At 33.7% G+C, this 57,671-nt stretch carries 56 protein-coding genes, 1 tRNA gene and 2 pseudogenes (2 of these 59 running past the window's edge); 38 read left to right on the forward strand and 21 right to left on the reverse strand.

Going from position 1 to position 57,671, the window contains the following annotated elements:
- The 3 genes in view from IGB25_RS10285 to IGB25_RS10295 are tightly spaced (at most 6 nt apart) and all read left to right on the forward strand, a layout consistent with a single transcriptional unit that may run on beyond the window.
- On the forward strand, nucleotides 1-940 hold the 3' portion of the coding sequence (locus IGB25_RS10285) for an amidohydrolase family protein (RefSeq protein ID WP_211064928.1). Its footprint begins 368 nt before the window's first position; 940 of the gene's 1,308 nt are visible here — the last part of the coding sequence; the start codon falls outside the window, past its left edge; its stop codon occupies nucleotides 938-940.
- Nucleotides 941-946: 6 nt separating this feature from the next.
- Nucleotides 947-3,142, forward strand: coding sequence for a peptidase domain-containing ABC transporter (locus IGB25_RS10290; RefSeq protein ID WP_211064929.1), 2,196 nt, complete (start codon nucleotides 947-949; stop codon nucleotides 3,140-3,142).
- Nucleotides 3,142-4,461: an HlyD family secretion protein gene (locus IGB25_RS10295; RefSeq protein ID WP_211064930.1), complete on the forward strand. Its 1,320-nt coding sequence runs from the start codon at nucleotides 3,142-3,144 to the stop codon at nucleotides 4,459-4,461. Before IGB25_RS10290 ends, IGB25_RS10295 begins: the two co-directional genes overlap by 1 nt.
- Here the strand turns inward: IGB25_RS10295 and pgk are convergent, their stop codons facing one another.
- From pgk to IGB25_RS10330, 7 genes are all read right to left on the reverse strand, one after another.
- On the reverse strand, nucleotides 4,462-5,646 hold the full coding sequence (gene pgk, locus IGB25_RS10300) for a phosphoglycerate kinase (protein ID WP_211064931.1): 1,185 nt from the start codon (nucleotides 5,644-5,646) through the stop codon (nucleotides 4,462-4,464).
- Nucleotides 5,647-5,803: 157 nt separating this feature from the next.
- Nucleotides 5,804-6,505, reverse strand: coding sequence for a T9SS type A sorting domain-containing protein (locus tag IGB25_RS10305; protein ID WP_211064932.1), 702 nt, complete (start codon nucleotides 6,503-6,505; stop codon nucleotides 5,804-5,806).
- Between the two features lie 31 nt (nucleotides 6,506-6,536).
- Nucleotides 6,537-7,235: a T9SS type A sorting domain-containing protein gene (locus tag IGB25_RS10310; RefSeq protein WP_211064933.1), complete on the reverse strand. Its 699-nt coding sequence runs from the start codon at nucleotides 7,233-7,235 to the stop codon at nucleotides 6,537-6,539.
- A gap of 12 nt (nucleotides 7,236-7,247) precedes the next feature.
- A complete protein-coding gene (locus IGB25_RS10315; RefSeq protein ID WP_211064934.1) occupies nucleotides 7,248-7,595 on the reverse strand; it encodes a T9SS type A sorting domain-containing protein in 348 nt (115 codons plus the stop codon).
- A gap of 248 nt (nucleotides 7,596-7,843) precedes the next feature.
- Nucleotides 7,844-8,284 carry a hypothetical protein gene (locus IGB25_RS10320; RefSeq protein ID WP_211064935.1) on the reverse strand — a complete coding sequence of 147 codons (441 nt, stop codon included), beginning with the start codon at nucleotides 8,282-8,284 and terminating at the stop codon, nucleotides 7,844-7,846.
- Between the two features lie 76 nt (nucleotides 8,285-8,360).
- Nucleotides 8,361-9,566, reverse strand: coding sequence for a S8 family serine peptidase (locus IGB25_RS10325; protein ID WP_211064936.1), 1,206 nt, complete (start codon nucleotides 9,564-9,566; stop codon nucleotides 8,361-8,363).
- Nucleotides 9,506-10,240, reverse strand: a complete 735-nt coding sequence (locus IGB25_RS10330) for a hypothetical protein (protein WP_211064937.1) — start codon at nucleotides 10,238-10,240, stop codon at nucleotides 9,506-9,508. Before IGB25_RS10330 ends, IGB25_RS10325 begins: the two co-directional genes overlap by 61 nt.
- Before the next feature lie 155 nt (nucleotides 10,241-10,395).
- Here IGB25_RS10330 and surE point away from each other — a divergent pair, with 155 nt between their 5' ends.
- Genes surE through IGB25_RS10345 form a run of 3 tightly spaced genes read left to right on the forward strand, consistent with a single transcriptional unit; the run spans nucleotide 10,396 to nucleotide 11,933 of the window.
- Nucleotides 10,396-11,175, forward strand: a complete 780-nt coding sequence (gene surE, locus IGB25_RS10335; protein ID WP_211064938.1) for a 5'/3'-nucleotidase SurE — start codon at nucleotides 10,396-10,398, stop codon at nucleotides 11,173-11,175.
- Nucleotides 11,165-11,467, forward strand: coding sequence for a hypothetical protein (locus tag IGB25_RS10340; protein ID WP_211064939.1), 303 nt, complete (start codon nucleotides 11,165-11,167; stop codon nucleotides 11,465-11,467). Before surE ends, IGB25_RS10340 begins: the two co-directional genes overlap by 11 nt.
- Nucleotides 11,445-11,933: a thioesterase family protein gene (locus tag IGB25_RS10345; RefSeq protein ID WP_211064940.1), complete on the forward strand. Its 489-nt coding sequence runs from the start codon at nucleotides 11,445-11,447 to the stop codon at nucleotides 11,931-11,933. The genes IGB25_RS10340 and IGB25_RS10345 overlap by 23 nt, the downstream gene beginning before the upstream one ends.
- Nucleotides 11,934-11,973: 40 nt before the next feature.
- Here the strand turns inward: IGB25_RS10345 and IGB25_RS10350 are convergent, their stop codons facing one another.
- From IGB25_RS10350 to IGB25_RS10360, 3 genes are all read right to left on the reverse strand, one after another.
- A complete protein-coding gene (locus IGB25_RS10350) occupies nucleotides 11,974-14,442 on the reverse strand; it encodes a ribonucleoside-diphosphate reductase subunit alpha (RefSeq protein ID WP_211064941.1) in 2,469 nt (822 codons plus the stop codon).
- A 110-nt stretch (nucleotides 14,443-14,552) separates the two neighbouring features.
- Complete coding sequence (locus IGB25_RS10355) at nucleotides 14,553-14,924, reverse strand: four helix bundle protein (RefSeq protein WP_211064942.1); 372 nt, start codon at nucleotides 14,922-14,924, stop codon at nucleotides 14,553-14,555.
- 180 nt (nucleotides 14,925-15,104) lie between these two features.
- Entirely contained in the window at nucleotides 15,105-16,085 is a 981-nt protein-coding gene (locus IGB25_RS10360) for a ribonucleotide-diphosphate reductase subunit beta (RefSeq protein ID WP_211064943.1), read from the reverse strand.
- A 352-nt stretch (nucleotides 16,086-16,437) separates the two neighbouring features.
- Between IGB25_RS10360 and IGB25_RS10365 the strand changes: the two genes are divergently transcribed.
- The 14 genes from IGB25_RS10365 (at nucleotide 16,438) to IGB25_RS10425 (ending at nucleotide 30,712) form a co-directional block, all read left to right on the forward strand.
- Nucleotides 16,438-16,857, forward strand: a complete 420-nt coding sequence (locus IGB25_RS10365) for a nucleoside-diphosphate kinase (protein ID WP_211064944.1) — start codon at nucleotides 16,438-16,440, stop codon at nucleotides 16,855-16,857.
- Between the two features lie 148 nt (nucleotides 16,858-17,005).
- Nucleotides 17,006-17,761, forward strand: coding sequence for an enoyl-CoA hydratase/isomerase family protein (locus IGB25_RS10370; protein WP_211064945.1), 756 nt, complete (start codon nucleotides 17,006-17,008; stop codon nucleotides 17,759-17,761).
- Between the two features lie 53 nt (nucleotides 17,762-17,814).
- Nucleotides 17,815-18,123 carry a four helix bundle protein gene (locus IGB25_RS10375; RefSeq protein ID WP_371815899.1) on the forward strand — a complete coding sequence of 103 codons (309 nt, stop codon included), beginning with the start codon at nucleotides 17,815-17,817 and terminating at the stop codon, nucleotides 18,121-18,123.
- Nucleotides 18,124-18,215: 92 nt separating this feature from the next.
- Nucleotides 18,216-18,821 carry a transferase hexapeptide repeat family protein gene (locus IGB25_RS10380; RefSeq protein WP_211064946.1) on the forward strand — a complete coding sequence of 202 codons (606 nt, stop codon included), beginning with the start codon at nucleotides 18,216-18,218 and terminating at the stop codon, nucleotides 18,819-18,821.
- 199 nt (nucleotides 18,822-19,020) lie between these two features.
- Nucleotides 19,021-20,352, forward strand: coding sequence for a dihydrolipoamide acetyltransferase family protein (locus tag IGB25_RS10385; RefSeq protein ID WP_211064947.1), 1,332 nt, complete (start codon nucleotides 19,021-19,023; stop codon nucleotides 20,350-20,352).
- Nucleotides 20,353-20,395: 43 nt separating this feature from the next.
- Complete coding sequence (locus IGB25_RS10390) at nucleotides 20,396-20,773, forward strand: GxxExxY protein (RefSeq protein WP_211064948.1); 378 nt, start codon at nucleotides 20,396-20,398, stop codon at nucleotides 20,771-20,773.
- A gap of 48 nt (nucleotides 20,774-20,821) precedes the next feature.
- Entirely contained in the window at nucleotides 20,822-21,283 is a 462-nt protein-coding gene (locus IGB25_RS15185; RefSeq protein WP_256437212.1) for a thiamine pyrophosphate-dependent enzyme, read from the forward strand.
- A gap of 5 nt (nucleotides 21,284-21,288) precedes the next feature.
- Entirely contained in the window at nucleotides 21,289-22,908 is a 1,620-nt protein-coding gene (locus IGB25_RS15190) for a transketolase C-terminal domain-containing protein (RefSeq protein ID WP_371815900.1), read from the forward strand.
- Nucleotides 22,909-23,013: 105 nt separating this feature from the next.
- Nucleotides 23,014-25,206: a DEAD/DEAH box helicase family protein gene (locus IGB25_RS10400; protein WP_211064949.1), complete on the forward strand. Its 2,193-nt coding sequence runs from the start codon at nucleotides 23,014-23,016 to the stop codon at nucleotides 25,204-25,206.
- On the forward strand, nucleotides 25,203-25,418 hold the full coding sequence (locus tag IGB25_RS10405; RefSeq protein WP_211064950.1) for a hypothetical protein: 216 nt from the start codon (nucleotides 25,203-25,205) through the stop codon (nucleotides 25,416-25,418). Before IGB25_RS10400 ends, IGB25_RS10405 begins: the two co-directional genes overlap by 4 nt.
- Nucleotides 25,419-25,420: 2 nt before the next feature.
- The gene (locus tag IGB25_RS10410; protein ID WP_211064951.1) at nucleotides 25,421-27,616 is read left to right on the forward strand and encodes an AAA family ATPase; all 2,196 of its coding nucleotides are present in this window, start codon (nucleotides 25,421-25,423) and stop codon (nucleotides 27,614-27,616) included.
- A complete protein-coding gene (locus IGB25_RS10415) occupies nucleotides 27,613-28,092 on the forward strand; it encodes a hypothetical protein (protein WP_211064952.1) in 480 nt (159 codons plus the stop codon). Before IGB25_RS10410 ends, IGB25_RS10415 begins: the two co-directional genes overlap by 4 nt.
- Nucleotides 28,093-28,103: 11 nt before the next feature.
- A complete protein-coding gene (locus tag IGB25_RS10420; protein WP_211064953.1) occupies nucleotides 28,104-28,739 on the forward strand; it encodes a hypothetical protein in 636 nt (211 codons plus the stop codon).
- 14 nt (nucleotides 28,740-28,753) lie between these two features.
- A complete protein-coding gene (locus IGB25_RS10425; protein ID WP_211064954.1) occupies nucleotides 28,754-30,712 on the forward strand; it encodes a DNA sulfur modification protein DndB in 1,959 nt (652 codons plus the stop codon).
- A gap of 70 nt (nucleotides 30,713-30,782) precedes the next feature.
- Here IGB25_RS10425 and IGB25_RS10430 read toward each other — a convergent pair whose 3' ends face one another.
- Genes IGB25_RS10430 through IGB25_RS10445 form a run of 4 tightly spaced genes read right to left on the reverse strand, consistent with a single transcriptional unit; the run spans nucleotide 30,783 to nucleotide 34,890 of the window.
- Nucleotides 30,783-31,142 carry a DndE family protein gene (locus tag IGB25_RS10430; protein ID WP_211064955.1) on the reverse strand — a complete coding sequence of 120 codons (360 nt, stop codon included), beginning with the start codon at nucleotides 31,140-31,142 and terminating at the stop codon, nucleotides 30,783-30,785.
- On the reverse strand, nucleotides 31,126-33,216 hold the full coding sequence (dndD, locus tag IGB25_RS10435; RefSeq protein ID WP_211064956.1) for a DNA sulfur modification protein DndD: 2,091 nt from the start codon (nucleotides 33,214-33,216) through the stop codon (nucleotides 31,126-31,128). Before dndD ends, IGB25_RS10430 begins: the two co-directional genes overlap by 17 nt.
- Nucleotides 33,216-34,577 (reverse strand): DNA phosphorothioation system sulfurtransferase DndC, encoded by a 1,362-nt coding sequence (gene dndC, locus IGB25_RS10440; protein ID WP_211064957.1) that lies wholly within the window; start codon nucleotides 34,575-34,577, stop codon nucleotides 33,216-33,218. Before dndC ends, dndD begins: the two co-directional genes overlap by 1 nt.
- Nucleotides 34,578-34,596: 19 nt before the next feature.
- Nucleotides 34,597-34,890, reverse strand: a complete 294-nt coding sequence (locus IGB25_RS10445; protein WP_211064958.1) for a hypothetical protein — start codon at nucleotides 34,888-34,890, stop codon at nucleotides 34,597-34,599.
- Between the two features lie 174 nt (nucleotides 34,891-35,064).
- Here IGB25_RS10445 and IGB25_RS10450 point away from each other — a divergent pair, with 174 nt between their 5' ends.
- The 6 genes from IGB25_RS10450 (at nucleotide 35,065) to IGB25_RS10475 (ending at nucleotide 39,508) form a co-directional block, all read left to right on the forward strand.
- Nucleotides 35,065-35,394 carry a hypothetical protein gene (locus IGB25_RS10450; protein ID WP_211064959.1) on the forward strand — a complete coding sequence of 110 codons (330 nt, stop codon included), beginning with the start codon at nucleotides 35,065-35,067 and terminating at the stop codon, nucleotides 35,392-35,394.
- Between the two features lie 352 nt (nucleotides 35,395-35,746).
- Complete coding sequence (locus IGB25_RS10455) at nucleotides 35,747-36,097, forward strand: toxin-antitoxin system YwqK family antitoxin (protein WP_211064960.1); 351 nt, start codon at nucleotides 35,747-35,749, stop codon at nucleotides 36,095-36,097.
- Nucleotides 36,098-36,530: 433 nt separating this feature from the next.
- The gene (locus IGB25_RS10460) at nucleotides 36,531-37,103 is read left to right on the forward strand and encodes a thioredoxin family protein (RefSeq protein WP_211064961.1); all 573 of its coding nucleotides are present in this window, start codon (nucleotides 36,531-36,533) and stop codon (nucleotides 37,101-37,103) included.
- Between the two features lie 1,290 nt (nucleotides 37,104-38,393).
- Entirely contained in the window at nucleotides 38,394-38,690 is a 297-nt protein-coding gene (locus tag IGB25_RS10465; RefSeq protein ID WP_211064962.1) for a transposase, read from the forward strand.
- The gene (locus tag IGB25_RS10470; protein WP_211064963.1) at nucleotides 38,642-38,896 is read left to right on the forward strand and encodes a hypothetical protein; all 255 of its coding nucleotides are present in this window, start codon (nucleotides 38,642-38,644) and stop codon (nucleotides 38,894-38,896) included. Before IGB25_RS10465 ends, IGB25_RS10470 begins: the two co-directional genes overlap by 49 nt.
- Nucleotides 38,897-38,902: 6 nt before the next feature.
- Nucleotides 38,903-39,508 carry an IS3 family transposase gene (locus IGB25_RS10475; protein WP_256437276.1) on the forward strand — a complete coding sequence of 202 codons (606 nt, stop codon included), beginning with the start codon at nucleotides 38,903-38,905 and terminating at the stop codon, nucleotides 39,506-39,508.
- Nucleotides 39,509-40,183: 675 nt separating this feature from the next.
- On the opposite strand, the gene truB is transcribed toward IGB25_RS10475, so the two are convergent.
- The 3 genes from truB to IGB25_RS10490 are packed head-to-tail and all read right to left on the reverse strand — an operon-like array spanning nucleotide 40,184 to nucleotide 42,056.
- The gene (gene truB, locus IGB25_RS10480) at nucleotides 40,184-40,885 is read right to left on the reverse strand and encodes a tRNA pseudouridine(55) synthase TruB (RefSeq protein WP_211064965.1); all 702 of its coding nucleotides are present in this window, start codon (nucleotides 40,883-40,885) and stop codon (nucleotides 40,184-40,186) included.
- A gap of 9 nt (nucleotides 40,886-40,894) precedes the next feature.
- The gene (locus IGB25_RS10485) at nucleotides 40,895-41,170 is read right to left on the reverse strand and encodes a DUF3098 domain-containing protein (protein WP_211064966.1); all 276 of its coding nucleotides are present in this window, start codon (nucleotides 41,168-41,170) and stop codon (nucleotides 40,895-40,897) included.
- 4 nt (nucleotides 41,171-41,174) lie between these two features.
- Nucleotides 41,175-42,056 (reverse strand): ABC transporter permease, encoded by an 882-nt coding sequence (locus IGB25_RS10490; protein WP_211064967.1) that lies wholly within the window; start codon nucleotides 42,054-42,056, stop codon nucleotides 41,175-41,177.
- Between the two features lie 395 nt (nucleotides 42,057-42,451).
- Between IGB25_RS10490 and IGB25_RS10495 the strand changes: the two genes are divergently transcribed.
- Nucleotides 42,452-43,099: a 2OG-Fe(II) oxygenase gene (locus IGB25_RS10495; RefSeq protein ID WP_211064968.1), complete on the forward strand. Its 648-nt coding sequence runs from the start codon at nucleotides 42,452-42,454 to the stop codon at nucleotides 43,097-43,099.
- Nucleotides 43,100-43,444: 345 nt separating this feature from the next.
- Complete coding sequence (locus IGB25_RS10500) at nucleotides 43,445-45,613, forward strand: prolyl oligopeptidase family protein (protein ID WP_211064969.1); 2,169 nt, start codon at nucleotides 43,445-43,447, stop codon at nucleotides 45,611-45,613.
- Between the two features lie 65 nt (nucleotides 45,614-45,678).
- Here IGB25_RS10500 and IGB25_RS10505 read toward each other — a convergent pair.
- Nucleotides 45,679-45,752 (reverse strand) — tRNA-Phe (locus tag IGB25_RS10505).
- A gap of 172 nt (nucleotides 45,753-45,924) precedes the next feature.
- Here IGB25_RS10505 and IGB25_RS14975 point away from each other — a divergent pair.
- The 8 genes and pseudogenes from IGB25_RS14975 to IGB25_RS10545 all read left to right on the forward strand — a co-directional run bounded on the left by IGB25_RS14975 (nucleotide 45,925) and on the right by IGB25_RS10545 (nucleotide 53,571).
- A pseudogene (locus IGB25_RS14975) lies at nucleotides 45,925-46,659 on the forward strand (type III pantothenate kinase).
- Entirely contained in the window at nucleotides 46,652-46,780 is a 129-nt protein-coding gene (locus tag IGB25_RS15195; RefSeq protein WP_256437214.1) for a hypothetical protein, read from the forward strand. The pseudogene IGB25_RS14975 and the gene IGB25_RS15195 overlap by 8 nt, the downstream one beginning before the upstream one ends.
- Before the next feature lie 4 nt (nucleotides 46,781-46,784).
- The gene (locus IGB25_RS10520) at nucleotides 46,785-47,894 is read left to right on the forward strand and encodes a lipid outer membrane transport protein FadL-like protein (RefSeq protein WP_247653485.1); all 1,110 of its coding nucleotides are present in this window, start codon (nucleotides 46,785-46,787) and stop codon (nucleotides 47,892-47,894) included.
- A gap of 14 nt (nucleotides 47,895-47,908) precedes the next feature.
- On the forward strand, nucleotides 47,909-49,285 hold the full coding sequence (locus IGB25_RS10525) for a M48 family metallopeptidase (RefSeq protein WP_211064972.1): 1,377 nt from the start codon (nucleotides 47,909-47,911) through the stop codon (nucleotides 49,283-49,285).
- 54 nt (nucleotides 49,286-49,339) lie between these two features.
- Entirely contained in the window at nucleotides 49,340-49,849 is a 510-nt protein-coding gene (gene lptC, locus IGB25_RS10530) for an LPS export ABC transporter periplasmic protein LptC (RefSeq protein WP_211064973.1), read from the forward strand.
- Nucleotides 49,850-50,117: 268 nt separating this feature from the next.
- The gene (locus IGB25_RS10535; protein WP_211064974.1) at nucleotides 50,118-51,410 is read left to right on the forward strand and encodes a hemolysin family protein; all 1,293 of its coding nucleotides are present in this window, start codon (nucleotides 50,118-50,120) and stop codon (nucleotides 51,408-51,410) included.
- A gap of 98 nt (nucleotides 51,411-51,508) precedes the next feature.
- Nucleotides 51,509-53,404 (forward strand): peptidylprolyl isomerase, encoded by a 1,896-nt coding sequence (locus IGB25_RS10540; RefSeq protein WP_211064975.1) that lies wholly within the window; start codon nucleotides 51,509-51,511, stop codon nucleotides 53,402-53,404.
- A complete protein-coding gene (locus IGB25_RS10545) occupies nucleotides 53,401-53,571 on the forward strand; it encodes a hypothetical protein (RefSeq protein WP_211064976.1) in 171 nt (56 codons plus the stop codon). Before IGB25_RS10540 ends, IGB25_RS10545 begins: the two co-directional genes overlap by 4 nt.
- Nucleotides 53,572-53,668: 97 nt before the next feature.
- Here IGB25_RS10545 and IGB25_RS10550 read toward each other — a convergent pair whose 3' ends face one another.
- Both IGB25_RS10550 and hemC read right to left on the reverse strand, forming a co-directional pair.
- Nucleotides 53,669-54,310, reverse strand: a complete 642-nt coding sequence (locus IGB25_RS10550; protein ID WP_211064977.1) for a uroporphyrinogen-III synthase — start codon at nucleotides 54,308-54,310, stop codon at nucleotides 53,669-53,671.
- Nucleotides 54,311-54,315: 5 nt separating this feature from the next.
- Nucleotides 54,316-55,225 (reverse strand): annotated as a pseudogene (hemC, locus tag IGB25_RS10555) (hydroxymethylbilane synthase).
- A gap of 218 nt (nucleotides 55,226-55,443) precedes the next feature.
- Between hemC and IGB25_RS10560 the strand changes: the two are divergent.
- Both IGB25_RS10560 and IGB25_RS10565 read left to right on the forward strand, forming a co-directional pair.
- Nucleotides 55,444-56,595, forward strand: coding sequence for a DegT/DnrJ/EryC1/StrS aminotransferase family protein (locus IGB25_RS10560; RefSeq protein ID WP_211064978.1), 1,152 nt, complete (start codon nucleotides 55,444-55,446; stop codon nucleotides 56,593-56,595).
- Complete coding sequence (locus IGB25_RS10565) at nucleotides 56,582-57,142, forward strand: nitroreductase (protein WP_211064979.1); 561 nt, start codon at nucleotides 56,582-56,584, stop codon at nucleotides 57,140-57,142. Before IGB25_RS10560 ends, IGB25_RS10565 begins: the two co-directional genes overlap by 14 nt.
- A 183-nt stretch (nucleotides 57,143-57,325) precedes the next feature.
- Here the strand turns inward: IGB25_RS10565 and IGB25_RS10570 are convergent, their stop codons facing one another.
- A protein-coding gene (locus IGB25_RS10570) for an SDR family oxidoreductase (protein WP_211064980.1) crosses the window boundary here: on the reverse strand, nucleotides 57,326-57,671 show its 3' end. It continues 479 nt past the right edge of the window; 346 of the gene's 825 nt are visible here — the last part of the coding sequence; its start codon lies beyond the right edge, outside the window — the gene reads right to left on this strand; the stop codon is at nucleotides 57,326-57,328.

Raw genomic sequence — 57,671 nt, forward strand, 5'->3', positions numbered from 1 at the left:
TTCAATGCGTGGAACATGGAATCATTTAAAATGGAGAGATGAATTCAATGATGAAAATTCAATTTATCCCAAATTGTATTTATCGGCACCACCAATTTATAAGAACTATAGTTTTACAGAAGAAGAGCTTAAAAATTATGTAGATGGTGCTAAAAATTTTGATTTTATAAAAATATTGAGTATAAAAAATCAAGAGCTTTTTAAAAGACTAGATAGCTTATGCAGGCTTAACAACGTAGAAATTGGTGGTCACTTCCCAAACAACATTTCTGATAGCTTAATATTTAATTCTAACTATAGATCTTTTGAACATTTAGGAGGTATTTCAATGTTGACTGAGGTAACAGAAGAAAGAATTCAAGAAATTAAGAAAAAAAATATTTATGTATGCCCTACATTGAGTTGGTATAGTATTGGTTCAGGCAGGTATTCTTATGAAGAATTACGCCAACTACCAGGTATGGAGTATATCCAAAAAGAAACTATTGATAACTGGATAGAAAAAACCAAGCAATACCGCGAAAAGCTTGGTAAAGAGGCATATAAACAGGAAGTGGCTGACGAATTACAAAAACTTCAACAAAAATATCAAGTTATTAAAAGGTTAAGTGAGTTAGGCGTTAGAATGCTTTTAAGCCCGGACAGTTCTTCGAAATATATGGTTACTGGATTTGGCATGCTTGGTGAAATGAAATTATTAAAAAATGCTGAACTAAGCAATTTTGAAATTTTGAAAATGGCGACAGTAAATTATGCTGATTTTTTCAATGAAAATTTTGGTACTATAGAAGTTAATGCAGAAGCAGACTTCATATTATTAAACACCAATCCATTAGAAAGTATAGAAAGTTTAAAAAACATTGAAGCGATATATTTTAATAACAACTATTTAGATAATGGTGATATAAAAAAATTATCTGAGTCTATTTTGCCTAAATAAGCTTTAATGCTTAAGAAAAAATTTCCTTTTTATCGCCAACTCGATAACAAAGACTGTGGTCCAACTTGTTTGAGGATGATTGCCAAATACCATGGCAAAACCTTTTCTAGAGAATTTTTAAGAGATAAAGCAGGTATTACCAGAACAGGTGTAAACATGGGTGGTATTGCAGATCTTGCGGAAGCTATAGAATTACGCACCTTAGGTATGCGTATGTCTTTGGAATCTCTAGTAAAAGAAGCGCCTACACCATTCATTGTGCCATGGCGTCAAAAACATTTTGTGGTCGTTCATAAAACAACTCAGAATAAAATATATGTTGCAGATCCAGCAAATGGCTTTTTAACCTATAAGCATAATGAATTTTTAAACGCATGGACAAATACAACAGATAAAAATGGTTTTGTTTTATTGTTAGAACCTAATGCTAACTTCTACAAGCAAGAAGAACTTGATAAGACCAATAAAAAAGGCTTCTCTTTTCTTTTTCCTTATTTAAAACCCTACAAAAGAATTATCTATCAACTATTTTTAGGATTGTTAGTTGGTTTAGCGATACAATTTACTTTACCTTTTCTTACACAATCTGTTGTAGATGTAGGTGTTAATAATCAAGATATACCATTTATATATCTTATTTTAATAGCTCAACTTGTTTTATTTATTTCTCAAACGCTGGTCAATATTTTTAGGGATTGGATCATGCTCCATATTAATGGAAGATTTCATATCAAAATGGTTTCTGATTTTTTGTTTAAAATGCTCAAGTTACCCATCAACTTTTTTGACACGAGAAATACAGGTGAACACTTACAGCGCATAACAGACCATAGGAGGATTCAAAATTTTATCTCCTCACAAACAGTTACCACCTTATATTCAATATTACTGTTTCTTGTCTTTAGTGGTGTATTAGCATACTATGATTTGACCATTTTTGCGGTGTTTATTGTAAGTGCTTTATTTTACCTAGGCTGGATATTCTTTTTTTTAAAAAAGCGTGCAGAGTTAGACTTCAAAAGATTTGATGAAATGTCACAAAGTCAATCTTCTTTAGTTCAAATTATTAATGGTGTAAGAGAAGTAAAAGTTAATAACTCACAGCGGAAGAACAGATGGAAGTGGGAACAGGTTCAAATCAGCCTTTTTAAAACCTCGATGAGTAGTTTGAGGTTAGCCCATTCACAGACATTAGGATCTAATTTTATAAATGAACTCAAAAATATTATCATTACATTTTTGTCTGCAACTGCTGTGGTTAAAGGAGATATTACCCTTGGTATGATGTTATCTATACAATATATCGTTGGTCAACTTAATGGACCTTTAAGCAATTTTATTGGTTTTATACAATTATGGCAAGATGCAAAAATTAGTTTAGAACGTCTTAATCAAGTGCATTCACTAGAAGATGAAGATGAAAAAACTATTAAAAAAGTGTTTGAACTGCCTTCGGACAAGTCAATTTATATCAAAAACTTAAGCTTTCAATATGGTAGCAAATCTTCTCCAATGGTTTTAAAAAACCTATCGTTTACAATACCCGAAGGCAAAACCACAGCTATTGTGGGAGCAAGCGGTAGTGGTAAGACAACATTGATAAAACTACTATTAAAGTTTTATGACTTAACTACTGGAGTTATCCAAATTGGTAATATCAATTTATCAGACATTAATAATGATTCTTGGAGAAAAAGCTGTGGTGCTGTAATGCAGGAAACTTTCATTTTTAATGATACCATTGCTGGTAATATTTCAGAATCTGAACAAGGCGAAATAATTGATAACGATAAATTAAATAATGCGGTATATATATCTAATATAGAGGAGTTTATAAATAAGTCGCCAAATAAACTTAATACAGAACTAGGCACTTCTGGGATTAGATTAAGTGGTGGTCAAGGCCAAAGACTGATGATAGCACGAGCGGTTTATAAAAATCCTGAATACATATTTTTTGATGAGGCTACCAGCTCGTTAGATGCTAATAATGAAAAAATAATTATGGAGAAATTAAATGCGTTCTTAAAAGAGAAAACATCTGTAATTGTGGCACACAGGTTAAGTACTGTAAGAAATGCAGATAATATAATTGTTTTAGAAGATGGTAAAATTGTAGAACAAGGAAATCATTTAGAATTATCAGAAAAAAAGGGCAAGTATTATCAATTAGTAAAAAATCAATTGGAACTTGGTAAGTAATGGAAAATGAAGATAAAATACATGTCTACAGTGAAGAGGTTAGAGATATTCTTTCAGAACCACCTAAAACCATTATAAGTATTGGAAATACCATTGTTTTTGGTTTTATATTGGTTATTTTACTATTAGCTTATGTAATCAAATATCCAGATATTGTAACAGCAGAAGCTACGCTCACAAGCTATAATCCTCCAGATCGCGTTTATGCAAGAACATCAGGACGATTAGATAGTATTATAGTTAAAGATAATGCTATGGTAGAAAAAGGTGACCCATTGGCTATTATAGAAAACACTGCTCGATACTCAGATATCATATATTTAAAATCTATCACAGATACTTTGAACATTAAACAGTTCCAATTTGAATTTCCTTATGAAACTTGTAATAATTTAAAATTAGGAAGTATAGCTATTGACTATGCTAGCTTTGAAAACGATTTACGAAATTATCAGCAACTACTTACTCTAAAACCATATCTAGTAGAATCAGAATTCCAAGAAAGCGAACTTTTTCAGCAACAAAAAAGACTACGAAATTTGAAGGATCAATTGTCAATATCCATAAATGAATTAAAACTCGAAAAAGCTAAACTAGACCGAAATAATAAACTTTTTGAGAAAGGTGTAATTGCACAGCAAACTTTAGAAGAAGTTGAACTGATTTATCTTCAAAAACAAAAAAATCTTTCTACTATTAGAAATCAAATTTCACAAGTAGAAAGTGAAATAATAAATTTAACAACTAATCAAAAGAACACATCTATCAACCAAACTAAAGACGAGTTAAACTTGTATAGAGATTTATTAATTTCATTTAATCAATTAAAACGATCAATTAGAGATTGGGAACTTCAGTATGTCTTAGAAAGTGCTATAGAGGGTAGATTAAGTTATATTAATTACTGGCGTAGTAGACAATTTGTTAACCAAGGAGAACTAGTTTTCTCAGTAATTCCCAAGCATCATGGCAAGTATATCATTCGTGCAAGAACTATGGGGTTAAATACTGGAAAACTAAAAGTAGGTCAAAAAGCACTCATAAGATTATCCAATTATCCTGATCGGGAGTTTGGTGTCTTAGAAGGTGTATTAACAGATATTTCAAAAACTCCAGATACTGATGGGTTTCTTGTACTTGATATAAAATTACCAAACCAATTAGAAACTTCATTTGGCATTGAAATAGAATTTCAACAAGAAATGATAGGCACTGCTGAAATAATAACAGAAGACCTCAGGTTATTGGAACGTTTAATGTACCAGTTTAGAGATTTGTTTAGAAGGTCTGATAATCAATCTATAGACCAGAAAACCTAGCTAGTTTTCCAACGCCGCAACACCAGTGAGCGTTTTCCCTTCAAGCATTTCCAACATGGCACCGCCACCTGTAGAAACGTAGCTAACTTTATCTTCAAATCCATATTGCTTAACAGCTGAGACGCTATCGCCACCACCAACGAGTGAAAAAGCACCTTTTGCTGTAGCATCAGCAATGGCGTTTCCAGCGACTATTGTGCCTTCTGCAAAGTTTGGCATTTCAAAAACACCAAGAGGACCATTCCACAGAATAATTTTAGAAGCTTGAATCACCTCAGCAAAAGCCGCTTGAGATTTTGGTCCAGCGTCTAATCCCATCCAACCCTCTTCTATATTATCGATAGGCTGAATTTTGGTTTCGCTATCATTTTTGAACTCTTGAGTAACTTTTGAATCTATTGGCAAATGGACTTGAACATTTTTTTGTTCTGCGACCTTTAAAATTTGTAGTGCAACTTCTTGTTTATCTTCTTCTACTAATGATTCACCAATTTTACCACCTTTAGCTTTAATAAAAGTAAACGCCATGCCACCACCAATAATCAAGTGGTCTATTGCATCAAGAATGTTTTCTATCACAGTTATTTTACTGGAAACTTTTGCACCACCTATAATTGCAGTAACAGGTTTTTCCTTAGAATTTAGAACTTTATCTAAACTGTCAATTTCTTTTTTTAATAAGTAGCCCATCGCTTTTTCTTTAGCGAATTTTGCGGCAACAGTTGTAGAAGCGTGAGCACGGTGTGCAGTACCAAAAGCGTCGTTGATATAGACATCAGCCAAATCTGCAAGCTGTTTTGCAAAAGCTTCGTCTCCTGCTTTTTCTTCAGCGTGAAACCTTAAATTTTCAAGCAACAAAACTTCACCGTTTTGAAGATTTTGAGCGGCCTCTTGTACAGATTCACCCACGCAATCTTCAATAAATTTGACTTGCAAACCAATTTCTTCAGAAACAGCATTGACAATGTGTTTTAAAGAGAATTTCTCTTCTACGCCATTTGGTCGACCGAGGTGCGACATTAAAATGGCAGAACCCCCATCTTCAAGTACTTTTATGATGCTTGGTTTGGCGCCTTCAATCCGACTTTTGTCTGTGACTTCAAAATTTTCGTTTAACGGAACATTGAAATCGACTCTTATGATGGCTTTTTTGTCTTTAAAATTGATGTCGTCTATGCTTTTCATGTTTTGAATAGGTTTAAAAAGTGTGATTTTTTGTATTTAATTTAATCTTCAAAATTACAATTTTAAACCTAAAAAGATACCTTAAATTAAATATCTTTTATTCAATCTAAACAGTCTAATTACAATCAATTCTTAATATTGTATAATACAGAAAAAGTTATTTCTTCACTAGTTTCTTGACAGAAACACCTTGATTTGTTTTTATCTGTAAGACATAAATCCCCAGAGGTAGATTACTCAAATCTAACTGATTATTTTCTAAGATATTATCATTAACGAGTATTCTTCCTTGCAAATCAAATATTGAGATATGTTGTAAAATCATTTCAGAGCATCTGATATTGAGTATATCTTTAACAGGGTTAGGGTAAATGGAAATATTATCTTCCAAAAACTCCTCCCGGCTTAGAAAATTGTCATAAAACGTAGCTATACTGCCTTCGCTATTGGTGATATCGAGGTATATTTTATCTGGTGTTGTACTAAACGCATACGTAAATGGTTCATGCCAGCTAGCCATAAACACATCAAAGAAAAATTCATTTTGAAAAAAATCTTCTATATCCATAAGTTCCTGTTCATCAGGACATACCTGAAGAGGTATTGATGACTCCTGAATCAAAAAACTTTGATTTGTATCATCATAAGTCAAATTACCTCCAACAAATACACAATTACCAAACTGATAAAAATTCGAATTTTCTAAAATGCCATTAAATGTTATTTCGTTAGGAACCACCAAAGTGGAATCCGCCGTAACAATTTTTTCAAGCTTCCAAGTGTGGTTTTCAAGAGGTGGAACTTGGGCATAACAAAAACCGATTAGGCTAAGAAATAAAGAGATAAAAAAAGTTTTCATGGCTTTAGTTTTTCAATAAGGATATTTTACGTTATCGTTTTATCAATTTCCTTTTTAATATGCCATGAGAAGTATCCAGTTGAATGATATAAACACCAGCATTTAATTGACCTAAGTATATTTGATTTAAAAAGTCCTTATTTTGATACACTATTTTACCATTTATATCAAAAACAAGCACCTTTTCTACTTCAAGACCATGATAATCTATATTTAGAACATCTGATACAGGATTTGGATAAATGGAGATATTATCCTCCAAAAACTGCTCACTGCTTAAAAAGTCATCATAAAACGTCGCTACACTGCCTTCGTTATTAGTGATATCTAAGTAAATTTTATTTGTGGTTGTTGTAAAAGCATACGTAAATGGTTCATGCGTAGTCATTTGATTGGTGTCAATAAAGAAAAATACATTTTGAAAAAATTCTTCAATATCCATCAACTCTTGTTGATCTGGACAGGTTTGGAAATTTAATTGGGGAAATACAGCATTAAAGCTCATATTGCTGTCGTCATATATTGTTTCTGCTCCAATATCACTGCAATTACCTAAAATATAAAAAGTATCAAAAAATAATCCTGAAAAGAAAACAGATGATGGCACAACCAAAGTAGAATCCGCCGTAACAATTTTTTCAAGCTTCCAAGTGTGGTTTTCAAGAGGTGGGACTTGGTCCACCAATAGACTTAAATTGAAAAAACTAAAAATAAAAAGTATTGTTTTCATAATTCTAAGATTTTAGTTTACAATTAAATTTTTTGAGTCTAACACCAAACTGCCAGCGATTAGATTAACGATATACTGCCCTGTGCTTAGGTTTTGTAAATCAATAGTAATACTATCAGCGTTGCTGTTTAAAACATAGTTAAAATAGGTGCCATTAGTGGTATGGGTAAGCATGATTACCGCAGTATCTCCCTCATCTATAAGATATTTTATGGTTGTCTCATGATTAGCAGGATTTGGGCTGATGCTTTTAATTTCTCTAATATCTTCTGTAACAATAGTTTTATAATCCTTATGCCCATCACTATCAGCTATAACCTCCAGTTTGTACTCTTTTGCAACAGCAGTATTTACCGACAATTCATTACCACTGTAAATGAGATTACCATCGGCATCATACCAATTGTAGGTTGCAGATTCGTTAATGTTTGTAGCTCGTATTGTTCTTGTATTGTCGTCTTCAATTTCTGTTTCATTTTCTGCGATAAACTCCTGCCGGTCATTATTTCTAGTAAAGGTGTAAGAAAATCCTCCTAACTCGTCGCCCGAATTGCTTTCTGTTTGCCTTAAATGAAGATTATACCCTTCAAAATTTTCGACTTCCCTAATTAAAAATTAACACTCATAGTTAAAGTTCCATATTCTTCAGGGTCGAAATTGATATTGTTTAAGCTAGCATTATTTCCAGTCAATAACAATCGTCTTTCTGTTTGGTTGGCGATTCTAACATTCTGTTGCTGTGCTCCGGAACCTTGCCAAGCCTCCCATAAACTTTGGTTTAGTTCAGCATAAATTTCTGCTTCCTGCCAAATATTATCATCGTAGGTATTGTTTGTAAAAAACTGTATATCAGACTGCAGAGGTGTTTCTCCGCCTAAATTACCTGCAAAAATAATACCTTTGCTTGGTTTACTACTCACATTAATTACCGTTGTGTTTTTATAGGCAATATTATTTTTGTTCCTTGCATTATTAGCGACATTAGGACCTTCATCAGTTGGTAATAATTCGTCGTCATCTGACAGTATTCTACTTAAAAAACAAAACATCCAAGGATTTTCAAAACCTGCATTTTCATAATCTTCAGGATTTTCAGGAAACCACTCAAATTCTATAATTGTGCTTTCACTTTGTCTTAAGAGCTGGTATTATTTTGCCACCAGTAATTCCTCCTACTTGGTTACCAACATCATATAAGCCAGGTGTTCCGTTAGGTGCAGGTTGAGGATTATTATCACCTTCCCATACGGTCGACCAAGTTTGATTTAACCCACCTTTAGCCCAATATAATTTTAACACATCGTTTCCAGAAGATGTCGTGCGACCATCGTTTGTTACTCTTACATATACATATACAGGTGTATTTTCATCTATATAGTACAAATCTTCATGACAATCTGCATATAGCCTGTCTGGATCTTGGGTGTTTCTCACCCATATATCATCACTTTCCCATATAATATTGGTGTTGTTATCCGGTTCATCACCAAAATCATCATCGGAGTTTAGTGTTATTAAATCTACTCCTGAAACGGGGTTAGCCATACATTCTGCGGTTCTTACTGCCGCATAAGCATTTACACGACCTGTACCTAATTCCCCAATATATTGTTGGTTTTCCGGGATATGATAAATATCATCAGCCGTGTCTCGAAGAATTTGCCTGACTTCATCCGGTGTAATGTTAGGATGTACCGCATACATAAGAGCGACAATACCACATACAAAAGGACCAGAAAAGGACGTTCCAAATCCGGTACTGTATTTATCGTCTTCGTCTGTTGTAGGGATCCCATAACCAGGGGCAACAATATCTACTCTATCATTATGTGTAAAGGTATAGTAAGTATTGCCAGAAATAAACTGATGTGAATCTTTCCAACCAACTCCATTTCCATTAGCGTTTATTGGTCTGCATTTATAATGATGTCCAACAGCCCCAACTGATATCACATGATCATAAGAGGCAGGATAGACATAACCTTGATCTCCCCCATCACCGTCTGGACAACTATTTTTCCAATTTCCATTTCCGGCGACTGTTATAACAGTTACGTCATAATTCACCCAAATTTCTTCATACACCAAAGCATTGGCATCAATATAAGAACAACTTTCTTTAATACTATGAGTTAAAACTCTAATTTCAGGATGTTGCTGAACTAGAAATAACATTCTTTGAGTTAATGTAGATGCATTATCGAATGGGTGGGGAAATGTAGGTGTTGGTCCATTAAATCTATTTGATGTAATCAAAGAAGTATTATAACCTATGGATGCAATACCAATAGGATTACCTTGATCGTCAAAATTATTAGTATCGGCAGACAACCTGCTACTTTTGTACCATGCTGATGATCAACACCAGGCGTTGGATTCCAAACAGAGCCGTAATGTTGTAAAATTTTGTTAATTAAATCAGGATGATTAGGGTAGAATGGTCCATCTACAATCCCAATGACGACATTGGGATCACCTGTTGTAATGTTCCAGGCTTGTTTAGCATTAACCAAATCTAAGTGTTCATTAGGCAAACCCGATGCTGGGTTTCCGGCGACATATTGTGTAGGGATATTTGCAATACTTTCATAATCTGCCGGTGGGACACTGAGATTTTCATATTCTAAATCTCCAATATAATCTGAATAAACAATTTCATTTAAGCTTCGCAATGGATTAACCAAATTAAAATCATCAAAGCCTACAAGATACATGTTTTGTAAACGTTTGTTTATAGCCCCAGGAAAAGCTTTTTTGTAAACATAAACGGTTTTAGAATTAAAAAAGGTTTGAAGGTTAGAGTTTGAAAAACTTAAATCTAAAGAATGATCCGCTAATCTGTTTTTAGAAGTGGGTTTTAACAAATCTGGTGCTTTTTCCTCTACATAATAATATTGAACAGTTGGTAAGGTATCTTGGGCATATAATGTCAGATTAATCATAACTATAAACACTAATGCCAAATAGTGTCTAAAGTTCTGTGGGTCTGTGGGTCTGTGGGTCATAATAAATTATTTACTTTCAAATTTAACAAAAAATTATAAATATCCAAGTTAAATTAGCATAAAATTCTAAATTTGAGTTTGATTTCTTGCAATAACGAATAGCTTAAAGTTTTCAAAGTCTAAAATTTAAATTAATTTCGCACAAAAATTGACTTATGGGTTCAGAAAAACCACTTATTCTGGTGACAAATGATGATGGCGTTACTGCTCCAGGCATTCGGCATTTGATTAAAATCATGAAGGAATTTGGAGAGGTTGTCGTCGTTGCACCGGATAGTCCACAAAGTGGGATGGGTCATGCCATTACCATAACCGACAATTTATATTGTGATAAAATAAAAGTAGATGGTGATAGCTACGAAGAATACAGTTGCTCGGGTACGCCAGTTGATTGTGTAAAAATAGCCACTCAAGAAATACTTAAACGCAAACCTGATTTGTGTGTCAGTGGGATCAATCACGGTTCTAATTCTTCTATCAACGTTATTTATTCTGGTACTATGAGTGCCGCCGTAGAAGCTGGTACAGAAGGCATACCAGCTATAGGTTTTTCTTTATTAGATTATGCTATGGATGCCGATTTTGAACCAACGACAGAATTTGTCAAAAAAATTACAAATTATGTACTTCAAAATGATCTGCCTCAGGGAACGGTTTTAAATGTAAACTTTCCGAAACTAAAAGCTAAAAATATCAAGGGCATAAAAATTTGCCGACAAGCAAAAGCACATTGGGAAGAAAAATATGACAAAAGACAAACTCCTCAAGGTCGTGATTATTATTGGTTGACAGGAGAGTTTGTTAATGAAGATGCTGGCAAAGATACTGATGAATGGGCTTTGAGTAAAGGTTATGTCTCTGTTGTTCCTGTTCAATTTGATTTAACCGCCTATCAAACAATGAAATCTATTAAGGATCTTGGGTATGAACGTTAAAAAAGAAATATTTATTGGCATATTGTTAGGCTTGATTTGCAATGTTGCTGGGATGTATATTTATATAGCAATTTTTACCAATTATGATTTGATTTATGCTATAAATTATGCGTATCGTGATCATTTCCTCGGCGGTTTGATAGCTATTGGTGCAGTTGCCAATTTTTTACCTTTTTTTGTTTATATTAAAAAAAACAAAATTTATAGAGCACGAGGTGTTTTATTGTTTAGTATTTTAATGGCTGTTCTAATTTTAATTTTAAAATCAAATGAATTATACCAAATCCTTTGAAGTTAGGTGGAGTGATTTAGATGCTAATCGGCATTTGGCTAATTCTGCCTATCAAAATATGATGAGTCATACCCGAATGGCTTTTTTATTTGAAAATGGTTTTAGTCAAGATGAATTAGTCAAACATAATCTTGGTCCTGTAGTGTTTTATGAACATATTTACTATTTCAAAGAAATTCGTCCCGAGGATAAAATAGAAATCACTTTAAAATTGAAAGGTCTATCTAAAGATGGAATGTTTTTTGAATTTCAACATGACTTATATAATGATAAGGGCAAAAACTGTGCTCGTTGCGAAATACTCGGTGCATGGATTGACTTGAAAACTCGAAAACTTGTTGCTCTTCCAAATCACCTTCTCAATCCATTAAATAAACTCAGCAAAACCACAGATTTTAAAACTCTTACTCAAGAAGATACACGTAAATTTAAGGTATATCCAAAAGATAAAAAAAGCATATCATAACACACAATATGCTTTTTTTTGATTAAAAATGTATTTAAAGTCATGAGCCACACATCAAGCAGTCGTCACCTTCTGAGGCTTTAGATTGCTGAATTAAAGCTTTTAGCTCTTCGGGTGATAATGATGAATTATCTGGAGCTATGACATTTTTGTTTTTAGATTCGTGTTGCTTCAACTTTTCTGCGTTGGTTTCAGCAACTTTTTCAGTGACTTGTTCTTTAGGTAAGTCTTGTGTTTTCTTTTCTTTAGACAAGGTAAACTTAATGGCATCAACTGCTGATTTGGTTCTCAAGTAATACATACCTGTTTTTAAGCCACTTTTCCACGCATAAAAATGCATAGAAGTTAATTTAGCTAAAGTTGCACCTTCCATAAAGAGATTGAGCGACTGCGATTGATCAATAAAATAACCACGCTGACGACTCATATCAATGATATCTTTCATAGACATTTCCCAAACCGTTTTGTAAAGTTCTTTGATGTCATCTGGAATAATATCGATGTTTTGTACTGAACCATTAGCTCGCATAATAGCATCTTTGACTTCATCTGTCCACAAATCTCTGTTAACTAAATCTTTGAGCAAATGTTTATTAACAACAATAAATTCACCTGAAAGTACTCTACGGGTATAAATATTTGAAGTATAAGGCTCAAAAGCCTCGTTGTTACCAAGTATTTGAGACGTTGAAGCTGTTGGCATTGGTGCTAAAAGCAATGAATTTCTGACGCCGTTTTCTTTGACTCGCTCTCTGAGTTCTTTCCAATTCCAACGACCGCTTAAATCTTCATCTTTTAAGCCCCATAGGTTATATTGAAACTCACCTTGACTGATTGGCGAACCTTCATAGGAAGAATATGGCCCTTCAATTTTTGCCAATTCCATGGAAGCTTCAACTGAGGCAAAATATAAAGTTTCAAATATTTCTTGGTTGAGCTTTTTAGCTTTATCAGAAGTAAATGGCAGTCTAAGCAAAATAAATGCATCAGCCAAACCTTGAATACCCAAACCAACTGGTCTGTGACGCATATTTGAATTTTTAGCTTCTTTGACTGGATAGTAATTTCTATCTATAACTTTATTCAAGTTTTTGATAACGCGTTTGGTGATTTTATATAATTCTTTATGGTCAAATTCGCCGTCTTTTACAAACATTGGCAACGCGATAGAAGCTAAATTACAAACGGCCACTTCGTCTGGACTGGTGTATTCAATAATTTCAGTACATAAGTTTGACGAACGAATGGTTCCCAAATTCTTTTGATTTGATTTTCTATTGGCCGCATCTTTATACAACATATAAGGCGTACCCGTTTCGATTTGAGATTCTAAAATCTTTTCCCAAAGTTCACGTGCTTTGATGGTTTTGCGACCACGTCCTTCTTTTTCGTATTTTTCATATAAAGCTTCAAACTCTTCGCTATGACTGTCAAAAAGATTTGGGCATTCGTTAGGACACATCAAAGTCCATTCGCCATTTTCTTCCACGCGTTTCATAAACAAATCTGGGATCCACATGGCATAAAATAAATCTCTGGCACGCATTTCTTCTGCTCCGTGGTTTTTCTTTAAATCAAGAAAATTCATAATATCGGCGTGCCAAGGTTCAATATAGATAGCAAACGAGCCTTTTCGTTTTCCACCACCTTGGTCAACATATCTTGCCGTATCATTGAATACGCGAAGCATTGGCACAATACCATTTGATGTCCCATTAGTTCCAGCGATATAAGAACCTGTGGCTCTAATGTTGTGAATAGATAAGCCTATGCCACCAGCCGATTGAGAAATTTTGGCGGTTTGCTTTAGCGTGTCGTAAATACCGTCAATACTGTCATCTTGTGTTGTCAAAAGAAAACAAGAAGACATTTGCGGTTTAGGCGTTCCTGAATTGAAAAGGGTTGGTGTAGCGTGAGTAAAATATTTTTTAGACATCAACTCATAGGTTTCTAAAGCGGCTTCAATATCATCTATATGAATACCAATAGAAACCCTCATTAACATATGTTGCGGACGTTCTGCTATTTTACCATCAAGTTTTAAAAGATAAGAACGCTCTAAAGTTTTAAACCCAAAATAGTCATAATTAAAATCACGGCTGTAAATGATACGTGAATCTAATGTATCCTTATGCTCTTGAATAACCTGATAAACTTCATCTGAAAGTAAAGGAGCTTTTTTAACTGTATGTGGGTTGACATATTCATATAAATCGGTCATAACCTCACTAAAGGTTTTTTTGGTGTTTTTATGCAAATTAGAAACAGACACTCTTGCGGCAAGTTGAGCATAATCTGGGTGTGTTGTGGTCATCGTTGCGGCTACTTCGGCGACAAGGTTGTCAAGTTCACTTGTGGTTACGCCATCGTATAAGCCTTCAATGACACGCATAGCAACTTTAGTCGGTTCAACAAGTGGGCTCAAGCCGTAGCAGAGTTTTTTGATACGAGCTGTAATTTTATCAAACATTACAGGTTCTTTTTGTCCGTTTCTTTTTATGACATACATGGTAAAATGGGTTTTATTAGATTAATGGGTTCTATGGTTCCTATGGTCTCTATGGTTCCTATGGTTTCTATGGTTCCTATTGTCTCTATGGTTTCTATGGTATAAATTGATTAGAATTTTTTGTTATCTTTTTCAATCACTTGTAAGAAATTATTAATTTTTATACCTAATCTTTGAATACGTTCATGTAGGTTTTCATACAAAACATTGTCTTTTAAAGAACCTGTTTCAAATAAAGTTTCTAGGTAATCTACAGTTTCGTCATTAGATGATAAAGCGTATATGATAAATCGTATGTAATCATTTTTATATCGCCTTCTGCCATAACCTTCAACTATGTTAGACCTTACAGATTTCATAGATCGTCTGATTTGGCTACCTTCCTCATAAATTTCAAACTTGGGTAATTGCAGGGTCATTTTGTGTATTTCAACACTCAAGTCTCTTGCTTTTTGGCAAATTTCGAGTTTTCTGTAGCTCATTTTTTTTTGGTTTTAAGTTAACATTGCTTCTTCTGTTGTTTCTATGGCTTCTGTTGTTTCTATGGCTTCTGTTGTTACTATTGTTTCTATTGTTTCTTATTAACAATAGCATCCAAAGTGACCGTAGCATCTACAGTAACTATGGCGTCCATAGCATCCTCAGCATTGATTTAAGAAAAACTAAAACTCCTCATCAAAACTAATCTTGTTGTCTTTTTCTTTGTCTTTAGACATCACACCAGCTTTTTGATATTCGCCAACGCGTTTTTCAAAAAAGTTGGTTTTACCTTGAAGGTTTATCATATCCATAAAATCAAATGGATTAGACACGTTATAAACCTTTTCACACTCCAATTCTACCAAGAGACGGTCAGTTACAAATTCTAAATATTGTGTCATCAATTTAGAATTCATTCCTATTAAGCTTGCGGGTAAAGATTCAGTAATAAATTCACGCTCAATATCTAAAGCATCTATAATAATTTCTTTAATCCGTTCTTTAGAAACTTTATTAACCAAGTGATTGTTATGCAGATGAACAGCGAAATCACAATGCACGCCTTCGTCTCTTGAAATCAATTCGTTGGAAAAAGTCAAGCCTGGCATTAATCCGCGTTTTTTAAGCCAAAAAATCGAGCAAAACGCACCCGAAAAGAAAATCCCTTCAACCGCTGCAAAGGCGATTAAACGCTCTGCAAAACTTGGGCTTTCAATCCATTTCAATGCCCAATCGGCTTTTTTCTTAATGGCGGGAAAATTTTCAATCGCTTTAAATAGTTTATCTTTTTCAGCTTCATCTTTGACGTAAGTATCAATGAGCAAAGAATAAGTTTCTGAATGGATGTTCTCCATCATGATTTGAAAACCATAGAAAAATTTAGCTTCGGTGTATTGAACTTCATTGACGAAATTTTCAGCCAAGTTTTCATTCACAATACCATCAGAAGCGGCAAAAAAGGCTAAAATATGTTTGATAAAATATTGTTCATCAGCGTTGAGTTTGCTTTGCCAATCAGAAATATCTTGGTGCAAGTCGATTTCTTCTGCTGTCCAAAAACTCGCTTCACATTTTTTATACCATTCCCAAATATCGTGGTGTTTGATAGGAAATACGACAAAACGGTCTTTGTTTTCTTGCAAAATCGGTTCTACTTGCGCCATGATTTATGAGTTTTATATGTTAAATTTTAATTATTTCAGCACCAACAAATATCTAAAATAAATCGAGTTTTATATGTAAAATGCATCTAAGGTTTTCAACAAGTTTTCAACATTTAGCTAAGTCAGCTGATTGTGAAGAAGTTATTTAAAATTCTGAATATCAGTATTATATTATGTTTCGTTAACTGTTTTCGTTGTATTTTTAAGGGTTTAATAGTTATGCATGATTTTTATTGTTTTCTTAAAAAAACTATTTTGACAGTTAGTGTCAGTCCTGTAAAATAATAACTTGATTTTTTTTAAATAGATTATTGGCTTTATTTAACTTTGTAAAAATTTTTAAATAAATATTATGTCTGGACAACGCACATTTACTATGATAAAACCCGATGCGGTTAAAAAAGGTTATACGGGAGCAATTTTGCATCAGATTTCGGAGGCTGGATTTAGAATTGTAGCCATGAAACAAACCCAAATGACTACAGAAGATGCCGAAACATTTTATGCTATTCATAAAGAACGCCCGTTTTTTGGTGAGTTGGTAGAATATATGACTGGTGGTCGGATTGTAGTCGCTATTCTTGAAAAAGATAATGCTGTTGAAGATTTCAGAGCACTTATCGGTGCTACCAATCCTGATGAAGTCGCAGAAGGCACGATAAGAAAAAAATATGCTGAATCTATTAGTGCCAATGCTATTCACGGTAGTGATAGTGATGATAATGCACAAATAGAAAGTGCATTTCATTTTTCTGGACGCGAGATGTTTTAGCAAAGGTTTTACTTCTTAATGATGCCCAAATGTATTTATGTTTGGGTATTTTTTTTTGTTTAAGGTTTTTATAAATACTTGCCTAACACAGTAACATTAATTAATTTTGAGTTTTCTCGAAAACGTTTGCGAATTTAAACTTTAGTATATGACTGAACCTTATGTAAAACACAGTGTTAATCAACATATTGGAACAATAGAATTTTTTCATCCTGCTCATAATTCTTTACCAAGTGATATTCTTTCAAAATTAGCTGAAACCATCACTGAGCTAGGTCAAAATGATGAGGTTTTGGTTATTGTTTTAAAATCTGGTGGTAATCGGACGTTTTGTGCTGGTGCTAGTTTTAAAGAGCTTATCTCGATAGAAGATGAAGCCACAGGCAAACGGTTTTTTAGCGGGTTTGCCAATGTGATTAATGCTATGCGAAAATGTCCAAAGTTTATCATTGGTCGTGTGCAAGGTAAAACTGTTGGCGGTGGCGTTGGTCTAGCTTCTGCAATGGATTATTGCTTAGCCACCCAATATGCAGCGATAAAACTTAGCGAACTTAATTTGGGCATCGGTCCATTTGTGGTTGGTCCAGCCGTTGAACGCAAAATTGGAGTCAGTAGTATGTCTCAAATTGCTATAGATGCCAATACGTTTTTTAGTCCAGAATGGGCTAAACAAAAAGGCCTTTACGCTGATGTATTTGATACAACCGAAGCCCTTGACGAAGCTGTAGATGCTTTAGCTCAACAGCTTTGTGCTTACAATCCTGAAGCCGTTAAACATATGAAACAAATGTTTTGGCGTGGCACCGAAGATTGGGACAAGCTTTTGATGAAACGCGCAGAAATCAGTGGGCGATTGGTGTTGAGTAAGTTTACGAAGGAGAAGTTAAGTTCCTATCGGAAATAGCTATTAGCTTTTAGCCTTTAGCATAAAATAAAACTGAAATAAAAAATTTTAACTTGGAAATAAAAAGTAAATATCATTTTAAATTTGAGGACTTGATAATATACCAAAAAGCAATAGTTCTGGGTGAATATATTAATAAACTAATTGAGCGATTTCCTAAACACGAAATTTATAAACTATCATCACAATTTAGTAGAGCCTCAGATTCCATTGCTTTCAATATAGCAGAAGGAACTTCAGGTTCAGATGCTAATTTTATTCGTTACCTAATTATATCTCAAGGCAGACAAATGAGTGTATATCTGCATCTACAAAAGCCAGGCTTAGAGGTTATATATCAGATGAAGAAAATGAAGAAGTAAGAAGACAAATAAGTGAAATATCTAAAATGAACACATCCTTAAGGAAAAAATTAAATTCTAATAGCTAACGACTAAAAGCTAATTACTAATAAATGGCAATATACAAATTCAAAAATCATATCCCAGTCATTCACTCATCCAGCTTTGTGCATCCACAAGTCGCTGTCACTGGTAACGTGATTATCGGTAAAAATTGTTATATCGGACCAGGTGCGGCAATTCGTGGCGATTGGGGTGAAATAATTTTGGAAAATGGCGTCAATGTCCAGGAAAACTGTATCATTCATATGTTCCCAGGTAAAAGTATTCGCTTGAAACAAAGTTCACATATCGGTCACGGAGCAATTATTCACGGAGCAAATCTCGGAGAAAATTGTATGATTGGTATGAATGCCGTCATTATGGATGATGCCGAAATTGGAGATGAATCCATTATCGGTGCAATGACTTTTATAAAAGCGGAAACCAAAATTCCTCATAGAAGTTTAGTGGTTGGTAATCCAGGAAAAATTATTAAAGAAGTTTCAGATGATATGATAGCTTGGAAAACTGCAGGCACAAAGCTTTATCAACAACTGCCTCAAGATTGTCACGAAAGCATAGAAGAAGTTGAACCTTTACGAGAAATCCCTAAAAACCGACCACAACAGGAAGACTTTTACCAGACGTTGAATGAATTTAGGAATAGAAGTGGGTAGAGGGTAGTTGATAGAGGGTAGTCTGTAGAGCATGCTTTTAGTTATTAGAAAGGTTAAAAAAAATTGCAAGTCAGATTTGCTTATATCAGGTTTGCAAGAAATAAATAAGAAAACCTTGTGCACTTTGCGTGAAAATATTAAGAATGGAAAATTTTGCACCTTAGCGACTTTGCGAGAGATATAAAATAGGAGAAAAATCATGAGAGAAAAAAATAAAATAACAGAAAAAGTGGATTTCAAACTCCCCAAAATGGGCGAAAGTATAACCGAAGGCACCATCCTTAATTGGCTAATTGATGAAGGCGATTCGTTTGATGAAGGCGATATTTTAGTCGAAGTCGGTACCGACAAAGTCGATAACGAAGTACCTGCTCCTTTTTCTGGAGTATTGATAGAAAAGAAATATCAACCGAAAGATGTGGTTAAAATAGGAGAAGTTATTGCCATTTTAAAAGAAACTTCAGGAAAACCAACCAAAAACAAAGAAGCCTCTGCACAAAAGGTCTCTCCACAAAAGACCTCTCCGCTAACCCCTCTCCGAAGGAAAGGGAATCAAAAGGTTTCTGGAAGAGGGGCAGTTTCTCCCCTTAGGGGAGACGGAAGAGGGGCTCCAGACGGAAGAGGGGCTTACTTCTATTCTCCATTAGTTGAACAAATCGCTAAAGATTACCATATCAGTTATGAAGAATTAGCGAGAATTCCAGCTACAGGTGCTAATGAAAGATTACGAAAATCAGATATTTTTAAATACATTGAAAATGGCAGACCAGCACAGTTTGCACAACCCGTAAATGATCAACCCCAAGGCTTTCAAGTGCCTGATTTAAAATTTGATATCGGTAAAGGTCAACCTGTTGAAATGGATCGCATGCGACAGATGATTGCAGACCATATGGTCTATTCTAAACACGTCTCACCACACGTTACGGCCTATGTGGAAGCTGACATGACTAATCTCGTCAACTGGCGAAATCAGCACAAGGCAGAGTTTCACAAACGCACAGGAGAAAAATTAAGTTTTACACCTTTATTTGTTCAAGCCGTAACCAAAGCCATTCAAGATTTTCCTAAAATCAATTCTTCTCTTGACAATAAAACTATTATTGTTAAAGACGATATTAATATTGGAATGGCAACGGCTTTACCAAATGGAAATCTCATTGTTCCTGTGATAAAAAATACAGACACAAAAGATTTAGATCAACTGGCAAAAGAAGTTAACAATTTAGCGAGAAAGACCAGAGAAAATAAATTAACAAATGATGAGACCAAAGGTGGAACATTTACTATTTCAAATGTCGGCACTTTTGGCAGTTTAATGGGTACGCCTATTATCAATCAGCCAGAAGCGACGATTTTGGCGACAGGTATTATTAAAAAACGTGCTGAAGTGATAGAAAAAGATGAAAGCGATACCATTGAAATTCGCTCAATGATGTATTTGTCTTTATCCTTTGATCACCGGATTGTTGATGGCTTTTTAGCAGGAAGTTTTTTAAGACGTATTGCGGATTACTTGGAGGATTATTAAGGTTTCTCGCAAAGACGCAAAGACGCAAAATAATTTTATTATTATGACTGAAAATGAAATTTCAAAAATTATTGTCAATACCGCATATCAAATTCACGTAGAATTAGAGCTAGGATTGTTAGAGTCTGTGTATGAAGAAATATTGTATAGTGAGTTGATAGCTCAAAATTTAAAAGTAGAAAGACAGAAGGCTATACCTCTCGTTTGGAAAAATAATAAAATGTCACTCGGATTTAGAGCGGACTTAATTGTAAATCAAAAAGTTTTAATTGAATTAAAATCGGTAGAAAAAATAGCTCCAGTTCACCCAAAACAAGTATTGACTTATTTAAAACTTACGGATTTAAAACTTGGTTTGTTGATTAATTTCAATGAAGCTCTTATTAAAAATGGTATAACAAGAATCGTCAATAATATATAAACAAACTTTGCGCCTTTGCGTCTTTGCGTGAAACCAAAACCTAAAAAAATGAAAAAAGAAACCATACTCAAAGCATTTAAAAACCTCGTCACAGCCAAATCGATGACAGAATTGTATGAAGATAATTTTAAAATTGTCTCCAAATACGTCCACGCCACCTCACGCGGTCACGAAGTTATTCAAATAGCAGTAGGCATGCAACTCAAACCCGAAGATTATGTCTATCCCTATTACAGAGATGATGCCATGTTACTCTCCATCGGGATGCAACCCAAAGATTTGATGTTGCAACTTCTCGCCAAAAAAGACGATCCTTTTTCTGGCGGACGCACCTATTATTCACATCCGAGTTTAAGAGATGAAGATAAACCCAAAATACCACACCAAAGTTCAGCGACAGGTATGCAAGCCATACCAGCAACTGGAGCGACCTTAGCTTTAAAGTATGTAGATAAGCAAAACAAAGCCCTTTCCTTTGGAGAGGGTTTGGTAGAGGCCATTCCCCTTTAGGAGCTATGGGGCAAGGAATAGTCGTCTGTTCTTTGGGCGACGCTTCAATTACCGAAGGTGAAGTTTCAGAGGCTTTTCAAATGGTCGCCTTAAAGCAACTGCCCATTATTTATTTAATCCAAGATAACGACTGGGATATTTCTGCCAACGCAAAAGAAACCCGAGCCCAAAATGCCTACGAATATGCTCAAGGTTTTCACGGACTTGAAGCCATTAGCATTGACGGGACTGATTTTGAAGAATCGTATTCCACTTTAGAAAAAGTCATTGAAACTGTTAGAACAGAACAACGTCCGTTTTTAGTGCACGCCAAATGTCCACTTTTAAATCACCACACTTCTGGCGTTCGTATGGAATTTTATCGAGATGATTTAGAAGAATCTCAACAACGCGATCCTTATCCAAAATTTGTGAAATTGATGAAAGCCAATGGATTTTCTGAAACTGATTTAGACGATATAGAACACGATATCAGAGAAAATGTCAAGTCTGATTATGAAGCGACTCTCACCTCAGATGACCCCAAACCCGAAGATTTATTTACCCACGACTTTGCCCCAACACCCATTACAGAAGAAGTTGGTGAACGCTCTCCAAAAGGTGCAGAAAAAGTCGTCATGGTCGATTGTGCTTTATTTGCTATTGAAGAACTCATGCAAGACCATCCTGAATGCTTACTTTACGGTCAAGATGTTGGTGGACGATTGGGTGGTGTGTTTCGTGAAGCGACCACTTTAGCCCAAAAGTTTGGTGACCATCGGGTGTTTAATACATCAATTCAAGAAGCTTTTATAGTAGGCTCAACGGTCGGAATGTCTGCCGTTGGACTCAAACCCATTGTTGAGGTTCAGTTTGCCGATTACATTTGGCCTGGACTAAATCAATTGTTTACAGAAGTCAGCCGAAGCTGTTATCTCTCCGAAGGCAAATGGCCAGTGTCTATGATTTTGCGTGTGCCTATTGGGGCTTATGGCAGTGGCGGACCTTACCATTCCTCTTCGGTAGAAAGTGTGGTCACTAATATTCGTGGACTTAAAATTGCTTACCCAAGCAACGGTGCCGATTTAAAAGGCTTGATGAAAGCGACCTATCACGACCCCAATCCCGTGGTGATTTTTGAACATAAAGGCTTGTATTGGAGTAAAGTCCCTGGCACGAAAGGTGCCACCAGCGTTGAACCTGCCAAAGACTATATTTTGCCTTTTGGCAAAGCTTGGGTTTTACAAGAAATTTGGCTAAAAGATAATGAAGAAACTTTAAGCATCATCACCTATGGTATGGGCGTGCATTGGGCGGTTAACGCTTCGGCAGAACTCGGACTTCAAGACCAAATCGAAATTGTAGATTTAAGAACCTTGCACCCACTCGACGAAGAAACAATTTTTAAGTCTGTGAAAAAATGTAAAAAATGCCTCGTAGTCACCGAAGAACCATCAGACAACACCTTTGCCAGAGCACTTAGCGGAAAAATTCAAGAGGAATGTTTTCAATATCTCGATGCCCCTGTGATGACCATTGGCTCGGAAAATATGCCAGCGATTCCGCTGAACTCAACTTTAGAAGAAACGATGATTCCGAGTACGGAAAAAGTTAAAGCCAAAATTAATGCTCTTTTAAAATATTAAGTTAAAAGGTTTTATTCCTGTTTTTAAAATCAGTGAGAAATTGTTGATGGATTGAGGATTATTTGTTAGTTTTATACTTTACAAGCTCATCTAAAAATAATTTACGTGTCATTTAGAGCTATTACATTTCCCGATTCTTATACGTATAGTTCAGATTCAGAGCATATACCACTAGAGTTTTATAATGCTGTTTTTCCTGTTTCGAAAACGGTAGATTTGTTTTTGGGGTATTTTAACTCAGGCGCATTTCGTGTATTATCTGAAAGTTTTGCGGAGTTTATCTATAATGGCGGTAGTATGCGCATGATTACCAATCATTACTATACAAAATTAGATTTTGAAAACTTAATAGCTGAGTCCGAGTTAAACGACTATGGTGAAGTTTCCAAATTAGTAAAAGATTTACGCAAGCTAAAAGACAGCTTAGATGAATATGGACAACACTTTTTTGATTGTTTAAAGTACCTTATCAAAGAAAATAGGCTACAAATACAACCAGTAAGTTTTGGTAAACAAAGTTTAAGCCATAGCAAAAGAATGTTATTCTATGATGGTGAAAATCACATTCTAGCTGAAGGAAGTATGAACTTCACACTAGCTGGTTTTGTTAAAAATGCAGAAAGCTTTCAGGTTGAAGTCCCTTGGAATTCTAAAGTTAGTCAAGTAAGAATAGAAAACCAAAGAAAACATTTTGAAAAAGTTTTTAATCAAGAAAACAACGAATATACATACCTGAATCCCGAAGAAATAAAAGAAGCAATTGAGGACATAGGAGAACAAAAATCCATTAAAGATTTACTTGAAACTAGCATAAACATTGGAAGTGAAAATTACAGTAAAAAATTAAAAGAAATACACCAAGCTAAAAAGAAAAAGTTTGAAGCTGTAATCGATAAACTTGATTGTGAACCTAAATTCCCCTTTGACGAACCTAGAGATTATCAAAAACAAGCTTATAAAAATTGGGTTGAAAACGATTATAAAGGTGTTTTCGCTATGGCTACTGGTACTGGGAAAACTATTACTTCGTTGAATTGTGTTTTGCAGGAATATCAGAAAGACAAAAAATACCACTCTATAATTCTTGTGCCGTCAATTGCTTTACTAAATCAATGGGAACAAGAAGTGTTAGATTTTAATTTTAAGAATATCCTTAAAGTTGGCGGTGGCAATAAATGGGAAAATGAACTGGCTAATTTTGCTAGTAATCTATCCTGGGGAATCTCTAAAAATCTAATTATCATTTCAACTTATGGAAGTTTTGTGACTGATAGGTTTCAAAAATATTTTAAAAAAATTCAAGATAAATTTACACTTATTGCTGATGAAGCACACAATATGGGCGCAAGTCAAATAAAGAAGCGATTAGGAAATGTAAGTGTTGAAAAGAAAATTGGACTGTCTGCTACACCAAAACGAGTTTATGACCCAGAAGGCACAGATGCTATTGATGCTTTTTTTGAAGACAAGCCGCCATATATTTACTCGTTTACAATGGAGAGAGCTTTAAAAGAAGAAAGACTTACAGAGTATAAATATTATCCAAAAATCGTTGAGCTACAAAACGATGAACTCGAAAGTTATATAGAAATATCACAACGGCTTTTAAGATTTTTTGACTTTGATAAAGGAGAATTTAAAAAAGACCCTATGGTTGAAAAACTCCTTTTAACGAGAAAAAACATTATCCATAAAGCACATAATAAAATTGACTGTTTTAAAGACATTGTAAAAGAGCTCGATAAAAAAAAGAAGCTAAAATACGTGTTCACCTACGTGCCAGAAGGTTTTGTATATAACGACTCTGGAGGCAGTGAAAGACTACTCAACGATTTTATGCGAAAAGCTATGGAAGCCAGGCCAGATTTAAAAATTAATTCTTACACCGCAGAAGATGAAGATTTAAACGAAATACTTAAAGGATTTTCAGAAGGAAAAATCGAAATGCTATTTGCCATGAAAATGTTAGATGAAGGTGTAGATGTGCCACGTGCTGAAGTTGGAATATTTGCAAGTAGCACAGGAAATCCCAGACAATTTATACAACGTAGAGGTAGTCTTTTGAGAAAACACAAAAATAAAGCTAATGCAATAATTTATGATATGATTGTTGTACCACCTCTGAATGACGCTAATGCAGATACTTATAGAATGGAAAGAAATCAAGTAAAAACAGAATTACAACGTGTTGCTCATTTTTCCAGCTTATCTATGAATTTTTACGATACAAAAAATGAATTGAGTTCAATTTGCGATAAATACGAATTAAATATTGACCAAATTATACAAGAATTATGAGTAAGAGAAATGAAATACTAAGAGAAATACTGAGCGATGAAGAAATTGTCCAAAAGTATAAATTGAAAAAGGAAGGCATTAAAAATCTTACTACTTCTGGTCCTTATCAGGATAAAATTGTTGAAATCTTGTCAACTATAATTAATGAAAATGACAATAATCGCACAGCAAGACAAATTTATCCTATTTTGAAAAACATACATAAAATTTAAATATGGCATCAATAATAAACAGTATAGCTTTCGAAAATTTCTTTAATTACTACGGTGATTTTGAAGATAATAAATATGAGTTAGATGAAGGTATAAATATTATTGTGGCCGATAATGGTGCTGGAAAATCAAAATTTTTTAATGCTTTTTTGTGGTTGTTTTACGACCAAATACTTGATTCTGACACAAAGAAAAAAATAAATATTAGAAATGCTGGCGTCAAAATTTTATCTGATAAAGCTAAAAACGAAACACCAAAAGGTAGTTATGTGAAATGCGGCGTTATGATAGAATATACTAGTGGGACAAGGTATAAGTATCAAATCATAAAATCTTTTACAGCCACCCGTATAGGTGAGCAAATCACAGATGAAAACAGTTGGCAATTTGTCATTAACGAAATTGAAGTCAATAAAACTGAGCTTGTTTTACATAGATACAAACCTGTCTATGATGAAGATGAAAAAACAAGAATAATTAATGGACTTATTATGAAAGCCTTTAGGAAATATTCATTTCTACAAGGTGAAGAAGTTGACGATATCATAGATTTTAGCAAAAAAGAAAGCATAGAAGAAGCTGTTGAAAATCTCACAGATATTAAAAAATATGAAAAAATTCATGAGCTATTAGACGAATTTAAAGCTAAAGCATTTAGAGATTTACAAAAACAACTTAAGGCTAACAATGCTCAAAACGAACGATTTGATATTGCTGTAGCTGATAAAGAAAAAATTGAGCAACAAATAGAACAAGAAAAAATTAATCTTGAGCAATGGAATGAAACTTTAAGAGCAACTGAAAACGAAAAAAACGAATTGGATAAACTCTATGCTAATGCAGAAAAAAGAAAGGAGATAGATGACAAATTAAAACCTTTAAGAAAGCGGTTGCGTGACAAACAAGAAGAATTTGAAACCTTTCTAGACCGCATAAACAATCGTTTTTTTGACGGCAATTTTGCTTGGATTGCTATGGGATTTGAGGAAGAAGTTGAAAAATTTAGAGCTTTAAATGAACACTATATTGAGAGAAGATACGAAAAGAAAGCTTTAAAAAATGTAGAAGAAAACCCTAACGAGTATTTTCATTTCTTACCAGAAAATTCACCAGACTCGGTCTCACTTCAAAACATGATTGACGACGAACATTGTTATGTCTGCAATAGAGAAGCTAAAGAAGGCACACCTGAATACAACAATCTTATTAAGCTTAAAAATAGAACAAGAGATAATCAAAGCCAAAAACCTTTTGTAAAAAATGACTTAAAGAATTTTTTTGGTGATTTACAAATTAATGCTCAGCCTTTTTACAACAAGTTTGATAGCATAAGAGATTCAATAATAAAGACTAAAGAAAAAGAGATAGAACTTAAAGAAAGTATTGAAAAGCTTAAAAAAAGAATTAAATCTATAGATGATGATAGAAATTCAATAATGATTGCTGGTCATGATGCTGAACAATCTGCAAGAGATATTATCAATAATTATACTGGTGCTGTCCGACGCATGGAAAGTGCCAATAGTAAAATAAATGATATTATTATCCCAAAAATAAATAAGTTAAAACAAGATTTAAAAGCAATTAATGATGAGATAAAAAGCCTTAATAAATCCAATGATATACCAAACGGGTTCAATGAAAACTACGAAGTTTTAAGTGATTTAGAAGAAGCTTCACAAAAAGCTAAAGACAGGGTTTTTGATGGTATGATAAGCCTACTTGAAGAACATGCCAACATACATTTTAAAAACCTGATTAAGAACAATGACTTATCAGGTGGTATTCTGAAGTTTGAAAAAAATCCAAATGGCTCGATTAATTTTAATTACATAGACAGTAAGGGCAATTCTGTTTACGGTAGCTCAGAAGGTTTCCAGCGAATGAAAAAATTCTCAGTTGTGATGGCTATCATTTCCGCAAACAATGCTGAATACAACTATCCATTATTGGCCGATGCACCCATATCTGCATTTGGCGAAGGATTTACAGAAGGCTTTTTTGAAGCCATTGGTGATGTGTTTCCACAAAGTATAGTTTTAGTAAAAGAACTTTTCAAGCAAGACGATGAAATGAAAATCAATGAGTTGGGTAAACGACTACTCAAAGACCCCAAAGTGAAAACCATGTATGTCAATCATGTGCCTGAAAATGCAGAACAAATTGATATTGTAACCACTCAAACCAAATTGAAATGACAGCACAAGAATTTAAAAGTGCAATATTAATGAAGCGTCCGCGATATGCCAACAGTAAAATTCCTGTTATTGAAGCTTTTGCGAACAAAGGACAATCTAAGTCTGAATATAGCCAATTCGGACCTATCTATGAACTGTATATCTATGCTTTTAGATTAGGTTTAAAGAAAGGTTTAAGACTACCCTTACCACCTAGAAACTCGACAAGAGATTTTGTAGAAATAGGCAAATGGAAGCGTGATTCCAGTTTGGTCGATTTTTTATTGATGATTGTGTTTAGCCATAGCGAAGAAATTGATTTTGATTGGAACGATTTGGAAGATATGGACGAAAAAGAACTTAACCAGGTCGTGAGTAATATTGTTGAATTTATTGAAAGTTACGCCAATGGTGGCTTACAATATCTTCAAGAAGAATGGGAAAATGACAACTTGATTAATTCAAGTTATTTGTTTGTGGATTTGATGAATGATTAAAGACTTTATTTATGAAAGAGTTTAGATTCAGATATGAAGACACTATTTACAAAAATGGTAGAAATATACCAAAAACATCAGGTTTATATACATGGTATTTAGATTTTTCTAAATTAGGAATTGTTAATAATAAAGATGATTTTTCTACCATAGTTTACAGGTTGAACGAATTGATTACTTCAGAGAACATGAAAGGAGAAGTAAGTTCTCCGTTAAAAAAATATATCGTTAATGTACATCAAAATACAAATTTTTTTAATGATTATCTTATTGATTCTGATTTAACTGAGGGTAAAAAAATTTCTGAATTATCTGATGAAGATTGTGTGAAAATATTTAAAATATTAGGTGAATTTAGTCATTTAGTAAGCCCCTTATATATAGGTGTAGCTAGCTCATTAAGAAACAGATATAGAAGTCATAAAAGAAATTTTTATGAAATTGTTACTTTAATTGATGAAGGAGAAGATGAAGTTGTAATACAGGAAAAGGCTAAAAAAACTTTTGGAGGCAGACTCGCATACCAAGGGTTTAATTGGGATTTATTGATCTTTAATTGTGTAAAAACCGATTTAGAATCATCGCTTAATAAATCTACTGAATATTTATTAAATAGGATGTATAGTCCTATTTTTGGAAAAAGGTAATTAAATAAGTTTATATGAAAAAAGTAAGACCTCAAAAATATGACAGAAGTATTTATGGAACTTTTGGGCAGTTTTTTACTCACAATAATAGTCCAGTTTTCTATCTAAATACTGCATTACCAATTGATAACATAAACTGGATTAAGCCCGTAAGAGATATACTTAATATTTCAGAAGTTGATTTTGATGAATTAGTTCAAAGAAATTTAGATGATTCAAGAATTAAAAATGATATTTCACAATATTTGATTACAGATAAAGGTTACAAATTTTTCCCTCCAATTGTTAGTGCTTTTGTAGCCCCTACAGAAAAAAAAGATTCTATTAAAAATAGATACCCAAAATTAAAAGTCCGTTTTGAAGAAACAGTAGAGGGTAAAGTGGTTAAAATAGAGTTTGAGGATTCTTTCATATTAATTTTGTTTGTTGATGAAGACAATAATATTTTGAATACTCCTGTTGAACTTAGATGGAAAAGTTCAGGTATATCTTTAATGGCTGTTGATGGTCAGCATAGGCTTGTTACATTAAAAGCGATTAGGGGTCTTTTAGATAGCGATGATGAAAAAGCATACTATAAGAGTTTAGAAGAACATAAATCAATTTTAAATGATATTGATATACCAACTACAATATTGTTTTTTCCTAATTCTTACCAAGATTTATCAGAAGGTAGTGAAGAGATTTTGGATGAAGTATTCCCGAATAGTGGATGGTTAGAGAATGAACAAAAAGATATTAAAGAAATAATTAGAAACGTTTTTGTTGATGTAAATAAAAATGCCAAAACACCTAGTGAATCTAGAAATATCTTGCTTAATGAAAAGGATATTTGTGCCATTTTTGCTAGACATATTTTTTCTACCATTAAGGAAATTGATAAGAATACATATTCTTATTTATTGGATTTTGACTCACCAAGAAATAAAGAGTTTCAAATTGATCAAAATAGACCCATAATTACAACTATAGGTATTGTATACAGAATATGTGAAAATTTATTTAAAGACACTAAAGGTGATCGTCGAAAATCTGAAGATGGAAACGCCCTCAGGGCACGCTTGAACTTATACGATTTAGAATTTGATTCAGAATCTGTAAAGCTGGAAGATTTGACTCCATTTGATTTTTCCTACTCACAACGAAGAGTTTTGTTAGAACAGTTTAAAAAATCTTGGACTCAAACTTTCGTTTATTTCTACACACACCTATTACCATTTAAGAAATTATATATATCAATGAATAAATCATTCGAAGATTGGCTAGAAAAAACAAGAAAAGACTCGTTAACGGATGATGAAACTAAAATTTATTCGGTTTTATTTGGTGGAAGCGAAAAACGCTTTTTTCTTCAACAAAATGCTAAAAATCGTGGTGTAGAATATAATGACTATAGATTTTTATTTAAAAAACTTCAAAATAAGGAAAAAGAGATAAAGGAAAGCATTGGAAATCATAGGTTTTTTTTCAGTCAAATGTTTCAATCAGCCTTTTTTGAATTTCTTGATTTTATTTTGTCATCACCAACTATAGATTATAAAAATTCATGGCTAGAGCAAGAATACTTAGATAGTATCATTAATATTTTGAACAAGTATATTGAAGATAAGCATAATGATTCATTATTCAATTTCGAAAATTCTATAAACGATTTACTTTTTAACGGTAGAAGTAATCCTTCTCAAAAAAAACAAGAACTTGTAGCAACAATTATAAAATTAATAGCTTTCAATTACAAAAGAGAAATTTCGGAAAATCCTTTTATAAATAAGTTTAATGTAATTTCAGACTTTATTGACGAACTTAACATTGAGTGCTTGGACATAATTGATAAAAATATGACAGATTCTTTAGAGAAAGAATTCAAACAAAATATTGACATTAGACAGCTTGTACTAGATATTCAAAAAGCAAAAAATGATAAGTTAGTTAATGAAATAAAAAAATTAGAATCTGATTATAAGAAAAACTAGAATCATATTTGGAAAGTAGAAAGAAAAAAGAATTAACTATTTTAAAACAACACCTTAATATTAATTAACCTTATGTATTTATTAAATTTATTAGATTCATATTACCAGCATTCAATTTTTGCAATGTATTTAACCCTTCGTCCAAATGCAACTTCACATATTTACCCAAATCTTGATTGCTGATGTGCAATTGGTAATGTTGTGCTACTAAAGCAACATAATATTTGTCATAATCGCCAAACAAGACCTTTCGTGAGTATTCTTTGCCACCAGAATCTTTTAGGTCTTCAATCTTTAATTTTTTACCACTTTTTAATGAATAGGCTAAAGCCAACCTGGCAATCACGTTTTCTGTACCCAGGTTAAGTTTTCGGGTCAATTGGCTAACGACTTCTTTATTATCCTTACTGGTTTTAATATGCGTAAACATGCTCGTCTTCTTTAAAAGCTTTAAATAAATTGTTCAACTTATATGGTTTAAATGCAGAGCCTTTTGGGCTATGCTTAATCATATAGACTTGGCTTAAATAGGGTGTCATAAGTTGGTATTCTTTTTCTGTCAATTCTTTCTCAAGCAAAGGAAAAAGTACCACTTGGTCAGAAATATTGGGGTAAAACTCTTCAATAATATTTCGGGAATGGTCTTTGTCAAACTTTTGCAATGGGCTGTCAATAAACACAGGAAACTCGATACCAGATTCATCAACCAAAGCTTTTAAAAGCGCCGTGGCATAGAGTTGCTGTTCACCTTTAGACAGGTTGTCTTTGTCTATGATGTTGCCCTTAAAGTCAACCAAATCAATATCCATCACATCTTCTCGTATGTTAACTTGCACATCTTTTACAAAGTTTTCTTTGTGCATCAGTCGTTTTAAGCCTAAAACAATGGTTTTTTGTAAGGCAAATTTCTTTTCTTCTTTTATGCGACTAATCAAGGTCTTGATTTTGTCGAGTAACTTTTCGGTGACTTTGTATTTTTTGCGGTCTTGCTCAATAAGTTTAAAGTTTTTTTCAAACTCAGACAAGACTTTTTTATGTGAACTGTGTTGCAAGTTCAATTGCCCAAACTCTTCAACCAATTTATGTTTTTCATCTTTAAGGTCGAGCAGTTGTTGGTCAATTTTCTGCTTTTCGCTTCTAATTTTTTTAGCGAGATAGTTGTCTTTTCTCGCTTCGCCTTGTTTGATTTTTCTCGATAAGCGGTTCAGGCTAATCCTGTGGTTTTTGTCTTCTTGAATCAGTTGCTCTATTTGAGATTTAAGGCTAGTATTAATGTGTTTATAAAACGCAATGAACTCTCGATGCTCTTCCTCTGTAAAGTCTAATAATATTTTAGAGTTGTTTTTTGTCGTCGCTTTTTGTTGCTGTTTTAGTTCTTTTTTAGAGGCTTCTTTAGAGACCTTTTCAAGTTGTTCAAAAAGGCTTTTGTCCTTTATTACAGACTGGATATCAGATAAAAATTGGGTTCTAAAATTCTCAATTTTATCTTCGTAAGTCTTTAAGCTAAAATGATGGTTTTGGTATTTACTCTCTTTAACAAGTTGGTTTTTAAGTTTTTCGAGCGGTTTATTTGCAATTAAAAACGGTAGGAGTTCATAGTGTTTTTTAAGTTTTTGCTTGGTGGCTTGTATGTCTTTTTTAACGTCCTCGTGTTCTGCTTTTAAGGCTTTGAGCTCTTCTAAAGTTATGGCATTGCCTTCGCGAATCAACTTTTCTTGAAGCTCATCAGATTTTGCTTTTAAGTTGGCTTCTTTCATATCAACTTCATCTTGCCGCTCTTGATTGTAATCAATAAGCACAGTGAGCTCTTCGTCTTTAGCTATCAAGTTTTGTAGCTTATCTTTATCATCTTCAGACACACCACGACGTCTTAAATTTGATAAAAGCACTTCGAGATTTCGTTTTAACTCTTCGTATTTTTTAATCCCTAAAACTTCAGAATACGCTCGGCTGAGGCTTCGTAATTCAGCTTTTGATTTAGCTTCTGCCAGTGATACAATTTTTTCAGCATCAAAAAAGAAAAACTTAGCAATTTCTCTGGGTAATAAAAAATCATTGATAAAAACCTCATAACCTACATCTTTGGTCAATTCATTTTCATTGCCATCAATACGAAGTTCAAGGTTTTCATTTTTAGTAACATAGTTGTAAGTCCTTTTGATTTGAACAGTTTTACATGGCACAGAAGGAATCATAACATCGCTCAACGTCACTTCAACAGACATGGCTGGATTGTCGCTACTTTTTGCATCATTATTAAATTGACTGTCTAGATAGTCTTGATAGCCGCCAGCTTTTTTGATGTCTTTGCGGTATTTGTCTTCTACTTGAGCAATGAGTTTGCCATAAAACACCCAAACCAAAGAGGTTAAAAAACTGGTTTTTCCAAATCCATTTTTACCAGCAATCAAAAAAATATTTGAGCCTTTTTTCTCTTTAAAGTCAATGCTGTTATTGTCTTTGTAAATTCTAAAGTTTTTTATGTCAATATGGTCAATTCGCATTACTTAACTTTATTTACGTATTCTTCAATTCTTCGCTCTACATCGTTATGCAAACCGTATTTAGATAGCATTAATGTTTTTGATTCTTGTAGTGAAATTAAATTATCAATGAGGTGATAATAATTAGCATCATCTTCGCAAACTTCTTTGAGAATTCGGCGCTCAGTATCATCTAAAGATTTGATGTTGTTAGTGCTAATATCTTTACCATAAACTTCTTTGTAAATATCGCTGACACTATATTCAAAAATCATATCGCGATTCCATATAACTTGAATGGCAATTAATTCCTGATTGTTGATTAAGGTGATATGTGGACTATCCTTTTGAATTTCTTTTTGAGTTTCTAGTAATTCTCGTAATGTGTCCGCTCTGTATTTTGGAGTATATGGTCCAAAGTTCCTTCCGTCTTCATCAACTGCCTTTTGTCCGTTTCTACGCTCAGGCATTCTGTTTTCTCCAATATTTCTGTTATCTACTAAATTGTTTCTGAACTTTAAAAGTGGTGCCATCCATTCTTGTCCATTTTCAATTAAAGCAGACATAGATTTGTCTTGTTTTACAACTGTGCATGTCCAACATCCAAACCTTGATTGACCACAAGATGAGTGTTTTTTGTTGGTCACTACTGTTGGACACTCATAATCATCGGCACTAGCGTCAGAATAAATTTGAAATAGTATAGAATTATCAAACCCCCAAGGTGAAGGCACAGCATTTATGATATACCAAATTTCTTCAAGCATCAAGTCTTTTATTGGCGCATAAACAAAGGTGTTTGGTGTTGTACCGTGTTTAGATAAACGACTGCCGTTTATCTCGTGTTTTTTCATTCGTCTTTCTCTAGAAACACTTTCTTCATATCTTGTGCCAAGCAATACAATAGCTTCGCCCATTTTATCTATTTGTTCCAACAAGAAGTTTGAAGTAGGTTTAATTTTTAATCGATCTGTACACCATCTAAAAGAATTGTTAGGCACAGGATAACCTTTTCCTAAAACATTGATCCAAAATGATTCTTCGAGTTTAGGGGTTGTTTTTTGAACAAAAATTGGCAAGCCTTGAGCTCTGGCTTCTTTGTCAATTTTAGTTAAAACATCGTCAACATAGTTTGAAATAATAGGGTTTTCTACCATAGTATCATTACAAACCACATAAACAGGTCGTTTAAGTTGAAAAGGCATAGGAGCTTGTTCTTTAAATCTTTTCAAGGCTATCCAAACCAGTGTGAGTAAAACGGTAGAATCCTTACCGCCACTAAAGCCAATGATCCACGGACGATTTGTATTGCCATCATAAGCATACTGATCAATTATTTCATTAATAATTAACTCAGCTTTTTTGAGTTTTATTTTTGACATGACACGTAAAGGGTTTCTTTCAGTTTTTTTCTAATTCTCTAATTTTATCTTCTAATATTTTTATCGTTTTTTTCTGTAAGTTTATGATATAATCTTTGTCATCTTCAGATAATGACTCTTGATTATTATTTTGTTTTAACATTGAACCTTGTCCAGTAAACAACCAGTCAGCAGATAAATCTTGATAAGTATTTATCAATTTTGATATATTTTTACCTGACAATGAACCTCTTTTTCTTGCTTTTCCTATTAATCCATTTGATATCTCTGCTTGATTTGACAATTTGTTATCATTCAAACCTTTGAATTTCATATACTTATCAAGTCTTTTAAAAAAATTTATCATTTTTGATATATATTTGTATCGACACGTAAAGGACATCTAAACTATGCTTGCAAGATAATGATCTTTGAGCATACAAGATAGTTATTTACTAAAAAAAGGAGACCTAAAACGTCTCCTTTTTGATTATTAATTTAAAAATTTATGGGTTTTTTTAGCTGGATTACACAAGATACCTGTCGCAGTATTTCAAATTATTACTCAATAAAACCTGTATTCCCAGTGTTTATGATTGATAATAAAGGTCAGATATGGCAAGAGCGCTGCTATGAAAGTTATGGTGTTTTTGGTGGTAAAGATTATTACGAGTTAATGGCAGAAATGAATGATTTGAAATATAGAAATGAGGCTATCGATTTATATTACAGCCATAATGAAAGAGCTTTGTTTCCTAATCTTGTTGAGCACCCAAAACAATGGCAATGGAAAAACGAAAAACCTAAACCCTGTCCACACCAAGGCTATTTCTACTAAAAACCCTTAAACTCATCAACTTTTAAACTTTAAACTTCTAAAACAACCACACCCAACAACCAATTACGAATAACCAACAACGAAAAACTAACCAACTTTAAACTCATCAACTTTTAAACTTTAAACTTCTAAAACAACCGCACCCAACAACCAAATACGAATAACCAACAACGAAAAACTAACCACGATTCACTAAAACCACCATAATGTTAACTTTAATGTTAATTAATTCACATTCGTAATATGATATATATCAGTGTTTTACAGTTTTAATGTAAAATTAATGTTACGTAATAGTAAATTATACGTAAGTATATTGTATCTTTGTCCCATAACATTAAATGACAAGACGATGAGAACAATGATGATTATTGTAGCCTGCCTTTTTGGTGGAATGTTATTTGCACAAGAAAGCAATGTAGAATATTTCAAAAAAGGCGATTTAGTAAAAGGTATCTTTTACTATGACAACGGAGTGATTCAACAAGAAGGCACTTATAAAAATGGTAAACTTCACGGTCAGTGGATTGCCTATGATAGAGACGGCAAAAAAAATGCAGTCGCCTATTATCATAAAGGAAACAAAACTGGTAAATGGTTCTTTTGGCAAAAAGACAAATTGGTAGAAGTAGATTATAACAACAACGACATTGCTAATGTCACGACTTATAAAAACGAAACCATTTTTGCAAGTGAAAAATAGCAATCACTATTTCAAATTTATTCTAAATTAACCCGTGTCTAATGATGCGGGTTTTTTATTCCCTATTGAATAATTAGAGTTTAATATTAATTAACGTTTTAAAATGAGCATCCAGCAAAGTCGAGATGTGTGTATTTATCGACTTCGCTCGAACTTAAACATAACAGTATCACGAATTTTAAATCAAACCATGACGCCATTGGTAGTGTTTTTAAAACACTAAAAATCGTATCGAAAACTGATTTGACCGACCTAATTCCCTCACAAAACATTTCTTAAACATCAAGCATTCAAAAATATTGACTGCTTATACTCTATCCCATAATCGGTGTTTATCACTATTTTTGATGACCGATATCATTTATCTATCAAATTTGAGTAAGTAGTTTTGTATTATTTCGAACATAAACATAAACTTTAAAACATTTTATATATGAACACCATCACAGATTTGAAAACCACAATTCAAAACGCTCTAAAAAACAGCCTGTCTTATGAAGGCTTTAAAACTTTAGTCAGCAACTTAATCAACAAAGGTCAATCTACAGGACATACCCAAAATGAAGATATGCTCAATTATTCCAAATTGTCGATAAAACGCATAAAACGTTGGGATAAATCCTTTAAACTCTCTGAAAACGACATGGCTTTTTTCAAAAATCAATCAAAACCTATCACCTTTTTAGTCCTTGCTGAAAGTTGGTGTGGCGATCTTGCACATGCTTTACCTATTATCAATGCTATTGCTGAAGCTTCACCTCATATTGATCTTAAAGTTGTGCTAAGAGACGACAATGATGAGCTAATGCAAGAATTCTTAACCAACGGTGGCAAATCCATTCCTAAACTTATCGCACTTGACGATGAGAACAACGTCTTATTTACTTGGGGTCCAAGACCTACCGAAGCTACTGAAATGGTTAAAGCCTATAAAGACAAACACGGTCAACTCACAGATGAGCTTAAAGAAAACTTGCAAAAATGGTATAACAAAGACAAAGGCTAAGGCATTGTTAAAGACATCAAAGCCCAATTAGAGTCTATATAATTTAGTGCCAGTTTGATATAAATTCCAATAAAATATATTCATATAAAATACAGATATTTAATCATTTGTCATGTCGATAGATTGAAGCATGAGCGACGAGACATCTCAGGTGGATGAGATTTCTCCTCATTCTTCGTTCGAAATGACAAAATTTGCTTACAAAAAGATGTAATCATCTGATTTACAACTTTCAATAAATCAAACTCACGTTAATTTAGTGCCAGTTCTATTTTTAGTATCAATAGTTTACACCTAAAGCCATCAAATTAAGTGATTTTTGGAGTAAAGCCTGATTCCGAAGTTTTGGAAATATCAAAATCAAGCTTGAGATAGACAATCTATTTGAGACCAATACTTTAAGTTTTTATCGCTAATCTTGATTTTTTTCTCTTTGCTCATTAATGCATTATTAAATCTTATATGCATTAGTGCATTAGTGGCTAAAGTTGTCCAAAGTGAGTTTATTAAAATCTACGTGAGTTCGATTTAAGTAACTCAATTAAATAAAGCCATCAAATTAAGTGATTTTTTGGAGTAAAGCCTGATTCCGAAGTTTTGGAAATATCAAAATCAAGCTTGAGATAGACAATCTATTTGAGACCAATACTTTAAGCTTTTATCGCTAATCTTGATTTTTTTCTCTTTGCTCATTAATGCATTATTAGATCTTATATGCATTAGTGCATTAGTGGCTAAAGTTGTCCAAAGTGAGTTTATTAAAATCTACGTGAGTTCGATTTAAGTAACTCAATTAAATAAAGCCATCAAATTAAGTGATTTTTGGAGTAAAGCCTGACTCCGAAGTTTTGGAAATATCAAAATCAAGCTTGAGATAGACAATCTATTTGAGACCAATACTTTAAGTTTTTATCGCTAATCTTGATTTTTTTCTCTTTGCTCATTAATGCATTAGTGCATTAGTGGCTAAAGTTGTCCAAAGTGAGTTTATTAAAATCTACGTGAGTTCGATTTAAGTAACTCAATTAAATAAAGCCATCAAATTAAGTGATTTTTGGAGTAAAGCCTGACTCCGAAGTTTTGGAAATATCAAAATCAAGCTTGAGATAGACAATCTATTTGAGACCAATACTTTAAGCTTTTGTCGCTAATCTTGATTTTTTTCTCTTTGGTCATTAATGCATTATTAAATCTTATATGCATTAGTGCATTAGTGGCTAAATATAATACCTCGACAAATTCGGACCATTGTTTAAGTTGAAAATTTATTAACTTTAAACAATGAAAAATATGAAAAAATCAAGAAGAAAATTCACATCAGAATTTAAATCAAAAGTCGCTTTAGAAGCTTTAAAAGAGCGTTATAGTTTATCTGAATTAGCAGAACGTTTTGAACTCCATCCAAACCAAATTAGTCAGTGGAAACAAGAGTTTTTAGAAAAATCAAAGGATGTTTTTGATAAAAAATCACCTAAACCCAAAGAAGAACATGTTGATTTAGACAAACTTTATGCAAAAATCGGCAAGCTTGAAGTAGAATGGGATTACTTAAAAAAAAACTTGAAGAAGTTGGATCTGTTGGGATGAAAAAGGAACTAATTTTAAGTAGTGAAGATAAGTCATTAAGTATAAGACAACAATGTCAACTTATGAACATCACCAGAAGTAGTCTTTATTACAAGCCTATTGGAGAGAAACCGGAAAACCTTGAGATTATGCAGATCATGGATAAACATATCTTAGAAGAACCAACAGCTGGGGTTTTGACCATGCAGTCTATGCTATTAGATTAAGGTATAATAGCTGGGTATGAACGAGTAAGACGATTAATGCGTAAAGCAAATATACGTCCTATTTACCCAAGGCGACATTTAACGGTCTTAGGCGAGAAAAAATATGTATATCCCTATCTATTGAAGAACCTGGATATTAACAAAGCAAATCAAGTTTGGGAGATAGATATTACCTACATCCCTATGGAAAAAGGATTTATGTACTTAACTGCGATTATAGATGTCTATAGCCGTGCTATTATGGGATGGGGTCTATCTAATACATTAGGTGCTCAAGCCAGCATAGAAGTCGTTAAACAAGCTATTAAGACTAACGGAAGGCATGAAATACTAAACTCAGATCAGGGCAGCCAATTTACTTGCTTACAATACGTTGAACTACTTAAAAAGAAGAACATCAAGATCAGTATGGATGGTAAAGGAAGAGCTTTAGATAACATTTACATCGAACGCTTTTGGAGAACCATAAAGTATCAACATATATATCTTAACCCAGCTGAGGATGGAATAACCCTATATAAAGGAATAAAAAAATGGATGGATAAATACCACAATAAAAAACATCAAGGGATCAATGAAAAACCAATTGAAAAATATAAAAATGCGACCTAAAAAATCAACTAAGAATCAACTGATAATGGTCTAAACAAATCGAGGTATTTTAAAAGTTGTCCAAAGTGAGTTTATTAAAATCTACGTGAGTTCGATTTAAGTAACTCAATTAAATAAAGCCATCAAATTAAGTGATTTTTGGAGTAAAGCCTGATACAGAAGTTTTGGAAATATCAAAATCAAGCTTGAGATAGACAATCTATTTGAGACCAATACTTTAAGCTTTTATCGCTAATCTTGATTTTTTTCTCTTTGCTCATTAATGCATTAGTGCATTAGTGGCTAAAGTTGTCCAAAGTGAGTTTATTAAAATTTACGTGAGTTCGATTTAAGTAACTCAATTAAATAAAGCCATCAAATTAAGTGATTTTTGGAGTAAAGCCTGACTCCGAAGTTTTGGAAATATCAAAATCAAGCTTGAGATAGACAATCTATTTGAGACCAATACTTTAAGCTTTTATCGCTAATCTTGATTTTTTTCTCTTTGCTCATCAATGCATTATTAAATCTTATATGCATTAGTGCATTAGTGGCTAAAGTTGTCCAAAGTGAGTTTATTAAAATCTGTAAATTAAACCAAAACCTCATTTCGCCTGTTTGACTTTGCAGGAAAAACCATAAAACGAAGCCTGACCAATGATGCAGACCGTCTTATGAAATGTAATAGTTTTTTAACTATCCTAACTCATCGACAAACCGCTCCAAACTCAAGGCCTGTTCCAATCTAAAATTCCCAACAGCAGTGCGTCGCAATGCCGATAAATATGCACCACTATCCAAAGCTTGCCCAAAATCTTGAGCCAAACTGCGAATGTAAGTACCTTTGCTACAAGTAACTTCAAATCTGACTTTAGGCAAATCTACAAGCCTAATCTCAAAGTTTGTGATTTCAACTTCGCGTTTTGGAATATCTACCGCTTCACCTTTTCTTGCATATTCATACAAGCGTTTGCCTTCTTTTTTTAAAGCTGAAAACACAGGCGGTTGTTGAAGTATTTTGCCCGTAAACTCTTGGGTTTTGGCTTTGATAAGTTCCGCATTAAGGTGTTCAATCGGAAACTCCGCATCAATCTCCGTTTCCATATCAAATGACGGACGCGTTGCCCCAAGTGTAAATTCACCGGTGTAGGTTTTGGCTTGCCCCATCAACTCTGGAATAGTTTTAGTGGCTTTGCCCGTGCATATAATGACTAAGCCTGTAGCCAAAGGATCAAGTGTGCCAGCGTGACCGACTTTAATTTTTTTGAGATTGTATTTTTGTTTGATAAGCCAACGCAATTTGTTGACCAATTGAAAAGACGTCCAATGTAGTGGTTTATCGAAACACAACACCGCACCGTTTAGAAAATAATCTTTAGAAAATTCAGAACTGTCCAAACCCAAAGCTTAAGATTTGCCTTTGTTGGGATTGAGCAAAATAGCGTAAACCTCAATAGCAAAACCAATAATCACAATCGTTGGTGCCAAACGGATACGTCGCGGACTATATATATCGGGGTTAAACACTTCAGGGTCATCACTACCACCACCACTCATCAAAATAAACCCGATGGCAATCACCACCAAGCCAATAATCATAAACAGATAGTTTTTACGCTCAAAAATAAAGGCATTTTGTTTCTGTTCTTTCAATTCTTCTTTGCGTTTGCTTTCTCCACCCATAATCTTAATAATAAAGTTCGTCTGTTTTTAAATTCAAAAAGCGTTGCGTAGCCAAAAAGGTGCTGAACCACGAAATAAGCACACCCAATAAAAATACAGCAACAAATAATCCGGCAAGCAACAATTCATCAACCAACAAATCAAGCTCTGGATAAGTTTGGTCTAAAAAATACAAAACCGTTGCCATTCCAAGCATCGCTAATATTGCACCAATAATTCCAAGCTTAACACTTCTCCAAATAAAAAGCTGACGAATAAATCCTTTAGTCGCCCCAACCATCTGCATCGTTTTAATCACAAATCGCTTAGAATAAACAGAAAGCCGTATCGAGTTGTTGATCAACAACACCGCTATAAACGTAAACACGCCACAAATGACCAACACCCAAAAACTGATTTTTTTGATGTTGTTGTTCAGCAAAGCAATCAAAGGTTTGTCGTAAACAATCTCAGCCACAAAATCTTTTTCAGATAAGTCACGTGCAATTTCTACCAGTTGCACTTCATTCACAAAATCAGCTTTAAAATACACGTCTATCGACTGTGGCAACGGATTAGCATCGCCCAAAAAGTTCATAAAATCTTCGCCGATATCTTGTTTATAGATTTCAGCTACTTCCTCCTTTGACGTATAAACCGTATTTTTTGTGTAGTCTGCCAATGCCAATTGCTTTTGCAGTTGGTCAATTTCAATTTCCTTCGCCTGGTCTTTCAGGTAAATGCTCATCGCAATTTGCTCCTTAAAATGGTTAGCAACCTTTTGCGTATTAATCACCAAAATACCGAGCAAACCCACGAGAAACAGCACCAAACCAATACTGATCACCACAGAAATATAAGACGAAATCAATCGCCGTTTTTGATATTTTTCAAACGATCTGGCCACGCGTTAAATTTTGGTAAAAATATAAAACTCTTAGTTGAAACGCTCTAAAGTTGAATTTATTTTTTTCAGGACGTCACCTTGCTTTCCATTTCAACGCCATGACCCCAAGCCAAGACTTGTTTGCAGGTGCAGGTCTTTCCTAAGGTCAAGCCCTTCAGCCGCACAAGTCTAAGGCTTTGGGCTTTACGGGGTTTCCATTCCAATCAAGCGTAGCACCCGCAAGGCACAAATTTGTTCTGCCTTGCGGGTTAATTAACAAAAAAACATCTCTAAATTATTTTATCTCCAGTAAAAGCATTTGTAAATTCAAAATTATTAGTGCATTTGTGGCAAAATACCACTATAAAATTATTTATTTTTACAAGCCTTTTTTATCCAAAAGGTGTTGACAAAAAATGACAAAAACTTTACTATCCGAACAATTAAATGGTAGTTTTCACAAGGCTTACGAAAACATCATTTCCCAACTTCAAAATCAACATTACGCTGTGACAGATGATTTTTTTGATGAAGAACTTTTAGAACACCTGCACCAGCATATTTTAGCATTATACCAAGCTGATGAACTCAAAAAAGCCGCTATCGGCAAACATTTTGACGAGCATATCAAAACTGAAATCAGGGGCGATTATATCCAATGGATCAATGATAAAATGCCAAATGAAATTGAACTTCGGTTTTTAAACCACATCCAGCAGTTTATCGATTACCTTAACCGCACCTGTTTTATGGGTATTTTGCATAAAGAATTTCACTTTGCCGTCTATCCTCAAGGTCGGTTTTATAAGCGACATCTCGATACCTTTCAAAACGATCAAAGACGAAAATTGTCGATAGTGTTATATCTCAACAAAAATTGGTCAGCTACCAATGGTGGCGAATTGGTGATTTACAAACAAACCAACAACCAAGAAAACGCCATTTCAATTCTTCCAAAATTCGGTCGTTTAGTCGTCTTTGAAAGTCAAGTTTTAGAACACGAAGTCAAACCTATCAAACAAGGTTTAAGGTTGAGCATTCTTGGTTGGTTGAAAGTGAGGTAATCAAACAAGACTAAGCCATTTCATTTATTTCAGCAGTATGATGTTTTACCAAGTCATTGATAGGACGAAGTAATCTCATGAATTTTAGCACTATTCTATCGTATATCTCGTTATAAATTTCAATACAAAATACACTCTCACATCATCTTTTCTACTCTACCCAAGACAGAGCTAAAGTCAGACTTGCATTGACGTGTTTTTTTTTTAAACAACAAAAAATTATAACCTTTGTCAACAGGTATTGATTCTTTCCATGCTTCATGTAGAGAAACTTCAATTCATTTGTTTTCTAAACTTTAATTTTTATGAATTACATTTACAATTTCTTTAAAAAAATAAAACACGATGAAAACGCCGTATTATCTAATTATTCTAAGTTTGATAGCTTGCAACAATTCCAATCAAAATACACCTAACCAACAAGAGACCTCAATGACCTATCCCAAAACCAAAACCGTCGATACCGTTGACACCTACTTTGGCACTGAGGTAAAAGACCCTTACCGTTGGCTTGAAGACGACCGTAGCTCAGAAACCGAAGCTTGGGTTAAAGCTCAAAATAAAGTTACACAAGCTTATCTTGACAAAATTCCCTACCGAGACCAACTCATCAAACGCTTAACAGAAATTTGGAATTACGAAAAAATTGGAGCTCCATTTTTTGAAGGTAACTATGTCTATTTTTCAAAAAATGACGGTTTGCAAAATCAATCGGTTTTATACCGTTACAAAATAGGAAAAACCGAAGCCGAAGCTGAAATATTTTTAAACCCTAATACTTTTAGTGATGATGGCACCACTTCTCTATCTTCTTTGAGTTTCTCTGAAAACGGCAAAATATCAGCACACTCTATTTCTGAAGGCGGAAGCGATTGGCGTAAAATAATAGTGATGAACACTGAAACCAAAGAAGTCATCGATGACACTATTGTTGATGTGAAGTTCAGTGGTATTTCTTGGAAAGCTAATGAAGGATTTTATTATTCCAGTTATGACAAACCAAAAGGCAGTGAGCTTTCTGCCAAAACCGATCAACACAAATTGTATTACCACAAACTTGGTACTCATCAATCAGAAGATCAGCTTATATTTGGCGGTACACTAAAAGAAAAACACCGTTATGTTTCTGGCAATGTCACTGATGACAATAAATATCTGTATATCTCCGCTCGCAAATCAACCTCGGGTAATCAACTTTTCGTTAAAGATTTAACCCAACCTGATGCTCAACCCATTCCAGTAATGGATAACTACGATAGTGATGTTGATATTCTCGACAACCAAGATGACCAAATCATCATGTACACCAATTACAATGCTCCAAACGGTAGAATTGTAAAGGCTGATTTTCCCAATCTATCTCCAGAAAATTGGACGGATCTTATTCCAGAAACAGAACACGTGTTGAGCCCATCAACAGGCGGTGGTTATATTTTTGCTGAATATATGGTTGATGCCATTTCTCAAATTAAACAATACGATAAATCTGGCAAACTTATCCGTGAAGTTAAACTGCCAGGAATAGGAACCATTAGTGGCTTTGGAGCTAAGAAAGAAGAAAAAGAATTGTATTATCGTTTTACTAATTACGTCACTCCTGGTTCAATTTATAAATACGATATTGAAAATGGAATCTCTGAACTTTATAGAAAATCTGCCATAGATTTTGATACTGAAAATTACGAAAGCCAACAAGTGTTTTACACATCCAAAGACGGTACAAAAATCCCAATGATCATCACGCATAAAAAAGGTCTAGAGTTAAATGGTCAGAATCCAACTATCTTGTATGGTTATGGCGGATTTAATATTTCACTAACACCAAGTTTTAGTACAGCCAATACCATTTGGTTAGAACAAGGCGGTATTTACGCTGTAGCTAATCTCCGAGGAGGTGGCGAATACGGCAAAGCTTGGCATAAAGCAGGCACCAAAATGCAAAAACAAAACGTCTTTGACGATTTTATTGCCGCAGGTGAATATTTAATAGAAAATAATTACACATCATCAAATTACCTTGCTATTCGTGGTGGCTCTAATGGTGGTTTGCTTGTTGGTGCAACCATGACTCAACGCCCTGATTTGATGAAAGTGGCTCTACCTGCAGTTGGCGTGCTTGATATGTTGAGATATCACACGTTTACATCTGGTGCTGGTTGGGCTTATGACTATGGCACATCAGAAGATAGTCGAGAGATGTTTGAATATTTATACAATTATTCACCCGTTCATAATGTTAAAAAGGGCATAGCTTATCCTGCAACTTTAATAACCACTGGAGATCATGATGACCGAGTTGTGCCAGCTCATAGTTTTAAATTTGTCGCTGAACTACAAGCCAAGCAAGCTGGTAATAATCCTGTTTTAATTCGTATAGAAACCGATGCAGGTCACGGTGCTGGCAAACCTACTTCAATGGTCATTGAAGAGATAGTGGATATTTTTGCCTTTACACTTTTTAATATGAAATTTGAAGAATTGCCTTACACTTATCCAGCAAAAACAAATTTGTAGATTTTAGAAGTTTTCAACAAAAAACCCTAAAAGCTTGTTTTTTAAGCGATTAGGGTTTATGAAAGTGGTGCCTCCGAGGAATCGAACCAGGGACACAAGGATTTTCAGTCCTTTGCTCTACCAACTGAGCTAAGGCACCAGTTTTAATTTCCCAATTATGGCTTTTACTTTATTTTTTAATTTTCAGTCCTTTACTCTACTCCCGATACTTCGAGAAGCTAAGGCACCAGTTTTGGGTTTGCAAATATATATGCAATTATTGTATTGCCAAAACAATTATTCAAAAAAATCATTTATTACATTTGCAACCTATGAATGCAGTTATAGATATTGGTAATACTTTTGTTAAAGGTGCTTTTTTTGAAAATAATGAGATTGTTTGGCAAAATAAATCTAAACCTGTTCTGTTTCTTCAACATCTCAAAAAACAATTGATCAAAATTGATGAAACTCCAAATTTAATATATGTCGCCTCTGGAAAGGTCGATTTTAAGTGGATTGAGTTTTTTAATGCAAATTTTAAAGTATTCCATTTCAATCATAAAACTCCGCTACCTTTCAAAAATCTATATAAAACTCCTGAAACATTAGGCCTTGACCGCTTGGCATTAGTAGTATGAGCTCATCAAATGTATCCACATAAAAATGTGTTGGTAATAGATACTGGGACATGTATCACTTACGATTTCAAATCGGCTGAAAATGCTTACTTAGGCGGGAATATTTCTCCAGGATTAGATATGCGTTTTAAAGCCTTACATCAGTTTACCGCTAATTTACCTCGGCTAAAAATTGAAAAACCAATGACTTCACCTTTAGGCAAAACGACCAAAGATGCTATACTAAATGGTGTAATTCAAGGAGTTGTATATGAAATAGATCAAAATATTACACGTTATAAGTCTGATTATAAAGATTTAACAGTTATTTTAACAGGTGGAGACCAACAATATTTGTCTGCACAATTAAAAAATAGCATATTTGCCAACTCAACTTTTCAACTAGTTGGATTGCATGCTATACTCGAATATCTTTTGAATGATTAAAAAAACATTTTTATTATTATTACTGTTTACCGTTAACCTCAATGCACAAGAAGGCACATTTTCGCCATATTCTTTTTTTGGTGTTGGTAACAATACCTTTAAAGGTACTCACAGAAAATAGGTCGATGGGAGGAATTAGTTTATTTTCAGATAGTATTCATCTCAATTTACAAAACCCAGCATCTTACTCTAAGCTGAAACTTACAACTTTTAGTATAGCTACAACAGCCAATAGTCTTAAAATTGAAGAAGGCTCACAAACAGACAACATAAAATTTTCAACGATAGATTACATAGGTATAGGTATTCCTCTCAAAAAACTTGGGATAGGTTTTGGACTTAAACCTCTATCAGCCGTAGGTTATGAAATACAAAATATTGAGGATAATATCGCAGAATCATTAAATGGGAGAGGTGGCATTAATACATCATATATCTCTGCAGGGTTTAACGCTTACAAAAATTTAAGTGTTGGTGTAACCCTAAATTATAATTTTGGTGACATTGAAAATAAAAATTTAATAATTCAAAACAACATAGAACGCTCTTCAAGAGAGATTAATAATACCAACATTCGTGGCTTTACCTTTGATATAGGCTTGCAACACCAATTTGAGTTCAAGAAAAAATATACCGTTAAAACAGCTTTATCCTATTCGCCAGAAACTTCTTTAAATATTGATAATGATAGACAGCTCGCCACCATTGTTTTTGGTAGTGATGGCGGCGAAATTATAATTGACAGCAATGATGCCATTACCACATCTTCAGAAATTGATTTCGGTTCAAAAATTAATGCTGGTATAGGTATTGGTCAAGACAGAAAATGGTTTGCAGGATTAGAATATGTTTATCAAAGCAAGAGTGATTTTTCTGCAATAAATTTTAATAATAATATCGACTTAGATTTTGTATCATCTAACCAAATTAAGCTCGGTGGCTTTTTTATACCAAGATTCAACGCACCTCGTGGCTATTTGAAACGTATAGTTTATAGGGCTGGATTACGCTATGAACAGACAGGTCTAGAATATAAAGGAGAGTCGATAGATGAGTTTGGCATATCTTTTGGAGTAGGACTACCAGCAGGTCGATTATTCACCAATATTAATCTTGGTGCTGAATTTTGGCAACGCGGAAAAACAACAAATGATTTAATTCAAGAAAATTATTTCAGTTTTTTTGTAAGTTTGTCCTTTAATGATTTATGGTTTCAAAAACCAAAGTATAATTAAACAATATATAAACTATGAAAACGAAACTGTTTGTTTTATGTGTAACAGCTTTTTTGGGTTTAAACAACATTACAGCCCAAGAATGTACAAAAAATTTAAGCTTGTTTAATGATAGTGCAAAGGCTGGAATTTATCAAGATGCTTTACCACGGTATGAAAAACTTATAAAAGAATGCCCTGATTTCAATATTGTTTTATATAAACGGGCTGATAAAATGTTTGGAGAACTTGTTGATAAGGCTCAAAAAAATGGAGACAAATCCAAACAAAAGGAATATGCCCAAATGATGATTGATAATATCAAATTAAGAATGAAACATTTTACTAATGAAACTCCTTTTGGTAAATACAATGCTGAAATTGGTAAAATAATGTATGAAAATGATCTGGGTAGCCTTGACGAACAATTTAATTACTTTGAAGAATCTTGGAATAAAGATAGTGATAACTTTCACTCTCCTAAAGGGCTTTACATTTACTTCTTATTATATGATAAACAAGTAGATGCTGGCAAAAAATCTATAAATGACCTATTTGTAAAATACGATCAAATCATCAATCAAATAGAAAGAATGGAAAATGAGCAAGCCGTAGTGGCTAAAGACATTTTAGATAAAAAACAAAACGGTGAACAGTTGACTGCAAAAGAAAAAAGAAAAGAAAAAAATGCTGAAATTTATCTTAAAAATTACGACTTGATCAAAAAGGGAATTAATAAAGTGTTAGGAGATAAAGCTGATTGTGACAACCTTATACCAATGTATAATAAGAATTTTGAAGAAAAGAAAACAGATATAAACTGGCTTAGAATTGCTTCTTCAAGAATGAACGCAAAAGACTGTACTTCTGATCCGTTATTCTTTAAATTGGTAGAAGCACTTCACGATATTGAACCTTCTGCAAAAACAGCTTTATACCTTGGTAAATTAGCTATGCAAAATGGCGATGCCAACAAAGCTTTAGAATACTACAAAAACGCAGCTGAACTAGAAAAAGAACCACTTGACAAAGCTAAAGCATATTTTAGCATCGCTGAAGTCTATAAAAAAAGAGGGGCTTTTTCTTCTGCTAGAAATTACTACAACCTAGCTCTGAATAACAAACCTTCTATGGGTATTGCTTATCTAAGAATAGCAGACATGATTGCTAGCAGTGCTAACAACTGCGGTAATACAACTTTTGAAAAAAGAGCGGTTTATTGGAAAGTCGCAGATTATGCAAGACGTGCCGCAAGCGTAGATGCAAGTTTAAAAAGTCATGCCACAGAAACCGCTAATAGTTACGAGCAACGTGCTCCCTCAAAATCTGATATTTTCCAAGAAGGTATGCAAGGCAAAACTGTAACTTTCTCTTGTTGGGTTGGCGGTAGCGTAAAAGTGCCAAACCTTTAAAATGAAACTTAAAATAATAACTTTAAAAAGCATTGTAGTGATAATTTTTCTGCAATGCTTTTTGCTTGTGATAGCAACCTCAACGAAGTCAATAAATTTAATTTAGAAGTCAATACACCACAAGGTGTTGCCAAAAACATCAATCTCTTTTTCACCGATAGTGGTGTTGTAAAGGCTAACTTAAAAAGTCCAAAAATGCTAGATTATTCTCATGAAAAATACCCTTACAGAATATTTCCTATTGGGGTTGAAGTAGATTTCTTTAATAGCGATTCCACAAAAAACACTGTCATAGCCGATTCTGCAATTGTTCACGCCAATTCTAATCTTATTGATATGAGAAAAAACGTGAAAATTATCACATCTGATAGCCTTGTTTTAACCACTTCTCAACTCTATTGGGATACAGCTAAACAATGGGTCTTTACAGACAGAAACTACAAAATACGCTTAGCTAACGGTACCGAAAATAATGGCACAGGCTTTGACTCTGACCAAGAATTTACGGTGTTTAACTCTAGAACCAATACCGGAATACAAGTCATTGAAGACAACTCACTTTAGGCTAAAGTTACATCGATAGCTAATACACTTTGCGTTTAATGGCTTAATATTTTCTTACCTTTGTAAAATCTAATTTTATAGCCGTGAAATTTTTTAAATTCTTTCAATACGCTTATCTCGTATTTGCCATTTTATTTGTAGTTCGAGCTTTTGTGGTTTGGCAAGATTCCTATCAACAAGCTTTACTCCTTATTTTTTTAGCCCTAGTTGCCATTTTTATGTTCTTTTTTAAAAGACATTTTAGAAATAAATATAAAGACAAGTCATAATGCAAATTGAATGGCTCATCATTATCATTTCCCTTTTGCTATCTGCTTTTTTTTCAGGTATGGAAATTGCCTACGTTTCTTCTAACAAATTGCATATTGAAATTGAAAAAAAACAAAACAACTTTATTGCTAAAGCTCTAAAACAACTTACCGAAAAACCTTCAAAGTTTATTGCCACAATGCTACTTGGCAACAATATCGCCTTAGTGATTTATGGCTTGTTTATGGGTGATGTTTTAACCGATTGGCTTGCTGATTTCCATACAAATAATTCGGTTTTGTATTATTTTACGCACGAGGCTAAATTATTTACTCAAACTTTAATTTCTACTGCACTTATTTTGGTTACTGCAGAATTTTTACCTAAGGTTTTTTTTCAAATTTATGCCAATCAAATTATTAGAATTCTAGCCCTGCCAGCCATTATCTTTTACTACATATTTTGGCTATTTACAGATTTTATAATTGGATTGACGGATATTATCCTTAAAAAAATATTTAAAGTCAAAGGCGATACCGTTCAACTCAATTTCACAAAAGTTGAGCTTGGTCACTATATCAGCGAGCAAATGGAGTCTAAAGAAGTTGATGAAGAGGTGGATTCAGAAATTCAAATCTTTCAAAACGCCCTGGAGTTTTCAAATGTCAAAGCACGAGAAGTGATGATACCAAGAAACGAAATTGTAGCGGTTGAAATTGATGAAAACCCCAATAAACTCATCGATTTATTTACAAAAACAGGACTTTCAAAAATTTTGGTTTACAAAGAAACCAACGATGATATAATAGGTTATGTGCATTCCTTTGAAATGTTTAAACATCCTCAACATATCTCTGAAATATTAAGATCAGTAATCTTTGTCCCAGAAACTGTTCATGTCAAAGAAATCCTGAACAACTTAATTAAAAAACAAAAAAGCATTGCCGTTGTTATAGACGAATACGGTGGCACAAGTGGGATGATGACCGTAGAAGACATCGTAGAAGAACTCTTTGGCGAAATAGAAGACGAACACGACCCAGTAGTACTTATTGAAGAAGTGGTTAAAGAAAATACTTACAAATTTTCAGCACGACACGAAGTCGATTACCTCAATGAAAAATATAAAATCAATATTCCCAAAAGTGAATCCTACGAAACTCTGGGTGGATACATTATGAATCACGCTGAAGAAATTCCAGAAGCCAACACCAGTTTTGTCATTGATAATTTTAAAATCAAAATTCTTGAAGCCTCTACCAAAAAAATAGAACTCATACAACTTTCTGTGAATGAACAAGAAGACAAATAAAATAAAAGAGACTGTCAGATAAATAATAAGCCGATATATGACTTATTTTCAACAAAAACCTTATTTTCGCAAACTATATTTTTATAAAAAAAGCATAAATGGCAATATTAAATTCAATACGTAAAAAAACAGCAATCCTTATCCTTATAATTGCACTGGCACTTTTTGCCTTTGTATTGTCAGATTTAATCAACACTAGTGGTTTTTCTTCTGAAAAATCTGTTCAAGAAATAGGAACAGTTGGCGATAAAAAAATCGATAGAGTTCAATTTGCTCAAAACGTTGAAAACTACATCCAACAAACTCAAGGTCGTGCAACAACCATGCAAGCCGTTAAACAAGTTTGGGATGCTAAAGTCCAAGAACTTGCCCTGGAAGAAGAGTTTGAAGAACTTGGAATTGAAGTTGGTCGTGACCAAATTATTGCTAAACTTTCTGAAACCTTAGCAGGAAATCCAAATTTTTCTAATAGCGAAGGCTTTTTTGACGAAGCAGTAATGACCGAATATCTCGCAAACTTAAAAGAAACACAACCTCAACAATTTCAACAGTGGCAAAACTATGAAAATAGCGTTGCCAACCAAGTAAAACAAGAAATCTACTTTAACCTTATTAAAGCTGGCGTTGGTGCTACTTTGCTCGAAGCCAAAGAAAATTATAAGTTACAGTCAGACAATGTAAGTTTTCAAGTGGTTCGTATTCCATTTGATAAAGCAGAAGATGTTGAAGTTTCAACTTCGGAAATAGAAAATTATATCAAAAAAAATCCAAAGCAATTTCAACAAGAAGCTCAAAGAGATATTCAATATGTTTTATTTGAAGACAAACCTTCAAAAAAAGATATTGAGCAGGCTAAAGCCAATTTAGAAAATCTTATCGAAGATTTTAAAACAACTGAAGATGAAAGTGCATTTATCAATATAAATTCAGATGAACCGTACAACGCAACTTTTAAATTTGAAAACCAATTACCATCTGATATAAAGCATGAACTTCTATCATTAGATATAGGTGAAGTTTATAGACTATACAAAACATCTGAGGCTTGGAAGGCTACTAAATTAGTCGAAACCCAAAAAATGCCAGACTCAGCCAAAGCAAGTCATATTTTAATTTCAACTCAAGACCCAAACATACAACGTACACCAGAAGAAGCTAAAAACTTAGCCGATAGCCTGCTTGCAGTTATAAAAGCTAATCCATCTAAAATGGATGAGCTTGCTAAAGAATTTTCTGCTGACACTGGTAGTGCTGAAAAAGGTGGTGATTTAGGATGGAATGGATATGGCAGATTTGTCCCTGCTTTTAACGAGGCTGTTTTCAACAATGAGCCTGGCTTTAAAACAGTTGTTGAAACAAGATTTGGTTACCACGTCATCCACGTCAAAGAACATTCAGAAAAAAGCACAATGTATAAGTTTGCTGATTTAGTGGTTAAGATCAAACCTTCTGAAGAAACCTTAAATGAAGTTTACAGAAATGCTGGTAACTTTTTATTAAACGCAAAGAATGGCGAGTTTACTGAAGTTGCAAAAGAAAACAATTATGAAGTTAAGCCTGTTCTTGGCGTGAAAGCCTTAGACGAGCAAATTCCTGGTCTTGGTGCACAACGACAAATTGTAAATTGGGCATTCAATGAAGAGAGTTCAGCTGGCGATATTAAGCAATTTGATATAGACAAAGGTTACGCTGTAGTTCAACTTAACAAAATTAAAAAAGAAGGCTTACAGTCTGCTCAACAAGCTTCAGCAAAAGTAACTCCCATTTTAGAAAAACAGAAAAAAGCCAAAGCAATTATCTCTCAAATAAACTCACAAGATTTAAATGAAATTGCCAGTCAATTTAATGTTAGCGTTCAAACAGCTAATGCTGTAAATATGCAAAACCCGCTAATTCCTGGTGCTGGTGATGAACCTAAAGTCGTAGGAGTAGCCTTTGCTTTAGAAAAAGGTGAAATTAGCCAACTTGTTGAAGGTAAAAAGGAGTTTATGTGATTAAATTAATTCAAAAAACTGAAGCTCCTGCCTTAGCTTCTTATAAAAATGAAGCACTTAAAGAAACTCAAAAACGCATCCAAAAACTACAAAACCCTAAAAATGATGTTATTGAAGCTTTAAAAAAAGCTAAAGACATTAAAGACAATAGGGCAAAGGTTTATTAACCTTCAAACCTTTTAAAAATATTATTAAATAAAGCTGTCCTAAACAGGCGACTTTTTTGTTGCAATATCTCTACCCATTCAACTGAGGTTAATTTATTCAGGTTAGGGTCTTAATAGCTTTTAAAATCACACTATCAACACTGGTTTTTGAAGCTTGATAAACTTCTTTTGTATAATATTCAGCAACTTTTGCTGTGGTTTTGCCTATACAAATTGCTATAGGTTTTTGGTTGTGAATTTCATAATAACTTTTTACCCCAAGTGGACTAAAACACAACACCGCATCAAATGTGTTAAGAAATGTTTTTAAATGACATACAGAGTCATAAAGATGATATTCTTTTAAAGATACATTATGTTTAGAAAGTATATCAGGCAAATCGTTTCGTCTTTGTTTAGAACAAAAAAAATCAAAATGTTCATCAGGGTAATACCTGATGATTTGTTCTGCTAAGTCTTTAGCATAATCGGCTTTAAGTTGAACATTGAGGTTAAAGCTTTTAAGATATTCTGCGGTTTTATCGCCAACGCAAAACACATTGTTAATTTTTATGTTTTGAGCCATAGCCAATCGCACTGCATTTTGACTGGTAAAAACGCCATTTTTAAAATGTGTTGGCAAATCAGGATATAAAGCTTTAATTTGAACCGCATTGTATTCGACCAAGCTAATATCAGCGACAAACAAATGTCGCTTTTGAATGGGATTTAAAATTTTAGTAGATAACACAAGTGGCATAACGGCTATAGAATTTCTCTTAATTCATCCATCAATTGATTGCCACCTTGGTTTAATATGTCTTTGGCACAGATTTTCCCAAAGCCTTTGTGATCAGAAATTTTGCATTTCTTTTCAATATAAAAACGCTGCTTACCATCAAGACTCAAAAGAACACCTTCAAAATGAATATCATCAGCTTTGATTTGAGCTAAAGCCCCAATAGGTGCTGTGCATCCACCTTCTAAAGTCCTTAAAAATGAGCGTTCTATATTTACGCAAATATTTGTTTTTTCGTCATTAAGTGGTTTAATTGCATTTGATATTTTAGGCTGATTTCCTCTACAAACCACGAGCATTGCTCCTTGAGCTGGTGCAGGAATCATCCAATCTAATATTTCACTATTTTCTGATGTAAATTGAATACGCTCTAAACCTGCAGCAGACAAAAATGGTCGCATCCCAGTTGTTGTCTTCCAACTTTTGAAGTCTGGTATTAACGTTCCCCCTGAGGTTACTCACTTTATGATTGGGATAGCGGTTAAGCCATTGGGCTTTTCGCCTTAAACTTCCTGTAGCAATGTGCCCTGTTTGTTTTAAAAAATCCAATCCTTTGTGAATCAAAATATCATAAGGATTGGCACGCTTCAAAACTGTCGCTTCAATGAGGGTTTTGGGTAATTGAGTAGGCACATCTTTCATAGAATGCACGGCCAAATCGATGTCGCCTTTGATAAGTGCTACATCTAAGCTTTTGGTAAAAATGCCCGTGATGCCCATTTCATAAAGTGGCACATCCAAATTTAAATCACCACTTGATTTGACGGGATGCAAAATACTGTTCACGCCGTTATCTTCCAATTGCTTCTGAACTGTTTTAGCTTGCCACAAAGCCAATTCGCTATCTCGAGTTCCAATGATAAGTGGTTTCATCAAATATTTTTCTGAATAAATTCAAAAATAGAAATTTTAATGCTTAAATGGGTTTTTAAATGATAAGATTAATCATTATCCGAATTTTTTTAACCCCATTAAGAAGTCAAGGTGCATTGAGTTTTATACTTACAGCTTAATCTCAAAATATTTAAAAATGCGAGACTAAAAACTACAAGCTAATCCCTATTTTTACATTTTAAATCAAACATCCAATTCTTATGTCTCAACCTTCAAAAATATGGTTATCTTCTCCACACATGGGAGGTCATGAACAAGACTTCATCAATGAAGCTTTTGAAGCTAACTGGATTGCTCCGCTTGGTCCAAATGTCAATGGTTTTGAAAACGATCTTAAAACCTACTTAAAAACGGATAAACAAGTTGCGACTTTAAGTAGCGGAACAGCGACCATACATTTAGCTTTAGTGCAACTCGGGGTTTCCCATGGCGATGAAGTTATTTGCCAAAGTTTTACCTTTTGCGGTTCTATAAATCCGATTGTGTATCAAGGTGCAAGGCCTATTTTAGTAGATAGTGAACCAAACTCTTGGAATATCTGCCCTAAAGCACTTGAAGAAGCCATTAAAGACAGAATTCAAAAACGTAAAAAACCTAAAGCCATTATTGCGGTTCACTTGTATGGAATGCCATATCAAGTTGAACAGGTCAATGCAATTGCAAAACAATATGATATTCCTATAATTGAAGATGCTGCAGAAGCCTTAGGATCAACCTACAACAATCAAAACTGTGGCACATTTGGTGACTTTGCCGCTTTGTCATTTAATGGAAATAAAATTATAACGACCAGCGGTGGAGGTGCTTTGGTTTGTAAAAATCAATCTTCAAAAGAGAAAACCGTTTTCTATGCCACACAAGCCCGAGACAATGCTGAACACTATCAACATACCGAAATTGGCTATAATTATAGAATGAGTAATATTGTTGCAGGAATCGGTCGAGGACAAATGCAGGTTTTAGATGAGCACATAGCCTTAAGACGTGAAATGCACCAATTCTATAAAAACATTTTTGAAAATATAAATAGCATTGAAGTCTTTGAAAAAGAAGATAATAAAGTGTTTTCAAATTATTGGTTATCTGCTATTACGATTAACGAAAAAGCAAATTTTACAAGAGAAGATTTGAGATTATTTCTTTTAGAAGACAATATAGAAAGCCGACCTCTTTGGAAACCCATGCACTTACAGCCTGTATTTAAAGATTGTCCTTATTACGGCACAAACGTTGCTGAAAAATTGTTTGACCGTGGCTTATGTTTGCCTTCAGGTTCAAATTTAACTGATAAAGAAAAGTATAGAATAGAAACAAAACTTACAGCTTTTTTAAAATACTATGGACATATTTGATTGTATAAAACACAGACGCTCAGTTTATCCACATCAATTTACCGATGAAGTTATTCCTGATGAAGATATTCAAAAGCTTTTAGAATTAGCCAATTGGGCACCTACGCATCGCAAAACTGAACCTTGGCGATTCAAAGTTTTTAGTGATGATTTTAAAGCTAAAGCGGCTAAATATTTTAAGGATATTTATCTCAAAACATCAGAAAAACCAAAACGTTTTAAGGCTAAAAAAATTGTAGAAAAATTTGATCAATCTAGTCACGTTATAGCAGTTTGTATGCAAAGAGACCCAAAAGAAAGCATCCCAGAATGGGAAGAAATCGCTGCAACAGCCATGGCAGTGCAAAATATGTGGTTGGCTACTTCAAGTTTAAATATTGGGATGTATTGGAGTACGCCAGCATTTAAAAATCATCTCGGCAAACTCGTTTCATTAAATGAAGGGGAAAATTGCTTGGGCTTTTTGTATCTCGGAAAATTTGAAGATAAATTGCCTTTGCTTGAAAGACAATCAAGTATTGATGATAAAACAGATTGGTTAAAATAACAAAACTTCGATATAAATTCCAATAAAATATAGATATTTAATCATTTGTCATGTCGATAGAGCAAAGCATGAGCGTCGAGAAATCGCAGTAGGATGAGATTTCTCCTCATTCTTCGTTTTATTCCGAAAACTCAATCAATTTAGCGATTTATATCTCTAAACTTGCTTTTTTAATGATAAATGCTATCCCATGATATTGTAACCACCATCCACATGTCTAATCTCGCCTGTAATTCGCATATCTGGTACGAGTAAATGAGCTACTTCATAAGCTAAATCTTGAGGATGAGCATTGCCAAGAGGACTTTTTTGCCCTGCAAATTCCACATCAGAAGAGTTAAGGGTTGCAGTTCCAGCCTTGCTACCAAGATAAGGTGAAAATCTAACACAATTGACTCGTGTGCCATTTTGACGACCAAGTTCGTCTGCTAACTCAATGGTAATACGCTCTAAAGCGGCTTTAGCAATACTGATATTTCGATAAGGATGGAATGTAACTTTTTGAGCGACGATATAGCTCAGCGAACAA

The organism is Flavobacterium sp. CS20, from assembly GCF_018080005.1.
Lineage (GTDB): Bacteria > Bacteroidota > Bacteroidia > Flavobacteriales > Flavobacteriaceae > Psychroflexus.

Bases quoted from the DNA above. Each gene is read 5' to 3' on its own strand.
- IGB25_RS10290 (WP_211064929.1), top strand. From the start codon at position 947: ATGCTTAAGAAAAAATTTCCTTTTTATCGCCAACTCGATAACAAAGAC.
- IGB25_RS10295 (WP_211064930.1), top strand. From the start codon at position 3,142: ATGGAAAATGAAGATAAAATACATGTCTACAGTGAAGAGGTTAGAGAT.
- pgk (WP_211064931.1), bottom strand. From the start codon at position 5,646: ATGAAAAGCATAGACGACATCAATTTTAAAGACAAAAAAGCCATCATA.
- IGB25_RS10305 (WP_211064932.1), bottom strand. From the start codon at position 6,505: ATGAAAACTTTTTTTATCTCTTTATTTCTTAGCCTAATCGGTTTTTGT.
- IGB25_RS10310 (WP_211064933.1), bottom strand. From the start codon at position 7,235: ATGAAAACAATACTTTTTATTTTTAGTTTTTTCAATTTAAGTCTATTG.
- IGB25_RS10320 (WP_211064935.1), bottom strand. From the start codon at position 8,284: ATGTTTTGTTTTTTAAGTAGAATACTGTCAGATGACGACGAATTATTA.
- IGB25_RS10330 (WP_211064937.1), bottom strand. From the start codon at position 10,240: ATGACCCACAGACCCACAGACCCACAGAACTTTAGACACTATTTGGCA.
- surE (WP_211064938.1), top strand. From the start codon at position 10,396: ATGGGTTCAGAAAAACCACTTATTCTGGTGACAAATGATGATGGCGTT.
- IGB25_RS10340 (WP_211064939.1), top strand. From the start codon at position 11,165: ATGAACGTTAAAAAAGAAATATTTATTGGCATATTGTTAGGCTTGATT.
- IGB25_RS10345 (WP_211064940.1), top strand. From the start codon at position 11,445: ATGAATTATACCAAATCCTTTGAAGTTAGGTGGAGTGATTTAGATGCT.
- IGB25_RS10350 (WP_211064941.1), bottom strand. From the start codon at position 14,442: ATGTATGTCATAAAAAGAAACGGACAAAAAGAACCTGTAATGTTTGAT.
- IGB25_RS10355 (WP_211064942.1), bottom strand. From the start codon at position 14,924: ATGAGCTACAGAAAACTCGAAATTTGCCAAAAAGCAAGAGACTTGAGT.
- IGB25_RS10360 (WP_211064943.1), bottom strand. From the start codon at position 16,085: ATGGCGCAAGTAGAACCGATTTTGCAAGAAAACAAAGACCGTTTTGTC.
- IGB25_RS10365 (WP_211064944.1), top strand. From the start codon at position 16,438: ATGTCTGGACAACGCACATTTACTATGATAAAACCCGATGCGGTTAAA.
- IGB25_RS10370 (WP_211064945.1), top strand. From the start codon at position 17,006: ATGACTGAACCTTATGTAAAACACAGTGTTAATCAACATATTGGAACA.
- IGB25_RS10380 (WP_211064946.1), top strand. From the start codon at position 18,216: ATGGCAATATACAAATTCAAAAATCATATCCCAGTCATTCACTCATCC.
- IGB25_RS10385 (WP_211064947.1), top strand. From the start codon at position 19,021: ATGAGAGAAAAAAATAAAATAACAGAAAAAGTGGATTTCAAACTCCCC.
- IGB25_RS10390 (WP_211064948.1), top strand. From the start codon at position 20,396: ATGACTGAAAATGAAATTTCAAAAATTATTGTCAATACCGCATATCAA.
- IGB25_RS15185 (WP_256437212.1), top strand. From the start codon at position 20,822: ATGAAAAAAGAAACCATACTCAAAGCATTTAAAAACCTCGTCACAGCC.
- IGB25_RS15190 (WP_371815900.1), top strand. From the start codon at position 21,289: ATGGGGCAAGGAATAGTCGTCTGTTCTTTGGGCGACGCTTCAATTACC.
- IGB25_RS10405 (WP_211064950.1), top strand. From the start codon at position 25,203: ATGAGTAAGAGAAATGAAATACTAAGAGAAATACTGAGCGATGAAGAA.
- IGB25_RS10410 (WP_211064951.1), top strand. From the start codon at position 25,421: ATGGCATCAATAATAAACAGTATAGCTTTCGAAAATTTCTTTAATTAC.
- IGB25_RS10415 (WP_211064952.1), top strand. From the start codon at position 27,613: ATGACAGCACAAGAATTTAAAAGTGCAATATTAATGAAGCGTCCGCGA.
- IGB25_RS10420 (WP_211064953.1), top strand. From the start codon at position 28,104: ATGAAAGAGTTTAGATTCAGATATGAAGACACTATTTACAAAAATGGT.
- IGB25_RS10425 (WP_211064954.1), top strand. From the start codon at position 28,754: ATGAAAAAAGTAAGACCTCAAAAATATGACAGAAGTATTTATGGAACT.
- IGB25_RS10430 (WP_211064955.1), bottom strand. From the start codon at position 31,142: ATGTTTACGCATATTAAAACCAGTAAGGATAATAAAGAAGTCGTTAGC.
- dndD (WP_211064956.1), bottom strand. From the start codon at position 33,216: ATGCGAATTGACCATATTGACATAAAAAACTTTAGAATTTACAAAGAC.
- dndC (WP_211064957.1), bottom strand. From the start codon at position 34,577: ATGTCAAAAATAAAACTCAAAAAAGCTGAGTTAATTATTAATGAAATA.
- IGB25_RS10445 (WP_211064958.1), bottom strand. From the start codon at position 34,890: ATGAAATTCAAAGGTTTGAATGATAACAAATTGTCAAATCAAGCAGAG.
- IGB25_RS10450 (WP_211064959.1), top strand. From the start codon at position 35,065: ATGGGTTTTTTTAGCTGGATTACACAAGATACCTGTCGCAGTATTTCA.
- IGB25_RS10455 (WP_211064960.1), top strand. From the start codon at position 35,747: ATGAGAACAATGATGATTATTGTAGCCTGCCTTTTTGGTGGAATGTTA.
- IGB25_RS10460 (WP_211064961.1), top strand. From the start codon at position 36,531: ATGAACACCATCACAGATTTGAAAACCACAATTCAAAACGCTCTAAAA.
- IGB25_RS10465 (WP_211064962.1), top strand. From the start codon at position 38,394: ATGAAAAAATCAAGAAGAAAATTCACATCAGAATTTAAATCAAAAGTC.
- IGB25_RS10470 (WP_211064963.1), top strand. From the start codon at position 38,642: ATGGGATTACTTAAAAAAAAACTTGAAGAAGTTGGATCTGTTGGGATG.
- IGB25_RS10485 (WP_211064966.1), bottom strand. From the start codon at position 41,170: ATGGGTGGAGAAAGCAAACGCAAAGAAGAATTGAAAGAACAGAAACAA.
- IGB25_RS10495 (WP_211064968.1), top strand. From the start codon at position 42,452: ATGACAAAAACTTTACTATCCGAACAATTAAATGGTAGTTTTCACAAG.
- IGB25_RS10500 (WP_211064969.1), top strand. From the start codon at position 43,445: ATGAAAACGCCGTATTATCTAATTATTCTAAGTTTGATAGCTTGCAAC.
- IGB25_RS15195 (WP_256437214.1), top strand. From the start codon at position 46,652: ATGATTAAAAAAACATTTTTATTATTATTACTGTTTACCGTTAACCTC.
- IGB25_RS10520 (WP_247653485.1), top strand. From the start codon at position 46,785: ATGGGAGGAATTAGTTTATTTTCAGATAGTATTCATCTCAATTTACAA.
- IGB25_RS10525 (WP_211064972.1), top strand. From the start codon at position 47,909: ATGAAAACGAAACTGTTTGTTTTATGTGTAACAGCTTTTTTGGGTTTA.
- lptC (WP_211064973.1), top strand. From the start codon at position 49,340: ATGCTTTTTGCTTGTGATAGCAACCTCAACGAAGTCAATAAATTTAAT.
- IGB25_RS10535 (WP_211064974.1), top strand. From the start codon at position 50,118: ATGCAAATTGAATGGCTCATCATTATCATTTCCCTTTTGCTATCTGCT.
- IGB25_RS10540 (WP_211064975.1), top strand. From the start codon at position 51,509: ATGGCAATATTAAATTCAATACGTAAAAAAACAGCAATCCTTATCCTT.
- IGB25_RS10550 (WP_211064977.1), bottom strand. From the start codon at position 54,310: ATGCCACTTGTGTTATCTACTAAAATTTTAAATCCCATTCAAAAGCGA.
- IGB25_RS10560 (WP_211064978.1), top strand. From the start codon at position 55,444: ATGTCTCAACCTTCAAAAATATGGTTATCTTCTCCACACATGGGAGGT.
- IGB25_RS10565 (WP_211064979.1), top strand. From the start codon at position 56,582: ATGGACATATTTGATTGTATAAAACACAGACGCTCAGTTTATCCACAT.